Origin of the sequence: Leekyejoonella antrihumi, from assembly GCF_007845645.1 — a bacterium.
Lineage (GTDB): Bacteria > Actinomycetota > Actinomycetes > Actinomycetales > Dermatophilaceae > Leekyejoonella > Leekyejoonella antrihumi.
In genome coordinates this window covers 1-54,557 of sequence record NZ_VCQV01000029.1, presented here as the reverse complement: position 1 = coordinate 54,557, position 54,557 = coordinate 1, and the positions used below count along the sequence as shown (strand labels likewise).

The following is a 54,557-nucleotide window of genomic DNA, read 5'->3' as shown; positions in this document are numbered from 1 at the left end:
TCGCACCTATACCGGGCTCGGTGGTGCAGCTCTGCGCCTGACGCCCGACCTCGCCCTGCGGCTTTCGGGAAGCGACGCCGACGGTGCCTACGAGGATTACTGGTTCGTCGAGGTCGATCTTGGTACCGAATCCCTGCCGACGCTGGTGCGCAAGTGCGAGCAGTACGAGACCTACTTCCGCACCGGCACCGAGCAAGCCCGCACTGGCATCTTCCCGCTGGTGCTGTGGCGCTTCCACGGCGGCAAAGCCGAAACCAGGCGCACGGAGCTGCAGCGGCGGATCCAGCGTGTCGGGCGCCTGACCGCTGCCATCCACCGCTTCGCAACCAGCGACGCGGAGATGCACCACGAGCTGGCGAACGGAGGCGTGGCATGAACCGGTGCTATGTGGTGCGAGGCAGCAGCGGGCTCGACCAAGCGAGGCGGTCACCTTCTGCAGACACACGGTACGACGCTTCCACGGTGCCGTGTGCCTGTCCGAAACGATCCACCCCGAGGAACGATTCGCCTTCGCCGCGTCGCCAGACCGATCGGTGCGCAGGTGTGCCAGAGCGCTCGAATGCCGTACCGGATACCGCAACGTCATACGCCGTGCCACCGAGATTGACCAGCTGGTACCACGGACCGTCGTCCGGAGCCAGGATCTGCCAATTTGGTGCCTCGTCCGGCTCGACGTTTGCTAAGCCCGCACCCATGGCTGCGAGCGACGTGGCCATCGACTCCTGCGCCCTCGTGGATCGCTCGGCGACCTTACGGTTCGACCACCAGCTGACGCAGGAGAAAACGACAGCAATGGCGGACAGCAGTACCGCCACTCGATCGGTGTTGAACCAGCTCACGACACGGACAGTACTGCTGAGCACCGACATCGGAGGCGCGTCGTGAGCCCCCCGAAATACCGCACCATCCTGGCCGACCCGCCCTGGGACATCGAGCAGAAGGGCAAGCGCGGCGCTCAGGAGCACTACCAGCTCATGACCCTGGAGCGGATCAAGGGGATGCCGGTCAGTGAGCTGGCGGCGGACGATGCGCACCTGTGGCTGTGGGTCACCAACGCCACGCTGCGCCACGGCTACGACGTCGCCGAAGCCTGGGGCTTCACGGTGCGCTCACCGCTGACCTGGGTCAAGTTCCGGCTCGGTCTCGGCAACTACCTACGTAACTCGACCGAGCACCTGCTGTTCGCCACAAGGGGCAAGGCCCCGGTGCAGTTCCATTCGCAGCCGACCTGGGTCCAGGCACCGGTGCAAGACCACAGCCATAAGCCGGAGGAGCAGTACGCCCTCATCGAGCGGATATCTCCGGGGCCGTATCTGGAGCTGTTTGCCCGACGTCGGCCGCCGCATTCGCTGGGACAGCCGCCCTGGCACGTCTGGGGAAACGAAATTCACAGCGATATCTATATCCCCGGTTACCCGGTGCCAGACGAGCCACGGGATGCCAAGGCCAGTCCGGTGGCTATCACAGCGGCGGCAGCGGCGACCGTTCCGGAGACCAGCAGCAACCAAACCTTGGAAGGAGGTACACCATGAGCGAATACACCCCACGGCATAGCGAATACCAACCAAATGAACGGCACCACGAGCATCTGGAGCAACCCGAGCGCCGCGACGACGAGCCGGCGGTCGGCTTCGACCCGGAACATTTTCCGGCACGACCGGGCATCTGGGCGGCCGACGACTCGGAGGCCATGACCGGCCAGTGGATCGACGCCACGCTCGAGCCTGTGGACATCGAGACAGCGCTCGACGGACGCGCCATCTACGACACCATCGGGTTCGGCACGTTCGTGCTCGAACCAGGCGAGAATCCCGAGGTCATCTCCCGCGTTGCTCGCGGCATCCAAGAGCACGGTCCGGCGTTCGCCGCCTGGGCGCAGTTCCATGACGCTGACCCGGACATGCTGGCCGTCTTCCGGGAGCAACACCTCGGCAGCTTCGCGAACCTCGCCGAGCTCGGCCGGAACCTCATCGAGGCCAGCGGCTGGAGTATCGAGCAGATTCCGGAACCGATCCGACCGTGGGTGCGCATCGAATACGCCGCAGCCGCTCAACACGAGATCGCCGTGTCCACCCTCGTCCTGCTGCCCGGCGAGAGTGAGCAGGTGCACCTGTTCCGTGGCCCCGACCGTGAGGCCGACCCGTAGCCCACCTGACCTCCCGATCCTCGGGAGCCTGCAGCCACTCGACCAACTCAGGTCGAGGGCTGCACCACCCCGAGGACGGTGGCCTACGGCGGAGGTGCGGTTCGCCAAGTATGGCGAAGCGTGCAACCACGGTAGGAGAAGCACCCTTGGAAAGGAGAAGAAGGTCATGAGTGACGTAAAGACACTGGCCGTCCGGCTCGATGCTGCGCTCCATGCTCGGCTGACACTGCTCGCGAAGCTGTCGGGGACGTCAGCAACGGAGATCATCCGGACGGGTCTGGAAGCCCAACTGGATGCCATCGCTACCCTCCCGGAGATCGCTGCCCGTGCAGCCGACCTCCAGGCCGAGCTGGCTCGTGAAGCTGACGCCCAACAGGCCGCCCTGGCGGCGCTGGTCGGCAGCAGCAAGGCGAGCAGCGCTGCGAAGCGCCCGACACCAGGCAGCAAGTAGCACTTGCTACGCACTGTCTACGTATGAAGGCCGAGTGGAATGTTCACTCCCTTCCGAATCCCTATCCAAACGGGTGGAAACCGAGATCGAGCATTCGTGCTCTCTCGGTTTCCACCCCACAACTCAAAAATTGATCTAAATGCAATAGAAATGTATTTACCTGACATACAAGAAAGGCCGAAACAATGTTGTAGAAAACGAGAAAATCGTCCAATTCTTTGGACAAATGGTGTAAAATAGGGACATGGCCACATTACAATCCAAAACACTTGGCAGGCTCTTAAAGGATGCCCGAATCGCTGCACAGCTCAGCATTCGCCAGGCAGCATCTGAAGCCGATATCAGCAAGTCACTGCTGGACGCGTGGGAACGCGATCAGGTGGACTCACCCGAGCTTGGCAAGCTGCTCCGCCTGGCGGCAGTCCTCGAGATCGACCCCACCGCCGCGTGCGAAGCAGCTGGCTACGACCTATCCGGCACGTTGCCAAGCATCAAGCCATACTTGCGCAGCAAGTATCCGACGCTGCCCGCATCGGCACTGCAGGAGATCGCGGAAATAACCGAGAAGTACGGGATTGACCCGAACCACACCGGTCCGCGTCCTGGAGAAGACGAGCAATAGCGACATACCAACGACTAAAAGAGAGGAGGCTCCCACATGAAATCATTACTAACATCCACCAACACGAAAACATCTATCCTGACGAGCCTCCGCGAGCTGACACCACGCTGTCAGCTGGACTTTGAGGACACCAAGGCGGTGGCCGAACGGCAAGCCGCTCGGCTCCTTGAGCGACTCGGTATCGCCGGTGCACATGCACCCGATGTCGCCGAGGCGGACATCGCTGGTCTACCACGCCTGCGTATCGTCCGCGAGCACCTATCCGTCTCCGGCCTCAGCTACTGGAACGGCCGCGAATGGATTATCGCGGTAAATGAGCGCCAGGGCCTCGAACGTCAGCGTTTCACGATTTGCCACGAGCTGAAGCACATCGTTGACCACCCGGATGCTAATCGGCTGTACCGCGCTGACTGGCAGGCCGAGCGTGCTGCCGACTACTTCGCCGGCTGCCTGCTGGCACCGAAGCCTGCGCTCAAGCACATGTTCTGCAACGTCACCCAAGACCGTGCCGCACTGGCGTCTCACTTCGGGATAAGCCAGCAAGCCCTGCAGGTGCGCCTCGAACAGACCCGGCTCATAGAGCCGGAGGTGTTCACGCGGACACCACGCTGCGCTCGCCCGATCTCGACTCCGCGCTGGCAGCGCCAGCAATTCCGCACCATCCAGCCATCCAGGAGCTATACATGACCCAGTCCGCCGCTACCGTGTCGGTCGCCGCAAAACGTGCCGTCGTCTACCTGCGCGTCAGCACCCGAGACCAGGCTAAGCGGGGCGGCGAAGCCGAAGGCTTCTCCATCCCGGCGCAGCGTGAGGCCTGCCTGCGCAAGGGTACGGCGCTCGACGCCGAGGTAGTGCAGGAGTTTACCGATGCTGGTGAAAGTGCTCGCTCGGCCAACCGCCCAGCGCTGCAGCGGATGCTCGACTACGTCCGGGCAAACCAGGTCGACTACGTCATTGTGCACAAGGTCGACCGGCTGGCGCGGAACCGTGTCGACGACGTCGAGATCAACGTTGCTCTGACGACCGCTGGGGCCCAACTGGTGTCGTGTAGCGAGAACATCGACGAGACGCCGAGTGGCATGCTGCTTCACGGCATCATGAGCTCGATCGCCGAGTTCTACAGTCAGAACCTGGCTACCGAGGCCAAGAAGGGCATGCTGCAGAAGGCCAAAGGTGGTGGCACGCCAGGGCTGGCACCTTTCGGCTACATAAACACCAGTGTGCGCACCGACGAAGGCCGCGAAGTTCGCACCGTCACGCTCGATCCGGATCGGTCCAAGTGGGTGCCGTGGATCTTTGAGCACTATGCAACTGGTGAGTGGACGGTCGGCATGATCCAAGAAGAACTCGAAGCTCAGGGCGTCACTCGGCTACCCACGCCGAAGCGCGGCGCTCTGCCGCTGCGCACCAACCACGTCGACAACATCCTCCAGAACCGCTACTACGTCGGTGTCGTTACCTTCGCCGGAGCCGAATACCCCGGCAAGCATCTACCGCTCGTCAGCGAAGCGCTGTTCGACGCTTGCCAACGTGTCCGTCAGGGCCGAGTGCAAAGCCAAGAGAAGCCACGCGTGCGAACCTCGTATCTGAAGGGCTCGATCTTCTGCGGACTGTGTGGTGAACCACTCAGCTTTGAGGTAACCCGCAACGGTCGCGGTGACTATTACCAGTACTTTTACTGCCTCGGTCGTCAGCACCGGAAGAACGGCTGCAACTTCGTTGCGGTGCAGACCCACCTGGTTGAGCGCCTGGTCGAGGAGTACTGGCAGACCATCCAGCTCGGCGAGAAAGTGTTGGCTGACATCCGCCAGTTGGTCTGGGAGCACATCGGGCAGGTACTGCCGAAGCAGGCCAACGAGCGGCACGCCGCCGAGCAGCGGATCGCCCGGCTGGAAGCCGAGTCACACAAGCTGTTGCAGGCCTACTACGCCGACGCCATCGACGTCGAACATCTCAAGCGTGAGCAACTGCGCATTGCAACCGAGAAGGCCAACGCCGAGCGGGTGCTCAGTCGCGCCAGCCTGGCCGAAGAGACGCTGCACGCCAAATTGGCCGACTGCTGTGCGCTGCTGGCACGAGCCCATGCGACCTACCTGGCATCCGACCACAACCAGCGGCGCTACCTGAACCAAGCCGTCTTCGAGAGGCTCTACATCTTCGACGAGGAAATTGTCGGAGTCGACTTCACGCCAGCCTTCCAGACCATGCTCAGCGAGAACCCTGCCGAGCGACTGGCAGCCGAAGTGCCTCAGCACACCTCCCTCAACCAGCTTCTCGGCGAGATCGAGACTGCACCACGACGGCACCTCGTCACGGTCACAGACCGCGGCATGCTGACAGCGCAGGCAGCAACTATTCGACCAAGCCGAGTGCGCTCTCGTCGGGAGCGACCGCACGGCTCGCTGCCTCACGAAACGAAAAACCGCCGACCTTGTGAGGCCGACGGTTCTAACGTTTCTTATCTGGTCGGGGTGACAGGATTTGAACCTGCGGCCTCTTCGTCCCGAACGAAGCGCGCTACCAAGCTGCGCCACACCCCGTGGCATGCTGCGCGGCCCACAATGTGGTGTCACGCAGCGAAACGCAACGATACCGAATACCCCCGTCATTGTCCCAATCGGGGCATCATGCGGACGGTGGCGGCGGCGTCAAGGTCAGCAGTGTCGCCTCCGGGCGGCACGCAAATCGGACCGGCGCGTACTTGCTGTGGCCGAGGCCCGCCGACACCTCGAGGTATGCCGCATCATCCGGTGCTGCGCTCGACGGTGCGCCGGATGCGCCCGGCCACCAGCGGGATACGCCCTTGACGCGCTTCCGGTCGAGGTCGCAGTTGGTGACCAGCGCTCCGTAGAACGGAACGCACACCTGCCCTCCGTGGGTGTGCCCGGCCAGCAGCACTCGTGCACCATCGGCGGCCATCGCATCGAGCACCCGGATGTATGGCGCGTGCATCACCCCGATGGTGAGCGCAGCCTCGCGCGCGGCCGGGGCGGACACCTCGGTATACCGGTCATAGTGCAGATGCGGGTCGTCCACCCCGACCAGTTCGAGATCCAGGCCGTTGATCTCCACGCGGCGGCGGGCGTTGTCCAGGTCGATCCACCCACCCGAGGTGAAACCGTGCACGAGGTCCCGCCAATTCAGCTCGCTGGAGTGCAGGTCGAGCCGGCGCCGATTGGGCGCGGTGAAGTAGCGCAATGGGTTCTTGGGCGTGGGTCCGAAGTAATCGTTGGATCCCAGCACGAACGCGCCCGGGAGGTGCATCAGGGGCTCCATGGCGCGCAGCACGTCGGGCACCGCATCGAAGTCCGACATGTTGTCGCCGGTGTTCACCACGAAGTCCGGCTCCAGCTTTGCGAGGTCGCGCACCCACGTGATCCGGTGCTCCTGGCCGCGCACCAGGTGCAGGTCGCTGACGTGCAGGATCCGCACCGGTCTGGCGCCCTGGGGGAGCACGGGCAGGGTCGCGCGGCGCACGGCATACAGATGGCGCTCGACGAGGGTCGCCCAGGCAAGGCAGGCGGCGCCGGCGCCGACGGTGCCGGCCGCGATCTTGGTGACGGGGTGCATACCGCACATCCTCACATCCCGAGCTCGTTGCGCCCTGACAGGTGTGACCTCTCGAGTGCAACAAGTGACCTCTCGCGGGGAATTTGTGACCTCTCGGGTGCGATGAGTGACTTCTCGGTGGGAGTGAAGTCGCGTCTCGGTGGGAAGATGTCGCGTATGACCCTGAAGCAGACCCTCAAGTCCGATCTCACCTCCGCGATGAAGGCACGCGACAAGGTGCGCACCGGCACCCTGCGCATGACGCTGAGTGCCGTGACCAACGCCGAGGTGGCCGGTGCCGAGGTGCGCGAGCTCTCCGACGACGAGGTGCTGAAGGTAGTCATCAAGGAGGCCAAGAAGCGGCGTGAGGCGGCCACGGCGTATGACGACGCGAACCGCGCCGAGCTGGCCGAGCAGGAGCGGGCCGAGCTGGAGGTGCTGGAGGCCTACCTGCCGTCCCAGCTGAGCGACGAGGAGCTGGACGCGCTCGCGAAGGACGCGGTCGCCGAGACCGGTGCCACGGGCATGGCCGGTATGGGGCAGGTCATGAAGGTCGTGCAGCCCAAGATCGCCGGGCGCGCGGAGGGCGGTCGGGTCGCTGCCGCGGTCAAGCGGGCGCTCGCCGGCTGACCGAACTGACACGGGAGCGCCGCCAGACCGTGACTGGTCCGGCGGCGCTCTTGTCCTCGAAGCGGCCGTACTACTTGCTGCTCTTCGGCGCGGTTGGCTTGCCCTTCTTGGGCGGGGCGCTCTGCTTGGGCGGTGAGGTCTTTTTCGGTGGTGACGTCTTCTTGGGCGGCGAGGACGTCGGAGGCGAGGTGGACTTTGGTGGTGCGGAGGTCGGCGGGGCCGCCGGCTGGGAAGGCACCGGAGGCGCCACCGGCGGCGGGGTGTAGGGCGCGCCACTGCTCGGGTGGATGTCCACCGTCGTCCCCTTCTTGGCGTGCCCGCTCGGCGAGATGCTGGCGACATTGCCCGGATCCACGGAGTTCGACGGCTGGGACCAGCTCACCGACACCTGGAACCCGGCAGCCTCCAGGGCGCTGCGTGCCGCAGAGACGCTCTGCCCGACGACCGACGGGATGGCGGTCTGGCCGGCGCCATACATGGTCTTCGCGTTGGGCGACGGGAACTGCTTGACCGGCATGCCCTTCAGGGCGGCGTCCATGACCTGCTTCCACAGTGGCGCGGCCAGGGTGCCTGCGTAGATGTAACCCTTGTAGTACGTGCCGCCGAGGCTGATGTTCTCCAGCGGCGCGGCCGTGTTGGCGTGGCCGACCCAGATGGCCGTGGCCAGCTGCGGGGTGTAGCCGACGAACCAGGTCTGGTTTGCTCCAGTGACTGTGCCGGTCTTTCCTGCGGCCGGGCGACCGCCCGAGAGCAACGCGTTCGGACCGGCGGTGCCGCCCTTGGCAAAGACCGTCTGCAGGACCTTGGTGACCCCGGCGGCGACCTGCTTGGAGACCACCCGCTTGCACGCGATGCCGGTGAGCTTCAGCGTCTTGCCGGCCGCGTCCTTGATGCTCTTGACCGGGTGCGGCGGGCAGTACATGCCGCCGGCGGCCATCGTGGCGTATGCGCTGGCCAACGTCGCCGGAGCCACCTGGTTGGTGCCCAGCACCATCCCCGAGGGGGACTTGTTGAGCGGCTGCCCGTCACCCAGCGTCATACCCAGGTCGATCATGGTCTGCCGCACGTTGCAGGTGCCGAGGGTGCTGACCAGCTTGGCGAATGCGGTGTTGACCGACTGGCTGAGCGCCTTGGTGAAGGGCATCGGCCCGGCAGGCACGGGCGCGTCGTTGTGCACCTTCCAGACCTCGTTCGGGCCTAGGCCGCAACTGTCGCTGAAGTCCTTGTGGGTGTAGGTGTGGAACTGGCCGTCGGCGTCGCTGCCGCTCTGCGGCGGCACATCGATGGTGCCGGAGACCGGGTCCCCGTCCTTGAAGGCGGTCGCCAGTGCAAACATCTTGGCGGTCGATCCGAAGTCGAAGCCCTGGTTGCCACCACCGGGTGTGGCATAGCCGACCGACTGTTTGCCCTTCGATTTCGTATTGCTGTAGGTCGTGTTCTGCGCGGTCGCCTGCACCAGGCCGGTGCCGGGCTGAATGACCACCCCGGCCGACTGCACGTCGGCACTGTTGCCCTGGGGCACGGCCGCGTCGATCTTCTGGCGCATGGTGTCGGCCAGCTTCGGGTTGAAACTGGTCTGGATGGTCAGGCCTCCGCTGGTGAGGCTGGCCGCGCGGTCACTCACCGTCTTGCCCAGCGACGGCTGCTGCAGCAACCAGTTGTAGACGTAGTAGCAGTAGTAGGGGTATTTCGAGGCGGCGCAGCTGTTGCTGACCTGCGTCAGGTGCAGCTTCAGCTTGCTCGCCTGAGCGGTCTTCATCTGCTGGTAGGTGATCATTCCCTGTTGCTGCATCTTGGTCAGCACCAGGTTGCGCCGGGCCACCGCGGCCTTCGGGTTGTTGACCGGGTCCGTGACGCCCGGCTCGTTGACCACTCCCGCCAGCAGCGCGGAGTCCGGGAGGTTCAGCTGGCTGGCGTGCACGCCGAAGTAGTGCCTGGCCGCCGCCTCGATGCCGTACTGCTGGTCGCCGTAGTAGACCAGGTTCAGGTAGCCGTCGAGGATCTGGTCCTTGCTGTAGTGCTGTTCAAGGGTCACCGCATACTTCAGCTGCTGCAGCTTGCGCACGTAGCCCTGCATGCCGCTGCGGCTGACGGCTTGCGCGGCCGCGGCGGTGTTGCCGGAGTTGACGGCCTGGTCCTGGATCGCCACCTTGACGTACTGCTGCGTCAGCGTCGAGGCGCCCTGGGTGCCGTTGCTGAAGATGTTGGAGGTGATGGCGCGGGCCAGGCCACGGGTGTCGATCGCGCCGTGCTGAAAGAAGCGCTCGTCCTCGATCGCCACCTGGGCGTGCTGCATGGTCTTGGAAACCTTGGACAGCGGCACCACAACGCGGTTCTTGTTGAACGGGGTCGCAATGACCGAGCCGTCCGCGGCCAGGATGCGCGATTCCTGGGCGAGCGGGTTCATCTCGAAGTTTCCGGGCATCTGGTTGAACAGGTCGATGCCCTTGTTGGTGGCCGCACCGGCCGCCCCTATCGAGGGCAGTGCAATCCCGGCGATCAGCAGTCCCATGGCCATGGAAGTGGCCACCAGAGCTCCCAGAAGGCTGAAGACGGTGCCCACTCTTGTCCCATGACGCATGGGCGTCAGGGTAACCCGGGAGCCTGTGCCAATGGTGCAGGCGTGCGGGCGGAAGACCCCTTATACCGCAAACCGGGCGGTTGCGTTTTGGGACTAGTGAGAAAATAGTCCTCGTAGGCACTAGCGGCAAACCTCAAGAAACTCTAACGTGCAGGTAAAGATCGCGTATGCGGCGGCGGGCGGTCAGGTCTGTCGTAAGGGAAGGTCTCGCACTATGTCAGCAGTAACCACGGAAGCGTCCCTCTGGGATGACAACTGGGCGGCCAGGGCGGTATGCCGCACCGGTTCGCCGGATGAGCTCTTCGCCAAGGGAGCCGCGCAGCAGACCGCGAAGGTGATCTGCCAGCGCTGTCCGGTCGTCGCCGAGTGTCTGGCGGACGCCCTCGACAACAAGACGGAGTACGGCGTATGGGGTGGTATGACCGAGCGTGAACGTCGCGCGTTGCTGCGTCGTCGCCCCGATGTGAAGTCCTGGGCGCAGCTGTTCAAGGCGGCGCGTGCCGACGAGCGCAACCACGTCGGTGCCCACGTCACCGGGCTGAGCTGACGTTCGCGCCGGGAGCCGTCACGCCCCGGTGAGAGTGTTGCCGATCTCGCGCAGTTCGTCGATGTCGTTCACGTCGTGCGCCGCGGCCGCGACCTGCACCTGGGGGATGTCCGGGTGGGATGCGGTGAACCGGCCGATGGCCGCGGCGTGCCGCTGACCCAGCTCGGCCAGGTCCGCGTGCAGGTGCAGTAGCCCGATCGTGTCCGAAGGCGCCCAGCCGTCCTCGCGGCCGGGAAGGTCCAGGGCATCCTGCGCCGCAGCCTGCGCTCGCGCGGCGGACAGCGACGGCACATACGTCATCTGCACCCGGTTGACGACGAGACCGGCGAGCGGCATCCGCTCGCGCTCCAGCCGGTCGACGAAGAACGATGCCTCGCGCAGCGCATCACGCTCCGGCGTGGCGACCACGACGAAGGCCGTGCTGGCGTCGCTCAGCAGCGCATAGGTCTGCTCGGCCCGTTCGCGGAAACCGCCGAACATCGTGTCGAGCGCGGCGACGAACGTCTGGGCGTCCCGCAGCATCGGCCCGCCGAGGATCTTGGACATCACCGCGGTCACCGAGCCCATCCCGACGGACAGCACCTTCAGGTACGCGCGGCCACCGGCCTTTGCCGGCGCCATCATCAGCTTGATGAACCGGCCGTCCAGGAACGACCCGAGACGCTTGGGCGCATCCAGGAAGTCCAACGCCGACCGCGACGGGGGGGTGTCGACGACGATGAGGTCCCAGCGTGGCCAACCGCCGGGCTTCCGCTCCGCGTGCAGCTGGCCGAGCCGTTCCATCGCCATGTACTCCTGCGTGCCCGCGAACGAGCTGGACACCGCCTGGTAGAAGGGGTTGGCGAGGATCTGCTGCGCCTTCTCCGGAGCCGCGTGCTGCATCACGACCTCGTCGAAGGTTCGTTTCATGTCGAGCATCATCGCGTCGAGCGAGCCGCCCCGTGACGTGTCGACCGCCTCGACCGGGGCCGGTTCGTTGTCCAGGTCTGTCAGTCCCATGGCCTGTGCAAGCCGCTTGGCGGGGTCGATGGTGAGCACCGCGACGGTGCGCCCGGCCTCCGCGGCGCGGATCGCGATCGCGGCGGCGCTGGTGGTCTTGCCGACCCCGCCCGAGCCGCAGCACACGATGGTGCGGATCGACGGGTCCGCGATCAGCGCGTCGATGTCGAGGGCGGGCGTCACGTCAGCACTCATGGGAAGCCCCCGTTCGGATGGGGTCCCCGCGAAGTACTGAGCGAAGCATGAGCGAAGACTTCGTGGGGTGATCACTCATGGGGCGCTCCCGCGATCATCTGCCGGCCGAGGGCGCCCGCGAGCTCCCGCAGGCCGCCGGCGTCCAGGCCCTCGTGCAGGAACGGCAGGTGGTAGGTCGGCCGGTCCAGGGCGGCGAGCTGCTTGCGCTCGCGATCCTGCATCCGCAGCCGTTCGTCGAGGTCCTGACCGGCCTGCACCAGCCCGCCGACCAGCGTCGGTCCGACGCGCAGGTCGAGGGCGCGCAGGTCCGACTCGAGCGGGCCGGCGTCGAACGCGTCACCGGTCACCAGCGCCCGCGCCTCGGCGGACACGATCGGCTCGCGTTCCTGGTTGACGATGATCGCGCCGACCGGCAGTTGCAGCGCCGCCAGGTCCCGGGCGGCGTCGACGGTCTCCTGCACCGGCATCTCCTCGAGCAGGGTGACGATGTGCACGGCCGTCTGGCGGGACTGCAACAGCGCGGTGATCGAGTCGGCCTGCGACTTGACCGGGCCCATCTTGGCCAGGCCGGCGATCTCATGGTTGACCCCGAGAAAGCGCCCGATCCGGCCGGTCGGGGGAGCGTCGAGCACCACCACGTCATATGGCCGCTCACCGCGGTGTCCGCGGCGCCCCGGACGCCGGCGGACGGCCTCGTAGACCTTCCCGATCAGCAGCACATCGCGCAGTCCGGGGGCGATGGTGGTGGCGAAGTCGACGACGCCGAAGCGCTCCAGCAGGCCGCCCGCCATGCCGAGCTTGTAGAACATCTGGAGGTACTCCATGAGCGCGGTCTTCGCATCGACCGCGAGCCCGTAGACGTCACCGCCCCGCTGGCCGCGGGCCACCTGGGTCTCGGTGGTGCCCAGCTGCGGCACGTCGAACACCTGGCTGATGCCCTGCCGCTCCTCGACCTCGGCGATCAGCACATGTTTGCCGGTCGCGGCGTATGCCGTCGCCAGCGCGGCCGCGACGCTCGTCTTGCCGGTGCCGCCCTTGCCCGTCACGACGTGCAGTCGCACCCCGTCCCATGCGCTGCCTGCCATGGTTCGACCCTATCCGCCATCAGGTCCTGCGGGTCAGCCGCATCGCGGCGTCCACGGTCGCCGCGAAGTATCGCGACGCCGGGTCGATCAGGTCGAAGTGCGTGCACCCGTCGAGCACCTGCAGCTCGACCCGGCCCTGCGGTGTCGGGAAGCGGCTGGCATACGACTGGGAGACCTCCAGCGGCACCCGCTCGTCCACCGTGCCGTGCAGCACGATCAGCGGCGTCGGCGGTATGCCGAGCTGCGCCGGGTCCGCTGCGGACCAGCCGGCGGGGTCGCTCGCCGGCTCGCCGCCGAGCAGGTCCCGGGCCGCGCCATCGCCCAGCTCGAGGCGCTCGACTAGCAGCAGGTCGAGGCAGCCGGCCAGCGAAACCGCGCCGAGCAGGCCGGCGCCCTCCGGCTGGTGCAGCAGCCAGGCGGCCAGATGCCCTCCGGCGGAGTGCCCGACCAGCACCGTGGGGCGGGGCAGATCGGAGTTCTTCCGCACGGCGTCGAGGGCCGCGCGCACGTCGCTGGACATGTCCGGCCAGCCGCCCCGCGGGGCGCGCCGATATTCGATCGCGGCAACGTGGAATCCGGTCGTGGAAAAGGCGTTTGCCTGCCCCGCCGCATGCGTCCGGTCGTACTCCGGGCGCCAGAATCCGCCATGCACGACGACCACGGTGCAGCCCCGTGCAGGCCCACTGGGAAGGCGCACGTCATACACCTGGTCCGGGTGCGCCCCGTAGGTGATGGTGGAGTCGGGCGATGGGGCCACAATGGAGGGGACGGGAGCCATGCCGACGAGCCTACTTGCCGGTATTGAGACCCCTATCACATTTCATATTTTGACTGATATCGTCTCGGTAAGCGCAACACTGCGCGATCTCGTCGATCGTAGGAGTCCCCCATGCAGCACCAGCCGCTTCGCCCGGTCAAAGGGTCGGGCAACCCGCACGTCGTGATCATCGGAGCAGGCATGGTCGGCCTGTCCACCGCCTGGTTCCTGCAGGAGCACGGCGCCGATGTCACCGTCGTCGAACGTTCCGGTGTCGCCGCCGGAAGTTCCTGGGGCAACGCCGGTTGGATCTCGCCCGGCCTGGCGGTGCCGTTGTCCGACCCATCGGTCATCAAGTACGGCATGAAGGCCCTGCTGGACCCCGACTCGCCGCTCTACATCCCGATGAAGCCCGACCCGAAGCTGATGTCCTTCCTGCTCGGGTTCGCTCGGCGCTGCACGCCCGGCCAGTGGATGAAGACGATGAAGGCCTACGTGCCGGTCAACAGCCAGTCCATCGAGGCCTACCAGTTCCTCGAGGACAACGGGGTGAAGGCGGAGACGCACGAGGCGCCCATCATGGCTGCCTTCCGGCACGCCAAGGATGCCGCCGGGCTGGAGCACGAGATCGAGCTGATCCACAAGGCCGGCCTCGATCTGGACACCAAGGAGGTCGACAACGCCGCGTTGCGCGCCGAGCTGCCGATCATCAGCTCCGACGTCGAGCGAGCTATCCGCATCGGCGGGCAGCGTTACATCAACCCGGGCGAGTTCGTCTCGGCGATGGCCGATGCTGTGGAGACCCGTGGCGGCCGGCTGATCATCGGCTCCAACGCTCGCGCGCTGCGGCACGGCCCGAACGGTGTCACGGTCGAGATGATGAGCGGTGAGCCGATCTCCGGGGACGCGGTGGTGATCTCGACCGGCGCCTGGCTGCCCGAGCTGGCCCGCCGCTGCGGCGTGAAGACCGCGCTGCGCGCCGGCCGCGGCTACAGCTTCTCCGTCGGGGTGACCGACGAGGGCGCCCGGCCGGTGCCCTGCTCGGTCTACTTCCCGCACGAGCGCCTGGCCTGCACGCCGATCGGGGATCGGTTGCGGGTGGGCGGCACGATGGAGTTCGCCGGCACCGAGGACCCGCTGCATCCCGAGCGTGTCGCGGCGATCGTCAAGAGCGGCCGGCCGCTGCTGTCGGGTGTCGACTGGGACGACCAGCAGGACGTATGGGTGGGCGGTCGCCCGGTCACCGTCGACGGGCTGCCGCTGATCGGCGCCACCGACGTGCCGCGGGTCTACACCAACGGTGGGCACGGCATGTGGGGCATCACCCTGGGCCCGATCACGAGCAAGCTGCTCGCCGAGCAGATGATGACCGGCACGGTTCCGGACGAGCTGCGTCCCTTTGCCCCCACCCGCTGACCGTTCGGCGGCGGAATAGGGTCGGACCATGACTACATGGGAATACGCCACGGTCCCGCTGATCGTGCATGCCACCAAGCAGATCCTCGACCAGTGGGGCGAGGACGGCTGGGAGCTCGTGCAGGTGCTCAGCGGACCCGAGAACAACCTTGTTGCCTATCTCAAACGCCCGAAGGAGAACTGATTCATGTCTGCAGTTGAGGATCGCCTGACCGAGCTCGGTCTCACGGTGCCGCAGGTCGCGGCGCCGGTAGCGGCCTACGTGCCCGCCGTGCGCGACGGGAACATCGTGATGACCTCCGGCCAGCTGCCGGTCGTGGACGGCAAGCTGGCGGCCACCGGCAAGGTCGGTGCGCAGGTGAGCCCGGAGGATGCTGCCGGCTACGCCCAGACGTGCGCGCTGAACGCCATCGCGGCCGTGAAGTCACTGGTCCCCGATCTCGACACCGTCAAGGTCGTCAAGGTCGTGGGCTTTGTGGCCAGCGACCCGTCGTTCACCGGTCAGCCGGCCGTGATCAACGGTGCCAGCGAGCTGATCGGCAAGGCCTTCGGCGACAAGGGAGCCCATGCCCGCTCGGCCGTGGGCGTTGCGGTGCTGCCGATGGATGCACCGGTCGAGGTCGAGATCACCGTGTCGGTGCAGGACTGACATGACCGCACCTGCCGGCACGCGGGTCGTCGAGTTCCAGGTGCCAGGCATGTTGGCCACGTCCGTCGCCGCCTGGCTGTCCGCAGGGCAGCCGGGCGGCGGCGCACCCAAGCTGTCCTCGACCGTGATGCTGCTGCGCGATCGCCGCGCCGCCGAGCCGGTCGAGGTCTTCATGCTGCGCCGCGTGACCTCCATGAAGTTTGCGCCCTCGATGTGGGTCTTTCCCGGGGGAGGTGTCGACCCGCGGGATGCCGAGATCGACATTCCCTGGGCGGGGCCGCGGCCGCAGGAGTGGGCGGACCGGATGCGGGCGCCCGCCGAGCGGGCGGTCGAGCTGGTGGTCGCCGCCGTGCGTGAGGTCTTCGAGGAGTGCGGGGTGCTGCTCGCCGGCGCCGACGGCACCAGTGTGGTCGCCGATGTGTCCGGGCCAGAGTGGCGCGCCGAGCGCGACGCCCTGCTGTCCAAGGAGCAGTCGTTCGGTCAGTTGCTGGCGCGCAGGGGGCTGGTGCTTCGCTCCGACCTGCTGTCGCTGCGCGACCACTGGATCACCCCCGAGTGCGAGCCGCGCCGCTATGACACCTGGTTCTTTGCGGCGCTGATGCCGCACGGCCAGGAGGCTGACGACGACACGACCGAGGCCGACAAGGTCCAGTGGGTCGCCCCGGGTGACCTGTTGGCGGCGGCCGAAGCCGGGACCGCGCGCGTGCTGCCTCCGACGATCGTGCAGCTGCGACGACTCGCGCACGCAGACAACGCGGCGACGGTGCTCGCGCAGCGGCCACTCGTCATACCGGTGATGCCGGTGCCGACCCGGACCGATGACGGCATCGTGATGCGGGTGACCCTGCCGGACGACTGATACCCCCACCCGATTGTGCACTTTGCCGCCAACGGCGCAGCCAGAGGTGCGCGTCTCGGCGGAAAGTGCACAATCCGAGCGGGTTTCGAAGTCCGGGTAGACCCCGTCAGCTCCGTCAGTGAGTTGCCGGCGGCCGGTCAGGCCTTGGCAAAGTCGGCGCCGTTGCTAGCGTTGGGGCAATGACCTCCTCGACGCCGTGGACCGGCGGCTCCGTCACCTCCGGTGCATATGTCGTGCTGTGCCCGAACCCCGGCCCGATGACCCTCGACGGCACCAACACCTGGGTGCTGCTGTCGCACCGGACGCATGAGGCCGTCGTCGTCGACCCCGGCCCGCTCGACGAGGACCATCTGCGGGCCGTTCTGGAGTCCGTGCGAGCCCAAGGCGCGCAGGTCGCCGGGGCGCTCGCGACCCACCACCACGACGACCACGTCGAGGGTGTGCCGCGTTGGATGGAACTCACCGATGCTCCGGTGCGCGGCGGCGGGTTCGGTGAGTCGTTCGCCGCGGATGAGCGGATTGTGGTGGGGGACCTCGACATTCGGGTTCTGCTCACGCCGGGGCACACAGCAGACTCGGTGTCGTTCCACCTGCCGGACCAGTCGCTGCTGCTGACCGGTGACACAGTGCTGGGCCGGGGCACGAGCATTGTGGCGTATCCGGACGGCAACCTGACCGACTACCTCGCCTCGCTCGACCTCCTGCAACGGGTCGCTGGCGATGCACCCACCATCCTGGGTCCGGCGCACGGGCCAACTGCCGCGGACGCCGCGGTGGTGATCCGGGACTACCGGCAGCACCGGCAGGAGCGCCTCGACCAGGTGCGTGCTGCGCTGACCGCCGGTGCCCGGGACGCGGCCGATGTCGCACAGGCCGTCGTCGAGCGGGTGTATGCCGATGTGCCGCGTGCGGTGTGGCCGGCGGCCAAGGCCACGGTCCGGGCCCAGCTGGAATACCTCCAGGCGACCTGACGGTCCTCAAGCCGCCACCCGACCCCCGCGAGTTGTCCACTTTCGCTCGAAAGGCGCACCTACAGGTGCGCCTTTCGAGCGAGAGTGCATTATGGGCGGAGCTGACGGAGGGGGGCTGACGGAGTCAGTGCGCGCGCCGCTGCAGTCGTTCGACGTCGAGGAGCGACACGGCTCGGGCCTCCAGCTTGACCCAGCCGCGCGAGGTGAAGTCGGCGAGGGCCTTGTTGACCGTCTCGCGGGAGGCGCCCACCAGCTGTGCCAGCTCCTCCTGGGTGAGGTCGTGCGGCACGAGAATGCCGTCCTCGGTCTGCTTGCCGAAACGCTCCGCCAGGTCGAGCAGCGCCTTGGCGACGCGTCCTGGCACATCGGTGAAGACGAGGTCGCCCAGCGCCTCGTTGGTGCGGCGCAGGCGGCGGGCGAGCGCTCGCAGCATCGTCATCGCAACCTCGGGGCGGTCGCGCACGAAGTCGGTCATCGCCTCGTGGGCGATGCCGACCAGCTCGGTGTCCGCGATGGCGGTGGCGGTGGCGGTGCGAGCACCCGGGTCGAACAGGCTCAGCTCGCCGAGAATCTCGCCCATGCCGAGGACCGCGAGCAGGTTCTCCCGGCCATCGGACGACCGACGGCCCAGCTTCACCTTGCCGTCGGTGATCACATACAACGAGTCGCCCTGCTCGCCCTCCTCGAACAGCACGCGCCCGCGCGGTATGCGGGACTTGGTCATCGATGCCAGGAGCGCCTCTGCGCTCACGTCGTCCAGAGCAGCAAACAATGGCGCTTTGCGCACAGCCTCGGTATCCACGGCGACAGTCTGCCATGCGACGGCTCCGGAATCCGGGACTGCGCCTAGTCTCAGTTGTCGTGAAGCGTCTCGATGTGACCAAGGAATCGCCTGTAAGCCGCACGCGCCGCGCGCGCAAGATGTACCGCACCCTGCATGAGCAGTACCCCTATGCGCATTGCGAGCTGGACTTCTCCACGCCGCTGGAGCTGCTGGTGGCCACGATCCTGTCCGCGCAGACGACGGATGTCGGGGTCAACAAGGTCACCCCGGTGCTCTTCGGTCGCTACCCGGATGCCCAGGCGTATGCCGGGGCGAACCGGGTCGAGCTGGAGGAGCTGTTGCGTCCCACCGGGTTCTACCGTGCCAAGACGAACTCCGTGATGAAGCTGGGCCAGGAGCTGGTCGAGCGGTTCGACGGCGAGGTGCCCGGCCGCCTGAAGGACCTGGTGACGCTGCCGGGCGTCGGCCGCAAGACCGCGAACGTGGTGCTGGGCAATGCGTTCGGGGTGCCTGGCATCACCGTGGACACCCACTTCGGCCGCCTGGTGCGTCGGTTCGGCTGGACCGACGAGACCGACCCCGTGAAGGTGGAGCACGAGATCGGCGCGCTCTTTCCTCGCAAGGACTGGACGATGCTCAGCCACGTCGTGGTCTTCCACGGCCGGCGGATGTGTCACGCAAAGAAGCCCGCGTGCGGCGTCTGCCCGCTCGCTCGCTTGTGCCCGTCCTACGGCGACGGCGAGATCGACCCGGAGAAGGCGCGCAAGCTGCTCAAGTTCGAGCTGGCCCCCGGACGGGAGCTTCATCACACCGTGCATCCGGCAGGGACGTCATGACGCGCCTGCCGGTCCCGGACTGGCTGCAGCGGCTGCGCGAGCAGGCGCACGACCAGGGGTCGTTCTTCACCCAGGGGGAGGCGGAGCAGGGTCGACGGTCCGCCGTGCTGATGCTCTTCGGCGCCTCGGACGACGGCGGCGAGGATGTCGTGCTGACCGAGCGTGCGGCCACGATGCGGCACCATGCCAGTCAGGTCTCGTTTCCCGGCGGGTCGGCCGACCCGGCGGACACCGATCCGACGGACACTGCGATGCGGGAGGCACGCGAGGAGATCGGGCTGTCCCCCGACGGTGTCGAAATCCTCGGCGAGCTGCCCGCCATACCGCTGAGCGTGTCGGGTTTCAAGGTCACGCCCGTCATTGCCTGGTGGGCGCATCCCTCGCCGGTCCACGCAGCCATCCAGACGGAGGTCGCCAGGGTCGCTCGGGTGCGGCTGCGGGATCTGACCGACCCGGCCAACCGGTTCACTGCGGTGCATCCGGACCGGGAGTTCGCGGCACCCGCATTCGAGGTGGACGGGCTCTACATCTGGGGTTTCACGGCGATGATCCTGAGCGCCACGCTGACGATGGCCGGGCTCGAGCGGCCATGGGACCAGGACGACCGCCGGCCGGTGCCGGAGCGGTTTCGGCGTCGCTGAGCCGGTCACCCCGCGGGTGTTGGCGAAAAGCTCCGCCATAACGGGAGCAGTTGCCGACATCCCGCATGACGAAGGCCCGGCCCCTTGACAGGGACCGGGCCTGCTGCGCGGTGAGTCAGCCGGCCTTGGGCGGTTTGACCGCCGAGATCGTCTTCTGCGCGTTCTCGATGGTCTTCTCCGGCTTGCCCTTGATCTTCTTCAGGGCGCTGATACCGATCAGAGCCAGGATGATCGTGATCAGCAGCAGTGCACCGCCCACGATGAGGAAACCGGCCCAGATGGGCAGCCCACCGGCGTGGATACCCCAGGCCGCTCCGGTGAGGAAGAACGCGAAGGCGAACAGGCCGAGCAGGCCGGCCCCGGCCAGCAGGCCACCGCCCTTGCCGCCCTTGGCGACATCGGCCTTGATCTCCATCTTGGCGAGGGCAACCTCGCCCTTGACGATTGACGAGAGGTCATTGGATGCATCCGCAACCAGCTGACCAAGCGTGCGCTCCGTGCCCTTGGTGCTCACAGCCATCGGAAGACTCCTGACGTTGATGGTCGGCTCTACGCGGGTCGATTCGCCCACGTCTCTCGCCAGACATTACCGATAAGTCGGCCTCAGGTCGCCTTGCGGGCCGGTTGATAGCAGTCTGGGACGCCGTCACCGTCCTCGTCGGCGCTCTCCAGCACCGCGATCCTGCGGTAGACGCGGTTGCGTCGACGCAGCACGATTCCCGCCAGAACGGCGGCGATGACCGACCCCAGCAGTATGCCGAGGCGAACGTGGTCGTCGATCGCGGACCCCGAGCCGAACGCCAGCTCCCCGATCAGCAGCGAGACGGTGAACCCGACCCCGGCCAGCAGACTCAGGCCGAAGACGTCGGCCCAGGAGAGGTCGTCGTCCAGCTGGGCGCGGGTGAGGCGCGCGGTCGCGAAGGTGCCGCCGAAGACACCGATGGCCTTGCCCAGGACGAGCCCGACGACGACGCCGACGGTCACGGGGTCGGACAAGGCAGCGCCCAGCCCACCGCCTACGACGGTGACACCGGCGGACAGGAAGGCGAAGATCGGCACGCAGACCCCCGCCGACAGGGGCCGCAGCCGGTGATCGATGCGTTCGGACATCGAGCCGGACCCCTCGAGCGTATCGTCGGCCGTGCCCGGGACCACCAGGCCGAGGACGACGCCGGCGATCGTGGCATGGATGCCCGAGTTGAGGACCAGAGCCCAGCCGACGAGCGCCAGCGGCAGCAGGATCCACCATGGATGCCACCGCGAGCGCGCGATCACGGCGAAGCCTGCGATCGGCACGATGGCCAGCGCGAGCAGGCCGAGATGCAGGCCGTGACTGTAGAACACCGCGATGATCGCGATGGCGATCAGGTCGTCGACCACCGCCAGGGTCAGCAGGAACGATCGCATGGCGGACGGCAGGTGAGTGCCGATCACGGCGAGCACGGCCAGGGCGAAGGCGATGTCGGTGGCCGTGGGGATGGCCCACCCGCGTAGGTGCCCACCGTCGAGCAGCTGCGTCACGGCATACAGGGCGGCCGGCACGACCACGCCGCTGATGGCGGCCACGACGGGCACGGCGGCCTTGGCCGGGTCGCGCAGATCGCCGTGGCGGAACTCGTGCGCCAGCTCCAGGCCGACGACGAAGAAGAACACCGCCAGCAGCCCGTCGGATGCCCAGTGTGCCGTGCTGAGGTGCAGTCCGAGCGCCGAAGGCCCGAAGTGCACGTCGTGCAGCGCGGCGTAGGCATCGCGCCATGGGGAGTTCGCCCAGAGCATTGCGAGGATCGCGGCCGCCAGCAGCAGCATGCCGCCGACGGTCTCCCGCCGCAGCAGCTCCGCGGCGCGGGAGGTCTCGGGCCAGTCGGATCGACTGAAGATCCGAGGGAGCGGCCCCGCCCGCTTGCTCATCTGCGGCCCTCACGACGTAGTGAGCGAGTTTGCGCGGCAATCATCTGGAGGTTCCCTCCGTTGGGGTCGGTCGGACAACTGCCGACCAGACTTCCCGGCACACCACGCACGCCGCAGCGCGCGGATCCAGTGTATGGGGGAGGGGCGCCCGGCGCATATCGCCGCCGGCGATGCCGATATGCGGCGCTGTTCTGGATCCTGTCAGGTCCGCTCGGATCAGGCCCGCGCGCAAACGGTGCGCTTCCCCGCGACAACCCTGGTGCCTACGGGCGCAGGCCGAGCTGGGTGGCCGCGGTGCGAAAGCTGTGCGCGGCCAGGGCATCGGCCGGGTCGAAGGTGCCCACGGTCTGCCCGAAGAGATCGAGGCTGACCAGACCGAAGATCTGCGACCAGGCATGCGCGAATCGCAGCAGCACGTCTTCGGGCAGGTCGGTGGCGAGCGCCTCACTGAGCGCGTGGCACTGCCGGCGGAGCGGTCCACTGGCGGGGGGCAACGGTGCGCGTGGCCCGAGCGCGCCCTCGAGGTGCGCCTGCTCCACCACCCGCAGCAGCGCAACCGTGGTGCGAGCGGCCGGCACGATCGTCTCCTGTGGCGCGCGATAGCCGGGCACGGGCGAGCCATAGAGCAGCGCGTATTCGTGCGGGTGCGCGTGGCCCCAGTCGCGAAAGGCGTCGCATCCACGCACGAACCTGCGGCCGTATGCCGCGCGCCCGCCGGTGGCCTGTTCGGTCGCCTCTCCGACCGCGTCGTAGGACTCGATGATCAGCGCTGTCAGCAGGTCGTCCTTGCTCGGGAAGTAGCGGTAGATCGCCGAGGACACCATCTCGACCTCGCGGGCCACTGCGCGCAGAGACAGCCCGTCCGCACCTCGTGCCGCGAGCTCTTTGTGGGCGGCGGCAAGGATCTCGTCGCGGGTCCGCGCGTGGGCGCGCTGCCTCGGGGTCGGCTTGGATGCGGGCATGACGGCATTCTGCCTGATCAGAGCAGTGCTCACAAAAGAGAGCACTGCTCTTGCATTTCTTCAAGGTGCGTGCTTTGCTGAGACCACACAACAGAGAGCAGCGCTCTCGGATGAGGAGCAGGGTCATGAGCGCGACGAAGGACAGGAACGGCGCCCCCGAGATCATGAACAACGTCGTCGCGGGGCTGGCGCGTCGAGGTGTGAGCCTGCTCGGCGCACAGGAGCTGTCGGTGACGGGGCGGCGGTCCGGTGAGATCCGATCGACGCCCGTCAACCCGTTGCTCCGAGACGGAGAGCTCTACCTCGTGTCTGCGCGAGGGAACACGCAATGGGTTCGCAACGTGCGGACCACGCCGGAGGTGCACCTGCGGGTGGGGCGGCGGAGCACGGCATACACCGCGGTCGAGCTGCCGAACGACGTCAAGGTGCCGCTGCTGCGCGCCTATCTGAAGCGATGGGGGTGGCAGGTGAAGCCGATGTTCGCCGGCATCACCGCATCATCGACGGATGACCAGGTTGCAACGGTCGCCGGCGAGCACCCCGTCTTCCGACTCGAACTCGTCGGCTGACTCGGCCGGACCGGCGGGCCGGATCTGGGACCAGCAGTCGGCGTCAGGGGATCTGCCGTCCCGACCACCAGTCATCCGGGGGAGGATGGGGTCATGGCCATCACCGACCGCGACATCGCCGCGATGAGCGCCCGTGAGCGCGTCGAGCTGATCGAGCGCCTGCGCGGGAGCGTGCCGGACCAGCCCCGCGTCCCGGGACCGGGCCGCCGCGGAAATCGGCGTCGCCGGATCGCCCTGGGAGTGGCTGCGGTGTCGTCGGTCCTGCTGGTGCCCTGGGTCGTCTATCTGGCCTTCCACCTGCCAGAGCGGCACCTGGCGCCGAACTGGACCCTGACCTGGGTCGGGTTCGACATCGGTCTGATTCTGCTCTTTGCGTTAACTGCCTTCTTGGCCTGGAAGCGCCGAATTCTCGTGGTGCTCACGGCTTTTGCCGCCGGGTTCATGCTGTTGGCCGATGCGTGGTTCGACACAACGACCGCTGGCTCCGACGGCCGGCTCGAGGCGATCCTGAGCGCGGTGCTCATCGAGATCCCCCTCGCGATCTTCCTCATCTCCATGTCGCTGCACCTGCTGTGGCGGGTGTCCAGCCTTCTGGCTTCGACGGTTCGGCCAGGGGCGAGCGCGCACTGGCGCGCGAGGATCCAGTCCGACGTGCTCGATGATCACTGACCGATGGAGGGGCGGTGCGCAGCGCGCGGCACCGCCCCGTGGGTCACCAACGGTGCTGGACATCGATGACCAGGCGCTGCCCTCCGTCGCCGCTCGTCAGGACGAACGCACGCATGGGGAGCCTCGCCCGCACTCCGAGGGCGATGGTGGTCCGACCCTCGTAGGAGCCGGCAAGGGCGACCTGCCGGAAGGTCCGGTAACCGGCGACGTTCGTCAGAGCGCGTGAGTTCGTCGGCCGGTAGGTCGCACGGCCCGCGGCGTCATACATCGGCGCGTTGGCGGTGACCTTCAGCACTGCGCCACCACGGACCGACACGGACCTGCCAGAGCCCGGGGTGCGCACGGACGACACATAACTCACGTTGTATCCGGCGTAGCCGGAGCCGACGGGAGCGAGGTCGAGGACCAGGCGGTCGAAGCATGGATGCTGACCGGAGCGGACCCCGGTGAGCGGATGGGCGGTCATGGGCGAGGTGGCCTTCGTGAGCGACCCCCACCGAACCGCCGCACACGACGTGGCGGCACTGCTGGGGGTGGCCTGGGTGATCCCGACTCCGATGAGACCTGCTGCCGTGGTGGCGACGGCGGCAGCAAGGGCGGTGCGGCGGCGGGCTCGGGAACGATGACCTGACGGGATGTCTGTGGTGAACATGTCGTTCCCTCCTTCCTGGATGTTGTACAGACGTCCGCTGGACGTCGACGGTTGTCATCCGGGTGAGCGCAATCGAGCGATCGGGCGCTGGATGGGGCAAGTCCGCAAGCGCACCCATGGCTGCCTAAGGTGATGGCGTGTCTGATCTGGTGCGCGCGGTCGAGTCGTTGCAGTCCTTGCCCGGGGTGGCGCAGGCCGTGGAGGATGTGCGCGAGTCGTGCACCCAGCTGCGGTGGCACCCGGCGTTGCGCCGTCGGATCCCGGAGGCGGCCACGGAGTCTCGGGTGCGCGGGGCCAAGGCGAGCGCCGATCTGGAGGGTGCCGAGGTCGGTATCGACACCGTGCGTGACCTCTTCCGTGGGGCGGTCGACTGGCCCACCGAACCCGGGCCGGTGGAGCAGACGCTGCGGGCGGCCGTGCAGGCGACCGCCGAGTCCGAGCATGTGCAGTCGCTCGTGCTGTCGGCTCCCGCGCAGGCCCTTGCTCGTCTGCACGTCGCGGCCGGAGCCCCGCTCCTGCCCGATGACCAGGTGGGCCGTCCGCGCCTGGACGGCGAGGACTGCCGCGAGCTGGTCGAGCTGGGGCCGGCCCCCGACGCCGCGGAGGCTCGCCGGCGACTGCAAGGGGTCATCGAGCTGGTCGTCGAGCACGACAAGGCACCGGCGCTGCTGATCGCTGCTGTCGTGCATGCCGAGATAGCGAGCGCCCGCCCCTTCGTTCGTGGAAACGCTTTGGTGGCGCGTGCATTCGAGCGGGCACTGTTGCAGGCGGGCGGCCTGGACCCCACCGGAGTGGTGGTGGCGGAGGCCGGCCACGCCCGCAAGAGTGCAGTCGACTACATCGGTGCGCTCACGGCATACACCAGCGGGGGGACCACCGGTGTGCGGCTGTGGCTGCTGGAGTCCGCGGAGGCGATCCAGGCCGGCGCGCGGGCGGGCGCCCGGATCTGCGACGCCGTGCTCGCGGGCCGGGTCCGTGATCTCTGACCGGGCCCGCCGCGTTGGCATTGTCCGCCTTATCCACAGGAACGACAAGGCCTTGATCCTGGGCTGCGGGAGGAGTAGACCTTGACCTATGGAAGCGACGGACGGGAGTCCGACGGCCACCGCAACCGAATCAGGCACCCACGCGCAGACAGTTCACTGATGGACGGCACGTATCGGACAAGTGTTCCGGACGGCAAACCAAGGAATGCACGCTTGGTCACCTGACGCAAGTCGCGGCCGATGGCACCTCACCTTGTGAGGTGCCATCTTTGTGTCGGCGGTACGCGCCCGGTGATACCGGCACCGATGCCTTTTGCGGGCGGCAGCCCTAGGTATGGATTCGCTATGGAACCGGCCGCAGCTATTGCCACGGTCGGCGGTGGCCGAGCAGAATTGGCCCTGTCGGCGCTCCCATAGGTTGTAGCGCTGCTGCGTCGTGTCCTCTCCCCCTAACGGGCTGACGCAGCGAAGAGCCCCCGCTCTGCCGAGCGGGGGCTCTTCACGCGCCGAGTCCCGAATCTCCTCGAAGGCCGGCCGATGCACCGAGGCCCCCTCATCCACACCCCAGGTGGTGCACCGACCGACCTCCACATCTACTGACGTGACGGTCGCGCTTCCGGTTCCGTCCCAGTTGGCTGAAGTCATGCAGATCGAAACCAGCTCATCCGCCGAAGCCGTCACGGCCGCCGTCACCGGGGCGGGTGGCGGTGCCGGAGCCTCGACCCTGCTGGCCGCCCTCGGGACGCGAGCGGCCGCTGCCGGCCGCCGGGTGGTCGCGGTCGACCTCGACCCGTGCGGTGGTGGGCTGGACGTCGCGCTGGGGCTGGAGGCAGAGCCGGGCCTGCGTTGGCCGGATCTGATGGGCGCCGACGGCGAGATGGATGGTGCCCGCCTCCTGGCGGAGCTGCCGGGTCGCGGCGAGCTGCTCGTCGTGCTTTCCCACGGCAGAGTGCCGCAGGAGCCATCGGCTGACCTGGTGCGTCGTTGTCTGCGCGCGTTGGGGTCTCATGCCGACCTGGTCCTGCTCGACGTAGCCACCGGAGCGATCCCACCGGAAGGGCAGACGCAGGTCGTGCTCGTGGGTCGTGGGACGGTCCGTGGGGTGGCCGCAGCCGGTGCCATCACCCGACGTCTGGCCGGCGCGGGGGCACCCGTGCAGCTCGTCCTGAGGGATGCACCGCCACGCACCGCGGGGGATGTCGCAGAGGCGCTCGGGGTGTCACTGGCCGCAGATCTGCACAGTGACAGGACGCTTGACGCCGACACGGATCGCGGCCTCGCCCCTGGGCGCCGCGCACGGTCGAGTTTGGCGCAGGTCTGTGACCGGTTGCTGGCCAACCTACTGGCCGACCGGCCATGGCGCGCTGAATCCCGGCCTGCCGCGCTCGACCCCCGGCCGGCCGCGTACGCCCTGGGAGAGCCAGCATGAGTGTCGGTGGGGCGATGTGGGCGCAGATCCGTGCCGGACACGAGCCGACGAGTGAACGAGTCGACCACGTCGCGGAGATCGACTCCGCGGTCCTCGGCGCCACCAGTGTGCAGCGACTGCGTTCGCGGCTGAGCGCGGATGTCTTCGGCGCCGGTCCGCTGGAGCCGCTGATCGCCGACCCGGAGGTCACCGATGTGCTCGTCAACGGAGTCGCCGGTGTGTGGGTGGACCGCGGCCAGGGCCTGGAGCCGGTGGGCACCGTCCTGGGCGATTCCGCAGCCGTCCGCCGGTTGGCCGTGCGACTGGCGACACTGGCAGGTCGGCGCCTCGACGAGACATGCCCCTACGTCGACGGTCTGCTGCCCGGTGGGGTCCGGTTGCATGCGGTGCTGCCGCCGCTGGTGGAGGGTGCGGCGCACATCAGCCTGCGTGTCCCGCGGGCCACCATCTTGCGGCTGGACGATCTGGTGCGGGCCGGCTCGGTGGATGCGCGCGGCCGGCAGGTCCTGCGGCGGCTCGTCGCATCCCGGGTCGCGTTCGTTGTGACCGGCGGGACCGGGTCCGGCAAGACCACGCTGTTGGCTGCCCTGCTCAGTGAGATCGACCCGACCGAGCGGATTGTCATCGCCGAGGACGTGCGCGAGCTGAACGTGGACCACCCGCACGTGGTGCGGCTCGAGGGGCGTTCGCCGAATGTCGAGGGCACCGGGGCGGTCTCGCTGACCACGCTCGTGCGCCAGTCGCTGCGGATGCGTCCCGATCGCCTGGTGGTGGGTGAGGTGCGCGGTGCCGAGGTCCGCGAGCTGCTCAGCGCGCTCAACACTGGTCACGAGGGTGGCTGCGGCACCGTGCACGCCAACACCTGCGGTGATGTGGTCGCCAGGTTCGAGGCGTTGGGTGCGCTCGCCGGCATGCCCCAGCCGGCCGTGCACGCCCAGCTCGCCAGCGCGCTGCAGGTCGTGGTGCACGTGCGCCGCGAGGGCGGGCGGCGCTACGTGGCGCAGATCGGAGTGCTGGGCTGGGTGGACACCGCGTTGGTGGTGTCTCCAGCGCTGACGTGGCGGGCGGGCGCCCTGCGCCCGGATCTGGGGTGGGCGCGGCTGTCCAAACTGGTTGGCCTGCCGGAGGCCGCGTGATGGCTTGGTGCGTCGCGGCCCTGCTGGTGAGCGCGGTCCTGCTGTGGCCGCGCCGCCCCATGGCACTGGTAGGCGAGGTGCACCGGTCGGTCACCGTCCCTCCAGGATCGACGGCGCAGGTGCGTCGTGGCCGACGGCGCCTGCGAGGTCGGCGCCAGTCGGAGTCGGAGGTGCGCGACGGCATCCTCGGGATGCTCGAGAGCGTCGGACCGGCAGTGGCCGCCGGAGTGGTGCCGGCGGTTGCCGTGGCCACCGCGGCGGAGCTGTTGCGAGGGTCGCTGCCGGCAGGGCCGCTGCGGGCCGACGTCGGGCAGCTGGCAGCAGTCGCACGACGGGGCGACGAGCTGGGCGCCGTGTGGGCGACGATCGCCCGAAGGCACCGCATCGAGGCGCTGCATGTCGTCGCCCAGGCATGGGCTCTGTGCGAGGAGCTCGGTTGCGGACTGTCGGAGTCGCTCGAAACGGCGACGGCACTGATGCGTGACGAGGTCGACCGGCAGCGCCGCATCCGGGTTGCCACCGCCGGGCCGCGCGCGACGATGCAGCTGTTGACCCTGCTGCCGGTCGCCGGCGTCGGCCTGTGCGCAATGGTTGGCGTCGACCCGATCCAGCTCTACTCCGGTCGCGCGCTAACTTTCACCCTCCTGCCGGGATGCGTTCTACTCCTTGCGGGGCGGGCCTTGGCGCGGTGGATGATCGGCCGAGCCTGTTCGCCAACGGGTTTGACATGAGTACCTCGACAAGGGCCTCGTTCCCGCGTCGCTCGGTGCATTGCGGGGGCTGCAGTTGATGTCGGCGGGCTGGCCGTTGACGGTCGCGGCACTCTCCGCGCTGGCCGTGCTGACGTGGCCACGGCGATCAATGCCGGTGCCGGAGCAGGTTGAGAGCGCTGCGAGCGGCGATGGCCCGGTGCGCGCCGAGGATGTCACCAACATCGCCGCGGCGCTGGATCTGCTGGCGTTGGCGCTTGGCAGTGGTGTCCCGCTCGTGCACGCCGTCGATGCCGTGGCGGCGCGGAGCGGGCCGGTGGTGCGCAGGGATCTACGGCAGGTCGTGGCAGCCCTGCGCTGGGGCGTCGATGAGTCCGCGGCATGGGATGGACTGCCGGTGGTCTGGCGTCCGGCCGGTCGGGCGCTGACGCTTGCCGGGATCGCCGGTGTGCCACCCGCAGCATTGATTCGTCGGGCCGCCAGCGATATCCGCCGACGAGAGGCTGCGCGGCTGGAGGAGGCAGCCGGGCGGCTCGGGGTGCTGATCGTCATACCGCTCGGAGCGTGCTTCCTGCCGGCGTTCGCCTTGCTGACCGTTGTGCCGGCCGTGGTGGCGCTCGCGTCGAGCCTGATGGGCGGCGTTGTTTGAGCAGTAGATGTTCGCCGCGCCGTCCGAGCCGAATGCGGGCCGGGCGCGGTGGGTGACGTGTCAGCCAGGCACGAGAAGAGGAGGAGCTCGATGAAGACCAAGAGGGTGGCCGCGGGTAGGCGGCTGAGGCAGCGCATCGCAACGGCCCGCGCGGCGGGCGCCGAGGCGGGGATGTCGACGGCGGAGTATGCCGTGGGCACGATCGCCGCGGTGACGTTCGCGACGGTGCTGATTGCGGTGGTGAAGTCCGGTGCGGTGAAGAGCGCGCTGGCCGGCATCATCCAGGCGGCGCTGAGCGTAGCGGCCTGATGAGGCGGAGGTGGCCGCGTTTTCGGCGTGAGTTTGGCATGGTGACAGCCGAACTCGCGGCCACCTTACCGGCCGTGGTCTTCGTGCTCGCGGTGCTGCTCAACGCCGTGGTGCTGGGCATCGATCAGGTGCGCTGCGTGGACGCCGCACGAGCGGCGGCGCGGTCGGCCGCCCGCGGGGACAGCGCCGGGCAGGTGCAGGTCATTGGCGCGCGGGCCGCACCCGATGGCGCCACGCTCGAGGTTTCGGACTCTGGTGGATCTGTGACGGTGCGGGTGTCCAGCCCCGTGCCTGGTCCGTTCGGCTGGTTGGCCGGCGGTCATCACCTGGGAGCGGATGTCACCGCGGCGCGGGAGCAGCCGTGAGAGTCGCCGCCGCGCGACGCCGGGTGAGGGCCGATGGTGGTTCGACGGCGGAGCGTGGTTCCGCAACGGTGCTGGTAGTCGGACTGATCGGCGTGCTGGTGGTGTGCCTGGCCGGAGTGTGCGCACTTCTTTCGGCAGTGCAGGCGAGCCATCGGGCGCGCGCCGCTGCCGACATGTCGGCGCTCGCCGGCGCTGGAGCGCTGCTGGACCCGGCAGGGGCAGGAGCGCCGTGCCCGGTGGCCATGGCATACGCGGCCCGCAACGGTGGCCGCACGCTGCGTTGCGCGGTCGACGGTGAGACCGTCACCGTTGAGGTGGCCGTGTCTTCGGGCTGGCCCGGGCTGGGCGACGCGACCGCGCGAGCCAGGGCCGGTCCATCGCCGCAGGATTCCCGTCAGGTGGATGCCGAATGAGCCCTTGACACCTGTCGATGGAGCGCGTACTACCAAAGGTAGATGAAAGTTGGTGACCGGTCATGACCGTCATTCATCGTCGAAGTCGGGCAGCGGGCACAGCGGGGCCGTCGCCGACCCGCGCACCGGACCCGGGGTTGCGCTCCATGAACCCGGTTTCCGCGGCGCTGTTGCGGGTGTTCGGGCCGTCGGACTCGCCGGGCAATCCTCTGGTCGGTACCAAATACGACCCGACGCTGGCCGCGCAACGCGGGATGGAACGGACCGCACGGCACCACGCGCAGGTCAACGCCGGCTGGCAGCGTTGGGACAAGCGACTGCACGGGCACAACCCGGTGCCGCCGTACAAAATCTCGGACGATGCCGCCCCCGACGTATCCACCGCGCCCCCCGAACGGCGAGGCAGCCTCCCGAACCCGTGACGTGGCGGATGCAAGACTGCAGCGATGCAGATGAGCGAGGTGGCCGACCTTGCCGCCGAGTTGAAGGGTGTCCGGCGCACAACATCGGGCGGACTGGCCCAGTGGCGGCTCCATGGTCGGCTGGTTGCCCGTGAGCTCGACGGCACCCATGTCGTTATTCGCGCCGACTTCGACTACCGCGATGCGGTGCTGCGGCAGTTTCCGACCACCTTCAGCGTGCCGAACCGCTTCCGGAAGCACATGATGATCGTCGCCGACCTCGAGGCCGCCGATCTTGGAGCGATTGAGGACGCTCTTGTGGCGGCCTGGGAGCTGCAGCGCGCCGACCCGCGCTGAACTGGAGGAATGGCGGTCATGGCTGACCTGACCGAGCCGAAGAGCGTGCTGCACCACTATCTCAAGAATACCCGCGACAGCCTGATCTGGAAGCGTGACCGGCTGAGCGAACGGGATGCCAGGTTGCCGCGCACCCCTACCGGCAACAACCTCCTGGGCGTGCTCAAGCACTGCGTCAATGTCGAAGCCGGCTACTTCGGTCCGACCTTCGGGCGAGAGTTTGCCACGCCGGACGAACTCGTTCCGTTGGAGGCATAGGAGAAGGACCCGCAGGTCGACTGGTACGCGCGAAACGACGAGACGAAGGCCGGCCTGATTGACCTCTATCGTCGGGTCGCATCCCTTGCGGACCAGACGATCGAGCAGCTACCGCTCGACGCGCCGGGCCGAGTGACGTGGTGGCAGCAGGGACGGCAGGACGTGACCCTGCAACGGATCATCGTCCACGTGATCTACGACCTTGCCCGTCATGCCGGTCACGCCGACATCATGCGCGAACAGCTCGACGGGGCGGTCGGCTGGGAGCAGGCCGATACCAACATCCCCGAGGGCTATGACTGGTCCGCATACCGTGCCAGGCTGACCGAGCTCGCCAACCGATCGGGGTAGCGACCGGCGCTCGTTCCTCTTCCCCGGACCGATCGTGCGCGGCACGTCGATGGCCACCCAACGAGGAGAGCTGCCACGGCGCCGGCGACTACTGTCCTGCATTTTGTCGGGAGGTCACTTACCCGATGGTCTGCGGGCGCGTGGACAGCAACTGCGTTCGTCCGTCGAGTCGTACCGTGTCGCCCAGGACCGCTCTCAGAGCGTTGAATAGCTGCCGGCGACGGTGGAGGTCTGCGACGGCGTACTGGGAGGTGGTCGCCAGCAGACTCAGGTAGTCGTCGACGGGTAGCTCCCAGTCCCAGGCGTAGCTGGTCGACTCCGCGGTGCTCAGCGCAGGTTCGGCCGCGATCTCGTCCTGCGCCCAGTCGGCTCCGGCACGGTGATCGTCGATGTCAGGGGTCAGATCCCCGCCGTCGCGCCGATAAACCTGTCGCACGGCGTCGAGGTTGTGCTGGGTCGAGTCGAGCTGCCAGCCGTTCCAGAACAAGAATGCGATGCCATCGTTGCCAAGGAGTCTGGCCAGCCTGGTCCATCTGGTGCTCGGGTCGGTCCAGTGGAACGACTGTGCCGCGACAACCACCCCATAGGGACCATCGCCGGTTGCGACGTCTTCAAACGTTCCCTGTCGCACGGTGACCGCGTCCTGCAGGTCCTCCGCGTGCAGTCGCTCCGCGAGGATGTGGAGCATGTCGCCCGAGGGTTCGACCACCTGGATCCGGGCGCCGCGACGGGCCAGCGGAAGCGTCGCTCGTCCGGTGCCGGCGCCCACCTCCAACACCCCACGGCCAAGTCGAGGACCTGCCGTGGCCACCAGGTCGTCGAACAAGGCGTCGGGAAACGTGGGGCGAGACCTCTCGTAGGCGACCGCGCCCTCCTCGAACGACTTCGCTCGCCTGCGCATCGCATCATCAGTCACGCGGCGATTCTGACACGAGCAAGCGCGCGATCGGTCGGACAAATGACGGCACTGGGCAGATCGGTGAGCTTCGACACCGCAAGCTGCCCGGAGTGGGGAGGCCCAGTGTGCAGAGACGAAGGTGAAGGTGACTGCCCACGAGGTCCGAACGGCGTCGCCGTCGCTGGTGCGATGCGACGTCAAATGGTCCCTTACCAACACTCAGAGCGCACGCGCGCGGGGGGCACTGATGCGTGTTGCCACGCGGCCCAACCCATCGCCCGGATCGGTCGGCCGAGTCAGATCATTGATTCACGGCATGCACCGGTTGGGCATAGTTGCGCGCAATGAGGATGGCTCCCGGGAGGTCATTGTCGGGTCCGATGACGAGTTCGCTCTCGATCGTGAACCCGGCATCGCGAAGCCAGTCGGCGACCTTGCTCGGCCGGCGTCGGTAGCTATCGACGTTGATCGGGCGCCCGGTGTAACTCTCGGACCTGTGTCGTGTCTCATCACCCACGTGAAAGCCGACCAGCAACGGACCCTCTGGGCGCAACACTCGGCGGAACTGCTCGAACACCGCGGGTATGGCGTCGTCCGGTACGTGGATAACGGACCAGAACGCGAGAACGCCGGCGACGGAGTCGTCTGCCAGGGCGAGCTCTGTCATTGTTCCGACCTCGAAGCGTAGGTCGGGGTGGTCGCGTCGCGCGATGGCAATCATCTCGGGCGAGAGATCGATGCCGAATGCGTCCAGCCCGGCGTCGTGCAGGTAGCTGGTGACATGCCCCGGTCCACAACCGATATCGGCGACCGGCCCCTCACCGGCCCCGTGGACCAGCTCGGCGAACAACGCCAGGCTCGCGCGAAGGTATGGGCTCTGGTCGAGCAGCCCAGCTACCTTCTCGGCGTATCCGGTGGCATCGGTGTCATACGAGGTGCGGGTGTCGGACAGCCAGGAGTCGGGCATGCAGCCACGATAGCCAGATCCGCCAACAACCTCCTGAGATCGTTGAGGTCGGCTCGCACCTCGACCTTCTCGACGCGTACTCCTGGTTCTGATCGAGCCGGCCGCGAATCGGCACGACGACGGCCTGAGTGGCACGATGGCACGCATGGTGCTGCCCACGCCGCTGCTGCATACGGACCGGCTGCGGCTGCGTCCGTTCGATGATGCGGACGCGGACGCGTTGTACGCCCTGCAGAGCAGCGCGCACGTGCTGCGCTACTGGGACGCACCACCTTGGACCGAACGCGATAGTGCGCAGACGTTCATCGAGAAGTGCCGCACGTTGGCCGAGGGCGGGACCGGGGCGCGGTTGGCCGTCGATCGTCTTGAGGATGGGGTGTTTGTCGGATGGTGCAGCCTGACCCGATGGGATCCCGGCTACCGCAGCGCCGCGATGGGCTACTGCTTCACCGAGGCGGTGTGGGGTCGCGGCTACGCGACCGAGGCCGCGCGAGCCGTTCTTCGGTGGGCCTACGACACGCTGGACCTCAACCGGGTCCAGGCCGAGGCCGACACCCGTAACATCGCCTCCGCTCGGGTCCTGGAGAAGCTCGGCTTTGTGCGTGAGGGGACGCTGCGGCAAGACTGCATCGTGGACGGCGACGTGTCGGACTCGTGGGTCTACGGGTTGATCGGCAGCGACTGGCGATCGTCGTCAGATCCGGCCGGCTCGACCACGTCAGCGCTCGACACCTGAAACAGCCGGTCGGTGCCGGTGTTCTGAGTCTGTCACGATCACTGGATGAATCCTGGGGCGAGTTGCCGGTGCCACCGGGCCGATGTGCCGACGGACGACCCATTGTGGGTCAGAGCGGGGGAGCTGGTGCAGCAGGTCGCTCCCGCGCTCGGCAGCGACGGACGATTCGCGACTCACCTCGAGTTCTTCGACCAGGGGCGAGCGACTGGTCGTCCTGGAAGTGTGTGCTCGCGCACCAGGGGCACTGGTCTCTCAAATGGTCCGCGTGGTGGCCGGGCATGACCTGGAGACCGGGCACCTACAGGTGCAGGCAGGGTCATCGGCACCAGCGTTCGCGCCCACTGGAACGCACGCGGCATGGATATCGGTGCTCGCCCGCACCCATCCGATCTACCAGGGCCCGCCCTCCCTCGCCTCGGATCTGACGGTCTATCCGCTCCCTGCGTCGGGCGCACCGGGCGGGCGGTACGTGGCTCTGATCGGCCTGCTGATCAACACCAACCACGGCCAGCTGATCGGCGACGTCGACCAGTGCGTCCACCATTGCCGGCACAGCCTGCAGGGGGTCCGAAGGGGAAGGGCCAAATGCCCCGATCGGAGGAGCCTTCTGGGCGAGGTCACGACCCATCAGTGCTCGGCGGCGGCTGCGGTGGCTCGTGGTGACTGGACGTCGCCGAGGTCCAGGAGGCGGAGGATCGGTGAGCGGATCAGCCACTGGAGCGCCAGAATGCCGCCGGTGGCAGAGACCAAGAGGGTTGCGCGCACGCCGATCCAGTCCGCCAGCAGGCCGCCGACCACTGCGCCGACGGGACGGATGCCGTAGTTGATGGTGCTGTAGCCACCGGCGACTCGGCTGCGCATCGAGTCGGGTGTCACGATGGTCCGAAGCGAGTTGTGCGGTATGTCGAAGCACATGACCGCAAATCCGCCGACGAACTCGGCGATGGCCAGGGCCATGGCACGCACCCACAGCTGACCCTGCGCGGCAGCGGCGATGGCGATCGCGGATGGGAACACCAGTGCGCCGAAGGCGATGACGCGCCCGACGCCAAAACGTCGGGTGAGCCGTCCAATGCACATTGCGCCGACGGCACCGCCAGAGGCGCCGATCCCGAAGGCAACTCCGATGATGCCGGCCGACAGGCCCAGAATTCGGTTGGCGAACAGGACCAGCAGGGTGGCACCGATGAAGTTGAAGAAGTTCATCGTGGTGGCGCAACCCAGGCTGTCGCGCAGATAGGGGTGTCGCACCACGTAGGACACGCCCGCCCTGGCACGGCGAATGAGTGAGGTGTCACCGACGTCAGGCTCGGCGTCCGTGCTGGTCACCCGATTGACCTGCAGGGCGGAGAAGCAGAATGACGCGGCGTCCAGGCAGATCGTGATGGGCGCGCTCAGCACCTGCACGAGGACACCTGCGATCGCGGGTCCAGCGATGAACGAGCCGGATCGAGTCGTCGACAGCTTGCTATTCGCCTGCAGATACTGGCGTTCGGTGACAAGGTGCGCGAAGAAGGACGGGTAGGCGGTGGAGAAGACCACGTCGCCCACGCCGGTGAGCATGGCGACGGCATACAGCTGGGGCATGGTCAGCGCACCGGCCCAGTAGGTGACCGGGATCGACAGGAGCGCCGCGGCACGGAACAGGTCGGCGGCGATCATCAGCCGACGCTTGTGCCGGTGCTGCTCGACCCAAGCGCCGATGAACAGCGAAGCCAGGTTGGGCAGCCAGACAACTGCAGTCAGCACACCCACCTGCGTTGGGGAGGCATCCAGCAGGATGACCGCGATCAACGGCAGCGCAAGCTCGGTGACCCGGTCGCCGAGCTCCGAGACCCCTTGGGCAGACCAGAATCGCCGAAAGTTGCGGTGTCGCCACAGCGAGTCCGCGCCGACCTCGATCTTCGGCACGTTCATGGTGGGTCATCGCTGACGGCAGGCAGCTCGGGCAGGAAGAACCGGATGACCCGAACCAGTCGCCGCTCGTCGGCGCCGGCAGGCGGCTCCTCGGCCTGCCGAGTGACGTAGGGAGCCAGCAGCTGCTCGATGGCGGCTTGGAGATCGCGGGCTTCGTCAGCGGTGAGGCGCACCCCGGTGTTGCCGGCGCCCGCCTCCCGCACCCACGGCTCCTCCAGATCCGGCTCGATCTCGGCGGTCCATCGCGCAACGTGCTCAAGGGCCTGGGCGATCATCCGGGCCCGCAGCAGACGGCCGGCATCCTGCCCCTCCGGGCTGTCCGGCATGTCGAACCGAATGCCCCGTGCGACGGCCTTCCACCACCGTCGCCGCCCGTCCTCGGCGCCCGTTGGGGCGGTGGCGTCGGTGACCAGCCCGAAGGAGGCGAGGTGGCGTAGGTGCCAGCTGGTCACCGAAGGCGAGGCGCCCACGTGCTCGGCCAGCGCGGTGGCGGTCATCGGCCCCTGGCGCTGCAGCCGGCTGAGCACCGCCAACCGCACGGGGTGGGCCAGGGCCCGCATGGCCTGCGGGTCGGTGACCTCGAAGTCACCCAGGGGATTCGTGAGAGACATGTTTCGAGAGTACTCTCTCAGGATTTTGCGTCAAACCATGCATGCGCCCGCCCAGCAGGAGTGGGACTGGTTCAGGAGGCGTTGCGCAGAATCGTGGCCAGCGTGGTGATCGCGCCGGCCTTGTCCAAGGGGTTGTTGCCGTTGCCGCACTTGGGTGACTGGACGCATGAGGGGCAGCCCCGACGACAGCCGCAGGCCACGATCGCCTGGTGGGTCGCGGACAGCCACCGGCGCGCCTCGGCATACCCCCGCTGGGCGAATCCGGCGCCGCCCGGATGGCCGTCGTAGACCACGACCGTCGGCATTCCGGTGTCCGGGTGCAGCGCTGTGGAGACTCCGCCGATGTCCCACCGGTCGGACTGGGCGACCAGGGGCAGCATCCCGATCGATGCGTGCTCGGCGGCGTGCAGGGAGCCGGGCAGATCGCCCGGATCGAGCCCGGCGTCGAGCAGTACCTCCTCCGGCGCGGTCCACCACACCCCCTTCGTGAGCAGCTCGCGCTCCGGCAGGTCGAGGGGGTGCTCGCCGATCACCTCACCCGAGCGGGACAGCCGAAGGAACGAGGTGACCTGGGTGCGCACCCGCAGATCGCCATAGCTCACCGTTACCGGGCCCCACGACTGGTGCTCGCGCGCGCCGAGGATGTCGAACGCGCTCACGGACCGCGCGACCGTGGACCAGCCGGGGTCGCCGACGACCACGTGCGCGCTGCCGTCCTCGAGGTTCAACTCGGTGACCACGTGCGTACGCCCCTGGTGCACATACACCGCGCCCGTGTGCACCGCGGAGTGCGACCGGTCGGCGTCCACCGTGCCGAGCACCCGCCCGGTCCGTGACTCGACGATGCGGATGTCCTGGTCGCCGGACCCGCGCAGGGAGAAGTGGTCTGCGGGACGGTCGTCCCGTGCCCAGAACCAGCCCCGGGGACGCCTTCGCAAGACCCCTCGTTGCACGAGGGAATCCAGCAGCGGCTCCATCCCGTCACCGAAGTAGGCGACGTCGTCTCGGGTCAGCGGCAGCTCGTAGGCCGCGGACGCCAGATGTGGGGCCAGGACATACGGATTGGCGGGATTGACGGTCGTTGCCTCGACGGCGCGGCCGAAGATGGTTTCGGGATGGTGCACCAGGTAGGTGTCCAGCGGGTCGTCCGCAGCGACGAGAATGACCAGGGAGCGCTTGCCGCTTCGGCCCGCCCGTCCGGCCTGCTGCCACAGGGAAGCAAGGGTGCCGGGCCATCCGGCGAGGATCACTGCGTCCAGGCCACTGATGTCGATGCCGAGCTCGAGCGCACTGGTCGCGGCCAGGCCCCGCAACCGGCCCTCGCGCAGATCCGCCTCGAGCTCGCGGCGCTCCTCCGGGAGATACCCACCCCGGTAGGCCGCGACCCGCACCGGCGGGGACACGCCCTGCACCGCGTGCCGCACCATCTCGGCGACGACTTCGACGCCTGGCCGGGATCGGGCGAAGGTCAGGGTCTGGACCCCGCGGATCATCAGCGTCGTCATCAGGTCGGCCGACTCGGCGACGGCGCTGCGCCTCGAGGTGTCGCTGCCGTCGGGTGGGACGGGAGGCTCCCACAACCCGAAAGTGCGTGCGGCTCGAGGCGATCCGTCCTCCGTGATGGCCTGCACCGGCAGGCCGATCAGGTCTTGGGCGTGCTCAGCCGGGTGCGCGGTCGTCGCCGAGGTCAGGATGAAGGTCGGGGCGGATCGATAGCGGGCGGCCACACGGCGCAGGCGTCGGAGGATCAGCGCGACGTGCGACCCGAACACCCCTTTGTAGGCGTGGCTTTCGTCAATGACGACATATCGCAACGCCCGCAGAAAGGACGCCCATCGCTCGTGCGCGGGCAGCAGCGTGTAGTGCAGCATGTCGGGGTTCGTCAGCACGAGCTGCACGTGGTCACGGATCCAGCGACGTTCCTCCGGCGGGGTGTCACCGTCGAGTGCCGCAGCACGCACACCCGGGATGGCCCACCGGCGGATACGCGCCTCCTGGTCGGCGGCCAGAGCCTTCGTCGGCGCGAGATAGATCCCGGTTGCCCCACGTCCGGTGGGCGCGGAAGAGCCGTCGGCGATTGCGGACAGCGTCGGGATCAGGTAGCCCAGGCTCTTGCCGGACGCGGTGCCGGTGCTCAGCATGAGGTGCTTTCCGGCATGGGCCAGGTCTGCCGCTTGCCGCTGGTGGCTCCAGAGCTGTGTCAGGTCGTCACCGGTGATAGCCGCGCGCACCTGCGGGTTGACCCAGTCGGGCCAGTCCGCGGGCACCGCCCGCCGCTCGGGGAGGTCCTCCACGTGCAGCAGCCCGCCGTCATCCCGGGTCTCGGCCAGCAGCGCCAGCAGCGCGGCAGGGTCACTGATCGGCTCCGTGGCGGAGGCGGCGGGGGAGCGGGCGTGATCGACCATGTCCAGACCACCGTAGGACGCCGCGCCGCACGATCCTACCGGCGGGTTTGCGACTTGCCGACAACGTGACACACTGAGCCCGCCATCCTGTAGGGGGAGGCCAGACGAAGGAGCTTTGTCATGGTGGATGTCACGATCACCAGCCGTGATGACGGCGAGCTGACGATCGTCGAGGCGACCGGCGAGGTCGACGTGTCCTCGGCGATGCGATTCCGCGACGATCTGACTCGGGCCCTGGCAGACGGCAAGCCCAACGCCATCGTCGACCTGACGGGTGTGCCGTTCCTGGACTCCACCGGTCTCGGCGTGCTGGTCGGACGGCTGAAGGCCATGCGCATCAACGGCGGGGACATGGCGCTGGTCATCAGTGACGACCGGCTCCTGCGCAACTTCAAGATCACCGGTCTCGACCAGGTCTTCCGGCTGCACCCGACCGTGGACCATGCGCTCGACAGCATGCGCTGACCGCCGTATGACCAGCGGTGCACCGGCGGTGAGACCCGCCGTCGGAGCGCTCCGTGAGGACCTCATTGACGCGACGTATACCGTTGGTGCAGTGCAGGACTCGCTCGGCACGGTCGCCGCTCAGGCACTGCACAGGGAGCAGACCTTTCCGGCGGAGCGGGCGACCCGCGACCCATCGCCGGTCGCGACGCTCGTGCGGCTCTTTTCCCTGGGCCTGCCCCTCCAGGCCGAACGCGTCGAGGCGGCGGTGCCCCGATGCGGCGTCGGCGGACTGGTCGACCTCGGTCTGGCCGCGGTCGTGGGCGGCATGGTGCATGCGGCATGTGACCTGCGGCCGTATGCCGATGATCGGCACGACTGGTGGGTCGCCTCGGACCTCTCCGAGATCGCCACCGGCAGGCCCCTGGAGACGGACCATGTGCTGGGGATCGGTGGCGCCTCGACGACGCTGGCGTCCTGGACACCGCGTCGCCCTGCCGCTCGAGCACTGGATCTGGGCACCGGCTGCGGGGTGCAGTCACTTCATCTCGCCGGGCACAGCGATGCGGTAGTCGGCACGGACCTGTCCACCCGAGCGCTCGCCTACGCGCGGTTCAACGCCGCGCTCAACGGCATCGAGCTGGACGTGCGTGCGGGTTCACTGCTGGAGCCGGTGGCGGACGAGGCCTTCGACCTGATCGTGAGCAACCCGCCGTTCGTCATCACCCCACGGGTCGATGCCGTCCCCGAGTTCGAATATCGCGACGGCGGACAGGTCGGCGATGCGCTGGTGCGCGGGCTGATCGGTGACCTTTATGGGCATCTCAATCCCGGAGGTGTCGCCCAGCTGCTCGCCAACTGGGAGGTCCCAGCCGGCCACGACTGGACCGAGGTGCTCGGTGACTGGCTGGCCGGCAGCGGCCTGGATGCCTGGGTCGTGCAGCGCGAGACGCAGGACCCCGCGGAGTACGCCGAGCTGTGGTCCGGCGACGGGGGTCACCGTCGCGGCGAGCCGGGCTTCGACCGGATGTATGCCGCGTGGCTGGACGACTTCGCCTCGCGGGACGTCGAGCGGGTCGGCTTCGGCATCGTGACCCTGCAGCGGCCGGCCCGCGAGCGCGCGACCTTCCTCGACCTGGTCGATGTCCGCGGGCCGGTGGCCGCTGCGATGGGGCCGGCCATCGACGCGGGGCTGCGCGCCCGGACTTGGATCGCCGAGCACGGCGATGCGGAGCTGCTCGATACCGCTTGGCGGGTTGCGCCGGACGTGACCGAGGAGCGGCATGGTCGCCCTGGTGCGCAGGATCCGAGCGTCATCGTGATCCGCCAGGGTGGCGGGCTGGGACGAGCGATCCGGGCGGACACGGCGCTCGCAGCATACGTCTCGGTCTGCGATGGCGACCTGACGGCGCGACAGGCGCTGGACGCGATTGCCAGCCTGCTTGACGTCGGCGCCGACGCGTTGCGCAACCAGGCGCTGCCGGAGATCCGCGAGCTGGTCGCCGACGGCCTGCTGACCCCCGAGGGCGGGGGTTACAGGGGTCGGTCAGGCGGATAGCTGCCAGGAGCGCTTGGACAGGCCGTACCAGAAGCCGTCGATCACGCTGGTCGCCGTCGTCGAGTCGTCCGCGGATGCGCCCAGCGACACATAGAGCGGCGCCCAGTGCTCGGTGCGAGGATGCGCCTGGCGGGCAGCCGGTGCCTTGTGCAGGAAGTCCATCAGCCCGTCGACATCGCCGGCAGCCATGGTCTCCGCCGCCCACTGGTCGAACTCCGACGAGGCGGTAGGCGGTGTGTCATCCGCGCCGCCGGCCGGGTTGAACCAGCTCAGGTTGTGCGTGGTGAACCCCGAGCCGATGATCAGCGTGCCGTCGTCGCGCAGCGGTGCGATCCGCCGGCCGAGCTCGAAGAGCGTGCGCGGGTCGAGTGTGGGCATCGACATCTGCAGCACCGGGATGTCCGCGCCGGGATACATCTGCTTGAGCGGCACGTACGCACCATGGTCCAGTCCGCGCGACTCCTCACGCTGGACCGGCATACCGGGCGTGCCGACCAGCCGCTCCACGTCGTGGGCGAGGGACGGGGCGCTCGGGGCGTCGTAGCGCACCGAGTAGTAGTGGTCCGGGAAGCCCCAGAAGTCGTAGGTCAGTGGCGCCCCGGTCGTCGAGCTGAGAGCCACCGGTGCCTCCTCCCAGTGCGCCGACACGATGAGGATGCGTCGCGGGCGGGGCAGGTCGCAGCCCCAGTCGCGCAGCTGCCGGGTCCAGGTGGCGTCGTCGGCCAGCGGGGGCGCGCCGTGGCTGAGGTAGAGCACGGGCTGCCGTTCGCTCGGGGCCGTCATGGCCTCAGCATAGACCAGGTAGTTAATAATTCAATTACTGAGCGCCGGGCGGCCGTGTCGCGGACCGGTCAGCGTCCTGTCAGGGACCAGGGGTTACCGTCATACCCGTCGCACGTCGATGCAGCGACGAATCCGCTGCACGGGTGACAAGAACAGGAGTGGACCAAGTGGCACGCAAGCTGGTCATCGTCGAGTCGCCGGCCAAGGCACGCAAGATCGGCGACTATCTCGGCCCGGACTACGTGGTTGACGCGAGCGTCGGCCACATCCGCGACCTCCCCAACCCCTCAGATCTGCCCGCGGACATGAAAAAGGGTCCCTACGGCAAGTTCGCCGTCAACATCGATGACGGTTTCGACGCCTACTATGTGGTGGCGCCGGACAAGAGGAAGAAGGTCGCCGAGCTCAAGCGGCTGCTCAAGGACTCCGATGAGCTCTATCTCGCCACGGATGAGGATCGCGAGGGGGAGGCCATTGCCTGGCACCTGCTCGAGGTGCTGAAGCCCAAGGTGCCGGTCAAGCGGATGGTCTTCCACGAGATCACCAAGGAGGCCATCCAGCACGCGGCCAACACCACACGCGACCTGGACGACCGCCTGGTCGATGCCCAGGAGACCCGCCGCATCCTGGACCGCCTCTACGGGTATGAGGTCAGCCCGGTGCTGTGGCGCAAGGTGCGGCCGCGCCTGTCGGCCGGCAGAGTGCAGTCGGTCACCACGCGTCTGGTGGTCGAGCGCGAGCGCGAGCGCATGGCGTTCCGCTCCGCCTCCTACTGGGACGTCGAGGGTGACTTCAAGCCCGCGGGCGCGAACGGCGAAGCGTTCGGCGCTCGCCTGACATCGCTCGACAGTCGACGGGTCGCCGTCGGTCGCGACTTCGACGACCGGGGAAACCTCAAGTCCGAGAGCGTCTTCCACCTGCATGAGGCCGATGCGCGTTCCGTTGCTTCAGCGGCGGCCGCTTCGACCGCGACCGTCTCCTCGGTGCAGGAGAAGCCGTACACCCGCCGACCGAGCGCGCCGTTCACGACCAGCACGATGCAGCAGGAGGCGGGCCGCAAACTGCGGATGAGCAGCAAGTCCGCGATGAGCGTGGCGCAGCGGCTCTATGAGAACGGCTACATCACCTACATGCGCACCGACTCGATCACACTGTCGGAGTCGGCGCTCACCGCGGCCCGGTCGCAGGCCCGTGACCTCTACGGCGCGGAATACGTGCCGGACTCGCCGCGCCGCTATGCCGGCAAGTCCAAGAACGCGCAGGAGGCGCACGAGGCAATCCGCCCGGCCGGAGACCGGTTCCGGACCCCGGCGCAGGTTGCCGGCGAGCTGCGTGGCGACGAGTTCGCGCTCTACGAGCTGATCTGGAAGCGCACCGTCGCCTCCCAGATGGCCGACGCGCGGGGTTCGACCGCGACGGTGCGGATGACCGTGCCGGTGGCCGACAGCGGGGTGGCCAAGGTTGCGGAGTTCTCCGCGAGCGGGACGGTCATCACCTTCCGAGGCTTCCTCGCGGCATACGAGGAGGGTCGCGACGTCGAGCGCAACGCGGCCGGTCAGAGTGATGAGCAGCGCCGGCTGCCGAAGCTGTCGGAGGGCATCGGTCTGGAGGTCTTGCGGGCCGAGGCGAGCGGGCACGAGACGACCCCGCCGCCGCGCTACACGGAGGCGAGCCTCGTCAAGGTCATGGAGGAGATGGGCATCGGCCGACCGTCGACCTATGCAGCGATGGTGGGCACCATCCAGGACCGCGGCTACGTGCAGAAGCGTGGCACGGCGCTGATTCCGACCTGGACCGCGTTCGCCGTGACCCGCCTGCTCGAGGAGCACTTCCCGTCGCTGGTCGACTACGACTTCACCGCCTCGATGGAGGAGGGGCTCGACCAGATCGCCACCGGCGGCGACCAACGGGTCGACTGGCTCGGCCGCTTCTACTTCGGCAGGGACACCGCGACCGAGGGTCTGCACGAGATGGTCGAGCACCTGGGTGACATCGACGCGCGGGAGATCTCGACGATCCCCGTCGGCGAAGGCATTGTGGTGCGGGTAGGTCGCTACGGACCCTACGTGGAGGAGACCGTCCCGGATGGTGTCGACGCGCAGACCGGTGAGGTCACCTCGGACGCCGAGCCCAAGAAGCCGCGGCGGGTCTCGATCACCGACGACATCGCCCCGGACGAGATGACGATCGCGAAGGCGCGCGAGCTGCTCGAGACCGCCAACGACGACGGTCGTGTGCTCGGCCAGGACCCGGACAGCGGCCGTGACATCGTCGCGAAGGCCGGACGGTATGGGCCCTACGTCACCGAGGTGCTGCCAGAGGAGCCGGAGTCTGCGGCGCCCGCCGACGGTGCGAAGCCGAAGCGCACCAAGAAGGCCGCAAAGGTCAAGCCGCGCACGGCAAGTCTCTTCAAGGACATGGACCTGTCGACGATCGAGCTGGAGACGGCTCTGCGACTGCTCAGCCTGCCTCGCATCGTCGGCGTGGTGACCGAGGGCGAGGGCGATGAGGCCAAGCAGGTGGAGATCACCGCACAGAACGGTCGGTACGGTCCCTACCTGAAGAAGGGCACCGACTCTCGCTCGCTCACCACCGAGCAGCAGCTCTTCGACATCACCCTCGACGAGGCGGTCAAGATCTACGCCGAGCCGAAGCGTCGCGGTCGGGCGGCGACGCCGCCGCTGAAGGAGCTCGGGGCCGACCCGGTCTCCGAGAAGGCCGTGGTGGTCAAGGACGGCCGGTTCGGGCCCTATGTCACCGACGGCGAGACGAACGCCACGTTGCGCAAGGCGGACGATCCGGAGACAATTACGCCCGAGCGGGGATTCGAACTGCTCGCTGAGAAGCGGGCAAAGGGGCCGACCACGCGCAAGCGGGTCGTCAAGAAGACCGCCAAGAAATCCACTGCGAAGAAGTCTGCCGCGAAGAAGAGCACTGCCAAGAAGTCCGGCTGAAGATTTTCTGAACCGGTGGGAACCGGACCTGCTGCTCGACCGTCACACGAGCAGTCAGGACGCATACGCAAAAATAAAAGGGAGTACTGCCATGACCACCTCCGCCTACCGCCGAATCGCCGGTGCCTCGATCGCCATGATCGGTGTGCTCGGCCTTGCCGCCTGCAACAACGAAACCGTCTCTGCGACACCGCCGGCCACGTCCGTGCCGTCCTCCAGTTCCTCGCAGGCTCCAAACCAGAGTCAGTCGCAGACGACGACCTCGCAGGCTCCGGAGACCACCCAGGACGCCCCGTCCACGTCCAGTTCGAGTTCGAGCAGCTCGGCGGCGGCCGGCACGGGCTCCTACACCGGGCCTACCCAGGTGACTGCCGCGAACGCGAAGATGACGTTCGGCAAGGGGGCCGTGATCAAGGATGGCGACGATCTCTACAACCTGAAGGTCAAGGACCTGAAGGTGGCGCCCAACTCGGTGTATGCGGACGCGAACCTCAACAAGGCCAACGGAATCGTCTACTACATCGACTTCGATGTGACCAGCATCAAGCAGAACAAGACGTTCTTCGGCACCAACAGCGTCAACGGTCTCTTCCTCTACCCGACCTTCAAGTCCGGCGCGAAGGCCAAGCGTCTCTATGGCGACGCCCCCGGCTGCAAGAGCACCAGCGACAAGCTGACGGTCGGTCAGACCGGTTCGAGCTGCTACGTCTACCAGATCACGGGCGCGAAGGCGACCACGGTCACCTACAACGACTACTCGCACAACATCACCTGGAGCAAGTGACCTCGCCCGCCGAGTGGAGCACTTAGCCGCCGAGTGGAGTACATTCACGTACTCCACTCGGCGGTTTTCTACTCCACTCGGTGGGTTGGTCCGGGCTCGACGGTGTCGCCGAAGGACAGCGGCTCACGGGTGAATCGGTAGGTGGCCCAGTTCAGCTGGCGCACCGAGCCGTCCGGGTGCCGGCGCACGACCAGCGCCTCGCCCTGCTCGCGGCCGGACACTGTGACGTAGCTGTCAGTGCCGGTGGCTGCGAAGATTGACGGCGGCAGCTGGGCGGGAGCTCTATCCATCCGGGCCTGCAGTCGACCTTCGCCGATGCTGAAGGTGAACCCATTGCCCTCGGAGAACCATTGTCCAACAAGCGGTTTCAGCTCTGCAGGCTCGGAGGTGCCCGGCACCCATGGGGTGATCGGCGCGGGGTCGTGGAGCGCCGCGTACGCGCCGAGCTTGACGGCTGTGCCGGCCGGGTCCTTGGCGGCGGTGTTGTTCATGAGGACGGCACCGGTGGTCTTGGACTCCGGATCGGTGAAGAACCCGGTGATCGCGCCGGGCAGACCGCCGGTGTGACCGATCCAGGTGATCCCTTCGTGGCGCACCAGCTGCAGCCCCAGACCCCACGCGCTGGTCCAGCCGGTGTCGGCCATGATCTGCGGCTCGCGCATCTCCGCCGCCGTGTCCGGGTGCAGGATGCGCGGGTCCGGGTCGACCAGGAAGTCGTGCCAGACAACCATGTCCCCCAGCGTGCTGCAGATGCTCCCGGCGGCATCGAGCGCGGTCTTGTCGACGAGCGGTTCGGTCACCGGCACATCGGTGTACGGCCCGACGAAGTACTGCGCCGTGTGCGGCGGTGCCAGGGCGAGGGTGGTGCGGTGAAGCTCGAGCGGGTCCAGCAGCCGGCGCTGCAGGCTCTGGCGCCACTCGCAGCCATCGAGCCGAGCAATGATCTCGCCCAGCATTCCGAAGCAGAGGTTGCTGTAGTGCCAGTGGCTGTGCGGCCGCAGGATCCGATGCGCGGCGTTCCAGCTCTCGACCAGGCCGACCCGGTCGGGGAACTGCAAGGTGTCCCAGACGTCCCCGACGGGCTCCCGCTGCATACCTGTGACATGCGAGAGCATCTGGCGGATGGTCACCTGCGGGTGGGTGGACTCCGCGATGTGCCGGTCAACGGTGTCGTCGAGGGTCAGTCGGCCCTCATCGCGCAGTTGCATGATCATGACGGCGCTGAAGGTCTTGGTGTTGGACGCGACGAGGTATTGCGTGTCCGCGCCGAGGGGCACGCTCGGGTCGGACAGGTCGGCCCGGCCCACCCCTTCGGCCCAGAGCACCCGCCCGGCCCGGCCGACTCCGGCTACCAGGGCGGGGGCTCGGCTGTCGATCTGCGCCTCGCGGGCATATCGAGACAGTTGGCGGACGGTGGCTGGGCTCAGGTCATGAGCTTCTGCGGTCATGCGGTTGACGGTACGCCGCGCTGGTTGAGTCGCATCCTGCCCGGACTCCACGCCGAGCGAAAGTGCACATCTCGAAGGGGGTGTGATCGGGCGCCCGATCGTCTTGTGGGTGTCCGCGACTAGGCTGCCGCGTATGCCGCAGCCTTCCGTGTCGACGCACCCCGGACCTGGCGTGTTCGTGGTCTTCGAAGGCGGAGACGGCGCGGGCAAGACCACCCAGATCGCACTGCTGCAGCAGTGGTTCGTGCAGCAGGAGCGCGAGGTGGTGCTGACACGGGAGCCGGGTGGAACCGAGCTGGGAGCGTCCATCCGGCAGGTGCTGCTGCACGGCGACGACGTGGCCCCGAGGGCGGAGGCGCTGCTCTTCGCGGCCGATCGCGCTCATCACGTCGCCACCGTGGTGCGTCCCGCCCTGGAACGCGGGGCGGTGGTCCTGCAGGACCGGTACATGGACTCCTCCATCGCCTATCAGGGAGCGGGCCGCGAGCTCGACGCCTCCGACGTGCGGCGGCTGTCGGTCTGGGCCACCGGTGGGCTGCTGCCACACCTGACCGTGCTCCTCGATGTCGATCCGGCCGTAGGACGCCGACGCCGGGGAGGCGCGGAGGACCGGCTCGAGCGCGAGGCGGACACCTTTCATGCCCGGGTGCGCGAGCACTATCTGGACCTTGCGGCGGCCGATCCGCAGCGCTACCTCGTCGTCGATGCCGCACTGCCGAAGGACGAGATCGCGGCTCGGGTGAGCAGTGCGGTGGCGGCACTCGGTCAGGGGCCACGAGATGAGTGAGTCATCGGCGACAGGCGTCTGGCGGGACGTCATCGGTCAGCCCACGGCGGTGCAGGTGCTTCAGGACGCCGTCCGGGACCCTGCACGGATGACCCACGGCTGGCTGCTCACCGGACCGCCAGGCTCCGGGCGCTCGACCGCGGCTCGAGCGTTCGCCGCCGCACTGGAGTGCCCCGACGACGGGTGCGGGCAGTGCCGCGAGTGCCGCACGGTGGCCGAGGGCACGCACGCAGACGTGACGGTCATGTCGACGCAGGGGCTGTCGATCCAGGTGCGGGACGCGCGTGAGCTGGCGCGGCTCGCCCAGCACCGCCCAACGGTCGGCCACTGGCGGGTCATCATCATCGAAGACGCCGACCGGCTGACCGAACGTGCTGCCGACGCGTTGCTCAAGGCCCTCGAGGAGCCCGTGCCTCGGACCGTATGGGTGCTCTGCGCGCCGTCGGTGGAAGACGTCATCATCACGATCCGCAGCCGGTCGCGGCACATCGGCCTGCGCACCCCCGCAGTGGCTGCGGTCGCCGAGCTGCTCACCCGACGGGACGGCATCGACCCGCAGGTCGCCCTGCATGCGGCTCGTGCCGCGCAGTCGCACGTCGGCCTCGCCCGCCGGCTGGCACGCGACCAGGGTGCCCGCACTCGGCGGGAGACGACCCTGCTGATGGCCGGCCGGATCCGTGGTCTCGGCGATGCGATGACCGCTGCCGCTGACCTGGCCGCACTGGCGACGGAGGAGTCGTCGGCCGCGAGCGGCGAACGCAATGCCACCGAGAAGATGCACCTGCTGGAGCAGCTGGGTGCGGACCCGGCGGCTCGCACCCAGCCGCCACATGTGCGCTCGCAGCTCTCGGCCCTGGAAAAAGAGCAGAAGACCCGTGCGACCCGGTTCGGGCGGGATGTCATCGACCGGTCTCTGGTCGACCTGCTGTCCATCTATCGTGATGCGCTCGTCGTGCAGCTCGGCGAACCGGTCGAGCTGGTCAACACCGACCTGCGCGAGGAGGTCCTCTCCCTGAGCACCGCGCTGCGCGCGGAAGGGTTGCTGAATGCGATGGACGCGATCGGGACCGCGCGCGAGCGGATCACCGCCAATGTGCCGCCGTTGCTGGCGCTCGAGGCGATGACGATTTCCCTGCAGCTGCCGGCCTGAGGGTCGGTCGAAGGCGCCCGTAGGGGCCGAGCCGCGGCCGCGTCGCGAGGTCGGCTCCAGGCGGCTCGAGGGGCGCAGGTTTTGCCGATGTACCGTGCACCTCATGAGTGGCACCCGGACGACGACATGGCGAACGGCAAACGGTCTTGTGGCGGGGGCAGCGGCGATCGCGATGGTCACCGCGGGCTGCAGCGGGGGAGCCGGCTCGTCGGCATCCGCGCCCAGCGGTTCGGCGGTCTCGTCCGGCGGCGCCGGTGCGACCAGCACGGCAGTCGCGTCGTCCGGGACACCGGCCGCGCTGGCGAAGTTCTATGACCAGAAGCTCGCCTGGTCCGACTGCGGTGCCGTCAAGTGCACGAAGCTCACGGTGCCGGTCAGCTATGCCAAGCCGGGCGGCGCGACCATCCAGATCGCGGTCGACAAGGTGCCCGCGAAGGGCCACAGCAAGGGCGCCCTGGTTGTGAACCCTGGCGGTCCAGGCGGTTCTGGGTACGACTACGCCGCCGCGGCGGATCAGATCGTGACCCCACAGATCCGCAGTTCCTACGACGTGGTCGGGTTCGATCCGCGCGGGGTGGGGCGATCCTCGCCGATCACGTGCATGAGCGATGCGGCACTGGACGCATACCTCGGCTCCGACCCGACCCCGGACACGAAGGCCGAGGAGCAGACGGCGCTGAAGAACGCCAAGGCGTTCGCCGACGACTGCAAGGCGAAGGCCGGCCCGCTGCTGGCCAACGTCTCGACCCTCGACGTCGCCAAGGACCTGGACATCCTGCGGGCCGCGCTGGGGAGCACGAAGCTGAACTACCTTGGCAAGTCCTACGGCACGCTGATCGGCTCGACGTATGCGGGACTGTTCCCCAAGCGCGTCGGTCACTTCGTGCTCGACGGCGTCGTGCCACCGGACATCACCACCGAGGAGATGAACGAGGGTCAGGCCGAAGGCTTCGAAGAGGCGACGAAGTCCTACGTGAAGAACTGTGTCGCGCAGTCGAACTGCCCGCTGGGCACGACGGAGTCCGCGGGGATGGCGAGGATCCGCAGCTTCCTCAAGCAGGTGGACGCCAAGCCGCTGCCGGTCTCGGGCCAGGGCGACGTCCGCAAGCTCACCGAGGGCTGGGCCTCGATGGGCATCGCCGAGGCGATGTACAGCAAGCAGGAGTGGCCGACGCTGACCCAGGCGTTCGATCAGGCCTTCGGCGGCGACGGCACCGGACTGATGGTGCTCGCCGATGCGTATGCCGAGCGCACAGCGGAAGGGACGTACACCGGCAACATCATGCAGGTCATCAACGCGGTCAGCTGCCTGGACCGGCCGGCGCCGTCCGGCCTCACGACCTACGAGAAGGACAGCACGACGTTCGCCAAGGTGGCGCCGACCTGGGGCGCGATGCTCGCGTGGGGCTCCCTGGTCTGCGGGGTGTGGCCGATCAAGCCCACCGGCACGCCGCACAAGATCGCGGCGGCCGGCTCCGGACCGATCCTGGTGGTCGGCACGACCCGGGACCCGGCGACGCCCTACAAGTGGTCGGTGCAGCTGGCCAAGGAGCTCAAGAACGGCCATCTGCTGACGTATGTCGGTGACGGCCACACGGCGTACGGTCAGTCCGCGTGCATCGACGACGCCGTCGATGCCTACCTGCTGGCGGGCACGCTGCCACCGAAGGGCAAGACCTGCTGAACGCCGCCGCAGCCCGATTCGGCCTGGGCCGGGTCCGTGCGTATACTCGTGCGGGCGCCCGGCACAGCCATGGCGCATGCCGCCTTAGCTCAGTCGGCCAGAGCGATTCACTCGTAATGAATAGGTCATCGGTTCGATTCCGATAGGCGGCTCCGAAAAAGGGCCTCTGACCAGCGGGAATGCTGATCAGGGGCCCTTCGCCATGAAGCCCAGAACTCCCCGAGTGACACGTTTGTGACACGTTTGAGCGCGCTCCTACGGTGCGGTGATTGTCCTGACGAGATTGAGCCGTCAGAGGGGTCGGAACAAGACGTCGAGTGTGCTGCGGACATCAGGAGCGACAGCACGTTTGCCGACGTAGTGCTGGTAGGTGACGGACGGATCGCGGTGGCCGAGCTGCTCCCGCGCGGCGTCGAGCGAGACTTCGTGGGCGACCAACGTGCCCACGGTGCGGCGAAGGGTGTGAAGAGTGCTGCCCTGCAGGGCGAGGTCCTCCTCGGTCCCGTGTTCTACGGCGCGCTGGATCGCCATACGAAAGCGTGTCCGCATGTTCGCCGGTGAGAGCCAGTTGCCCGTGCCAGTGGCGAAGATGGGCTCCTCCGGAGCCGGCTGCTCCCGGCGTATTCGGAGTTGAAGCATGGTGGCGACGTGATCGGGAAGAATGAGCGTGCGGTCCTCACGGGTCTTGGTCATGTCCTGTCGATGCAGTCGTTCGACGTAGTCTTTGCGAGGCTCGATCAGCGTTCCGCACACGTGCAACAGCGGTGTCGGTGACTCGAGGTCGAGCAGGTCCACGGGACGGATGGCGAGTCCCTCGCCGGCACGGCATCCCGTGCCCAGCAGCAGGTCCACGAATTCCTCGAGGTCGACGTTGGGTTTGCGCATGTTCGGCACACGCATGGCCTCCCGTCGCACTCGCAGGCGCAAGTGGTGAGCCTCGGGTGCGGTGAGGTGCTGCACCTCGGATCGTTGACCACGTGCCGTGGCGGCAATGTCGCGCATCGGGTTCGTGGGGAGGGCGCCGTGGGCGACGGCCAGTCCGAGCATCCCAGTCAGGACGACGCGAAGCTGCCGAGTTGACCGGCCGCCGGATCTGGCTGGGCACCTGCCGTGCCTGCGGCCGTGCTCGACATCAGCGAACAACTGGTCGAGGAAGGGCACGGTTGACTCCCCGATCTGAACGTTGCCGATGGCAGGGATGATCACGTTGCGAATCTCGGAGGCGTAGACGGCGAGTGTCTGCGGAGCCAACGCTCCACTCGAACGTGCCTTGCCGTGGTCCCGTCGATGCTGGAGCCACAAGTTGGCCAACGTCTCAAACGTGTCCTGGCGACGGATCCCGATAGCGGTAGGGTCCCCGCGTTCGGCCAGGCGTCGTTCCAGCCGCCGTCTTGCTCCGCTCTTGGTGGTGTCTACGACGCGCACCGAGCGGATACGGCCGTCGACGTCGCGCACCTGTGCTCGCGCAAGCCAGCGGTCGTCTGGTTGCTTCCGGAGGACTGCTGGGCCGTGTTCCCCGCGGGGTATGCGTGACTGGACCACGTTCAGGACGCCATCCACGCAGCCGCTTCGCGGTCCTTCTCGTCGAGCCAGCTCTCGACTGCGGACCGGCGGTATCGAACGTGCCTGCCGATGTGGAGAGCCACTGGTCCGGTCCTCTCTGTACGCCAGCGTTTCAGCGTGGCGACCGGGACGCCACCAAGCATCGCTGACACTTCCGCCGGCGAAAGGATGGGATCGTCCGCTGTTGGTGCTGTTTCGGTCGTCACGGTACGCACTTTCCATTCGGGGAGTACGGGCGCGGGAGCAACCTGTGGACAACCGGCTGAGGTATCGAATCAGCGTGGCATCTGGCCAGGTCAATGCCGAACGAAGCGTGTCCTCTGTGTCCTCCTGGGACTGCCGAGTTCCTGACGATTGACGACATTCGTTCCACCCTTCTCATGCGCTGTGGGGCGCCAGCAGGCTCCGACGGTCAACTAGCCGGAAACGACTGTCGATCGGTGAGATTCGACGCGGTTCGGATGGACCTCGGCGAAGCTCAGCGGAAATGCAGCACGACTGTGCACCCTCGGTTCGCGCCCGCTCGTGGAATTGCCGCGCGGCTTCGTGGAGTAGGCCTGCGACGGCGCGAAGGACCTCACCCGCTTCGGCATCCACAGCGTCCCGGTGCGTCATCGCTGAGTCCTCCGCTGGCTCGCTACTTTCGAACCCATGAAGACGGACAGAGGCCCTCTCGTGGTGTCACCGAATGGTGTCTGTGGGTCACTTCGGCACCTGTCAGCGGTTGAGCGCAAACTGGTCATGCCGACCAAAGGGACCGCCAGGAGCCTTGGCGGACAAGTGGCAGCGATGGCTTTGCTGGCCAGTCGGTGGAAGGAGGCCGGTTGGGACCTGCACGTACGCCCGGCCCATCGGGAGCCGACCAGCGCCGAGCAGGCCGATGCGCTTGGCATACCGGCGCACCGGCTGCCGCGTCCCTGGCCCCTTCAGCGCGTCTGGATCCTGAGTTGCGTTGGGAAGTCTGGGACTGGCCTGACCTGGTCGTGGCCCGGGCGGACCTGGTGACCACGGCCGCGATGATCCCGCCCTGCTGGCCAGAGCACCCGCACCTGATCCACGAGATCGCGTCCATCGCCGACTAGCGACGTCGAGCCGGAAACGCGTTGTCCAGCAACCCGTTGGAGGAGTGGCACCGCTACCGCCTCCCCGCGTTCGTTGACCGGATGCGCGGGGCGCTGCAAGGACCCCTGCGAGGACGAGCACATCGGATGGCCCGGCCGCGGAGGGCACAACTACTACCTGAACGACCGGGCCTCGGCTGCTCGCCGTCGCCGGTACATCGCGGATCTATAGGCAACCGAGACAGCCTGGCGGCGGGAGCAGGCGCTGGCCGACCACGCACGGCTTGCACTGATCGGGCTCGACAGTGGCGGCATTGTCGACGACCTCCACAGCGCCGAAGTCCAACTCCTGGTACGACCGGACTTCTCCAGTCCCTTGCGTGCCCCTGGTCAAACGGATGCAGTGGTTGCGTCACTCGCGGTGGTATGACGCACCCGTATTACGCGTAGATCCGGTCGCTCACGCCCGTGGGCCGCGGCACTCTGCCAGGCATCACGAGTCCGGCTCGCGCACCTTGCGCACGCCAAGACCGTCAACAAGTTGGGCGATCTTGACGGCGAGGGCCTGCGCGGCCTCTCCGACATCGGACGCCCTCGCAGAGAAGGCATCCAAGTCAGAATCGGTCGGGAGATGCGAGTGCCCGGCCTTCTTGGAGTTCAGCAACTTCCCAAGCATGTCTGGAACGGGGAACTCCATTGACGTCGTGCCCTGCTCGTTCATCAGCAAGAACGCGTCAATGACCGCCGCAGAGTGTGCCCACTCGTCACGCTTCCTCTTCAGGGTGCGTAGCTCCTGGCAGAGTTTCGTTACGTCCCCCTGAACCTCCGGATAGGCCTTGCCGGGCTCTTCAGACCTGTGGTGGGGGTAGGTGCTCGTCGTGGGTGAGTCCGCCGCCGATCAGGAGCATGCGTAGTCGGTAGTTGTCGCGGTTTCGGAAGCCTCGGGCGATGCGTCGTTGCAGCTC

The 54,557-nt window shown here is 67.9% G+C and carries 58 protein-coding genes, 2 tRNA genes and 2 pseudogenes (1 of these 62 running past the window's edge); 39 read left to right on the top strand and 23 right to left on the bottom strand.

Going from position 1 to position 54,557, the window contains the following annotated elements:
* Positions 1-376 carry the 3' portion of a replication-relaxation family protein gene (locus FGL98_RS18095; RefSeq protein WP_146319061.1) on the top strand. 650 nt of this gene lie to the left of the window's left edge, so the window shows 376 of its 1,026 coding nt (coding positions 651-1,026); the start codon falls outside the window, past its left edge; its stop codon occupies positions 374-376.
* Between the two features lie 7 nt (positions 377-383).
* On the opposite strand, the gene FGL98_RS18090 is transcribed toward FGL98_RS18095, so the two are convergent.
* Entirely contained in the window at positions 384-839 is a 456-nt protein-coding gene (locus FGL98_RS18090) for a hypothetical protein (RefSeq protein ID WP_146319058.1), read from the bottom strand.
* A 42-nt stretch (positions 840-881) separates the two neighbouring features.
* On the opposite strand from FGL98_RS18090, the gene FGL98_RS18085 reads away from it, so the two are divergent.
* The 6 genes and pseudogenes from FGL98_RS18085 to FGL98_RS27190 all read left to right on the top strand — a co-directional run.
* The gene (locus FGL98_RS18085; protein WP_146319055.1) at positions 882-1,532 is read left to right on the top strand and encodes an MT-A70 family methyltransferase; all 651 of its coding nucleotides are present in this window, start codon (positions 882-884) and stop codon (positions 1,530-1,532) included.
* Entirely contained in the window at positions 1,529-2,146 is a 618-nt protein-coding gene (locus tag FGL98_RS18080) for an antirestriction protein ArdA (protein WP_146319053.1), read from the top strand. Before FGL98_RS18085 ends, FGL98_RS18080 begins: the two co-directional genes overlap by 4 nt.
* Before the next feature lie 166 nt (positions 2,147-2,312).
* Positions 2,313-2,597, top strand: a complete 285-nt coding sequence (locus FGL98_RS18075) for a DNA-binding protein (RefSeq protein WP_146319051.1) — start codon at positions 2,313-2,315, stop codon at positions 2,595-2,597.
* 244 nt (positions 2,598-2,841) lie between these two features.
* Positions 2,842-3,219, top strand: a complete 378-nt coding sequence (locus tag FGL98_RS18070; protein ID WP_146319049.1) for a helix-turn-helix domain-containing protein — start codon at positions 2,842-2,844, stop codon at positions 3,217-3,219.
* A gap of 36 nt (positions 3,220-3,255) precedes the next feature.
* Positions 3,256-3,906 carry an ImmA/IrrE family metallo-endopeptidase gene (locus FGL98_RS18065; protein WP_146319047.1) on the top strand — a complete coding sequence of 217 codons (651 nt, stop codon included), beginning with the start codon at positions 3,256-3,258 and terminating at the stop codon, positions 3,904-3,906.
* A pseudogene (locus FGL98_RS27190) lies at positions 3,903-4,925 on the top strand (recombinase family protein); the annotation flags it as partial. The gene FGL98_RS18065 and the pseudogene FGL98_RS27190, both read left to right, overlap by 4 nt.
* A 195-nt stretch (positions 4,926-5,120) precedes the next feature.
* On the opposite strand, the gene FGL98_RS18050 reads toward FGL98_RS27190, so the two are convergent.
* The 3 genes from FGL98_RS18050 to FGL98_RS18040 form a co-directional block, all read right to left on the bottom strand.
* Positions 5,121-5,525 (bottom strand): hypothetical protein, encoded by a 405-nt coding sequence (locus FGL98_RS18050; protein WP_146319045.1) that lies wholly within the window; start codon positions 5,523-5,525, stop codon positions 5,121-5,123.
* Between the two features lie 157 nt (positions 5,526-5,682).
* Positions 5,683-5,759: transfer RNA gene (locus FGL98_RS18045), tRNA-Pro, on the bottom strand.
* Positions 5,760-5,844: 85 nt separating this feature from the next.
* Positions 5,845-6,789 (bottom strand): metallophosphoesterase, encoded by a 945-nt coding sequence (locus FGL98_RS18040; protein ID WP_146319043.1) that lies wholly within the window; start codon positions 6,787-6,789, stop codon positions 5,845-5,847.
* Positions 6,790-6,936: 147 nt separating this feature from the next.
* Between FGL98_RS18040 and FGL98_RS18035 the strand changes: the two genes are divergently transcribed.
* Positions 6,937-7,398 carry a GatB/YqeY domain-containing protein gene (locus FGL98_RS18035; protein ID WP_146319041.1) on the top strand — a complete coding sequence of 154 codons (462 nt, stop codon included), beginning with the start codon at positions 6,937-6,939 and terminating at the stop codon, positions 7,396-7,398.
* A gap of 70 nt (positions 7,399-7,468) precedes the next feature.
* On the opposite strand, the gene FGL98_RS18030 is transcribed toward FGL98_RS18035, so the two are convergent.
* A complete protein-coding gene (locus FGL98_RS18030; RefSeq protein ID WP_146319039.1) occupies positions 7,469-9,979 on the bottom strand; it encodes a penicillin-binding protein in 2,511 nt (836 codons plus the stop codon).
* Between the two features lie 214 nt (positions 9,980-10,193).
* Between FGL98_RS18030 and FGL98_RS18025 the strand changes: the two genes are divergently transcribed.
* Complete coding sequence (locus FGL98_RS18025) at positions 10,194-10,526, top strand: WhiB family transcriptional regulator (protein WP_146319037.1); 333 nt, start codon at positions 10,194-10,196, stop codon at positions 10,524-10,526.
* A gap of 18 nt (positions 10,527-10,544) precedes the next feature.
* Here FGL98_RS18025 and bagB read toward each other — a convergent pair whose 3' ends face one another.
* From bagB to FGL98_RS18010, 3 genes are all read right to left on the bottom strand, one after another.
* Complete coding sequence (gene bagB / locus FGL98_RS18020) at positions 10,545-11,720, bottom strand: ArsA family ATPase (protein WP_146319035.1); 1,176 nt, start codon at positions 11,718-11,720, stop codon at positions 10,545-10,547.
* Positions 11,721-11,791: 71 nt separating this feature from the next.
* Positions 11,792-12,805, bottom strand: coding sequence for an ATPase BagA (bagA, locus tag FGL98_RS18015; protein WP_146319033.1), 1,014 nt, complete (start codon positions 12,803-12,805; stop codon positions 11,792-11,794).
* Between the two features lie 19 nt (positions 12,806-12,824).
* Positions 12,825-13,583 carry an alpha/beta hydrolase gene (locus tag FGL98_RS18010; protein WP_146319031.1) on the bottom strand — a complete coding sequence of 253 codons (759 nt, stop codon included), beginning with the start codon at positions 13,581-13,583 and terminating at the stop codon, positions 12,825-12,827.
* 111 nt (positions 13,584-13,694) lie between these two features.
* Here FGL98_RS18010 and FGL98_RS18005 point away from each other — a divergent pair, with 111 nt between their 5' ends.
* The 5 genes from FGL98_RS18005 (at position 13,695) to FGL98_RS17985 (ending at position 17,457) form a co-directional block, all read left to right on the top strand.
* A complete protein-coding gene (locus FGL98_RS18005) occupies positions 13,695-14,978 on the top strand; it encodes an NAD(P)/FAD-dependent oxidoreductase (RefSeq protein ID WP_146319029.1) in 1,284 nt (427 codons plus the stop codon).
* A gap of 28 nt (positions 14,979-15,006) precedes the next feature.
* On the top strand, positions 15,007-15,162 hold the full coding sequence (sp36, locus tag FGL98_RS18000) for a Sp36 family protein (protein ID WP_146319027.1): 156 nt from the start codon (positions 15,007-15,009) through the stop codon (positions 15,160-15,162).
* Between the two features lie 3 nt (positions 15,163-15,165).
* The gene (locus tag FGL98_RS17995) at positions 15,166-15,627 is read left to right on the top strand and encodes a RidA family protein (RefSeq protein ID WP_146319025.1); all 462 of its coding nucleotides are present in this window, start codon (positions 15,166-15,168) and stop codon (positions 15,625-15,627) included.
* Between the two features lies 1 nt (position 15,628).
* The gene (locus FGL98_RS17990; RefSeq protein WP_146319023.1) at positions 15,629-16,486 is read left to right on the top strand and encodes an NUDIX hydrolase; all 858 of its coding nucleotides are present in this window, start codon (positions 15,629-15,631) and stop codon (positions 16,484-16,486) included.
* Between the two features lie 179 nt (positions 16,487-16,665).
* Positions 16,666-17,457, top strand: a complete 792-nt coding sequence (locus tag FGL98_RS17985) for an MBL fold metallo-hydrolase (protein WP_146319021.1) — start codon at positions 16,666-16,668, stop codon at positions 17,455-17,457.
* 124 nt (positions 17,458-17,581) lie between these two features.
* On the opposite strand, the gene FGL98_RS17980 is transcribed toward FGL98_RS17985, so the two are convergent.
* Entirely contained in the window at positions 17,582-18,259 is a 678-nt protein-coding gene (locus tag FGL98_RS17980) for a Crp/Fnr family transcriptional regulator (protein WP_146319019.1), read from the bottom strand.
* A gap of 119 nt (positions 18,260-18,378) precedes the next feature.
* Between FGL98_RS17980 and nth the strand changes: the two genes are divergently transcribed.
* Positions 18,379-19,077 (top strand): endonuclease III, encoded by a 699-nt coding sequence (nth, locus tag FGL98_RS17975; RefSeq protein ID WP_246136627.1) that lies wholly within the window; start codon positions 18,379-18,381, stop codon positions 19,075-19,077.
* A complete protein-coding gene (locus tag FGL98_RS17970) occupies positions 19,074-19,718 on the top strand; it encodes an NUDIX hydrolase (RefSeq protein ID WP_146319015.1) in 645 nt (214 codons plus the stop codon). Before nth ends, FGL98_RS17970 begins: the two co-directional genes overlap by 4 nt.
* Positions 19,719-19,833: 115 nt before the next feature.
* On the opposite strand, the gene FGL98_RS17965 is transcribed toward FGL98_RS17970, so the two are convergent.
* The 3 genes from FGL98_RS17965 to FGL98_RS17955 form a co-directional block, all read right to left on the bottom strand.
* On the bottom strand, positions 19,834-20,238 hold the full coding sequence (locus tag FGL98_RS17965) for a phage holin family protein (protein ID WP_146319013.1): 405 nt from the start codon (positions 20,236-20,238) through the stop codon (positions 19,834-19,836).
* Between the two features lie 83 nt (positions 20,239-20,321).
* Entirely contained in the window at positions 20,322-21,626 is a 1,305-nt protein-coding gene (gene nhaA, locus FGL98_RS17960; protein WP_146319011.1) for a Na+/H+ antiporter NhaA, read from the bottom strand.
* A 263-nt stretch (positions 21,627-21,889) separates the two neighbouring features.
* Positions 21,890-22,588, bottom strand: coding sequence for a TetR/AcrR family transcriptional regulator (locus FGL98_RS17955; RefSeq protein ID WP_146319008.1), 699 nt, complete (start codon positions 22,586-22,588; stop codon positions 21,890-21,892).
* A gap of 125 nt (positions 22,589-22,713) precedes the next feature.
* Between FGL98_RS17955 and FGL98_RS17950 the strand changes: the two genes are divergently transcribed.
* Both FGL98_RS17950 and FGL98_RS17945 read left to right on the top strand, forming a co-directional pair.
* The gene (locus FGL98_RS17950) at positions 22,714-23,157 is read left to right on the top strand and encodes a nitroreductase family deazaflavin-dependent oxidoreductase (RefSeq protein ID WP_146319006.1); all 444 of its coding nucleotides are present in this window, start codon (positions 22,714-22,716) and stop codon (positions 23,155-23,157) included.
* A gap of 93 nt (positions 23,158-23,250) precedes the next feature.
* Complete coding sequence (locus FGL98_RS17945) at positions 23,251-23,826, top strand: hypothetical protein (protein ID WP_146319004.1); 576 nt, start codon at positions 23,251-23,253, stop codon at positions 23,824-23,826.
* Between the two features lie 43 nt (positions 23,827-23,869).
* On the opposite strand, the gene FGL98_RS17940 is transcribed toward FGL98_RS17945, so the two are convergent.
* Complete coding sequence (locus FGL98_RS17940) at positions 23,870-24,478, bottom strand: AMIN-like domain-containing (lipo)protein (protein WP_246136624.1); 609 nt, start codon at positions 24,476-24,478, stop codon at positions 23,870-23,872.
* Between the two features lie 137 nt (positions 24,479-24,615).
* Here FGL98_RS17940 and FGL98_RS17935 point away from each other — a divergent pair, with 137 nt between their 5' ends.
* From FGL98_RS17935 to FGL98_RS17890, 11 genes and pseudogenes are all read left to right on the top strand, one after another.
* Positions 24,616-25,464, top strand: coding sequence for a Fic family protein (locus FGL98_RS17935; protein WP_146319002.1), 849 nt, complete (start codon positions 24,616-24,618; stop codon positions 25,462-25,464).
* Positions 25,465-26,107: 643 nt separating this feature from the next.
* Entirely contained in the window at positions 26,108-26,893 is a 786-nt protein-coding gene (locus FGL98_RS17930) for a CpaE-like family protein (RefSeq protein ID WP_146319000.1), read from the top strand.
* Positions 26,890-28,029 (top strand): TadA family conjugal transfer-associated ATPase, encoded by a 1,140-nt coding sequence (locus FGL98_RS17925; RefSeq protein WP_246136623.1) that lies wholly within the window; start codon positions 26,890-26,892, stop codon positions 28,027-28,029. Before FGL98_RS17930 ends, FGL98_RS17925 begins: the two co-directional genes overlap by 4 nt.
* Positions 28,029-28,760: a type II secretion system F family protein gene (locus tag FGL98_RS17920; RefSeq protein ID WP_146318998.1), complete on the top strand. Its 732-nt coding sequence runs from the start codon at positions 28,029-28,031 to the stop codon at positions 28,758-28,760. The genes FGL98_RS17925 and FGL98_RS17920 overlap by 1 nt, the downstream gene beginning before the upstream one ends.
* Before the next feature lie 58 nt (positions 28,761-28,818).
* Positions 28,819-29,388: a type II secretion system F family protein gene (locus FGL98_RS17915; protein WP_146318996.1), complete on the top strand. Its 570-nt coding sequence runs from the start codon at positions 28,819-28,821 to the stop codon at positions 29,386-29,388.
* Positions 29,389-29,478: 90 nt separating this feature from the next.
* Positions 29,479-29,697, top strand: a complete 219-nt coding sequence (locus tag FGL98_RS17910) for a DUF4244 domain-containing protein (protein WP_146318993.1) — start codon at positions 29,479-29,481, stop codon at positions 29,695-29,697.
* Positions 29,698-29,735: 38 nt separating this feature from the next.
* Positions 29,736-30,062 carry a TadE family type IV pilus minor pilin gene (locus tag FGL98_RS25530; RefSeq protein WP_186526239.1) on the top strand — a complete coding sequence of 109 codons (327 nt, stop codon included), beginning with the start codon at positions 29,736-29,738 and terminating at the stop codon, positions 30,060-30,062.
* The gene (locus FGL98_RS25525; protein WP_186526238.1) at positions 30,059-30,475 is read left to right on the top strand and encodes an Rv3654c family TadE-like protein; all 417 of its coding nucleotides are present in this window, start codon (positions 30,059-30,061) and stop codon (positions 30,473-30,475) included. Before FGL98_RS25530 ends, FGL98_RS25525 begins: the two co-directional genes overlap by 4 nt.
* 146 nt (positions 30,476-30,621) lie before the next feature.
* Complete coding sequence (locus tag FGL98_RS17900) at positions 30,622-30,897, top strand: hypothetical protein (protein WP_146318989.1); 276 nt, start codon at positions 30,622-30,624, stop codon at positions 30,895-30,897.
* 24 nt (positions 30,898-30,921) lie between these two features.
* Positions 30,922-31,233 carry a hypothetical protein gene (locus FGL98_RS17895; protein ID WP_146318987.1) on the top strand — a complete coding sequence of 104 codons (312 nt, stop codon included), beginning with the start codon at positions 30,922-30,924 and terminating at the stop codon, positions 31,231-31,233.
* 9 nt (positions 31,234-31,242) lie between these two features.
* A pseudogene (locus tag FGL98_RS17890) lies at positions 31,243-31,842 on the top strand (DinB family protein).
* A gap of 118 nt (positions 31,843-31,960) precedes the next feature.
* Here the strand turns inward: FGL98_RS17890 and FGL98_RS17885 are convergent.
* Both FGL98_RS17885 and FGL98_RS17880 read right to left on the bottom strand, forming a co-directional pair.
* Positions 31,961-32,758: a class I SAM-dependent methyltransferase gene (locus FGL98_RS17885; RefSeq protein ID WP_146318985.1), complete on the bottom strand. Its 798-nt coding sequence runs from the start codon at positions 32,756-32,758 to the stop codon at positions 31,961-31,963.
* 283 nt (positions 32,759-33,041) lie between these two features.
* The gene (locus tag FGL98_RS17880; RefSeq protein ID WP_146318983.1) at positions 33,042-33,707 is read right to left on the bottom strand and encodes a class I SAM-dependent DNA methyltransferase; all 666 of its coding nucleotides are present in this window, start codon (positions 33,705-33,707) and stop codon (positions 33,042-33,044) included.
* A 145-nt stretch (positions 33,708-33,852) separates the two neighbouring features.
* On the opposite strand from FGL98_RS17880, the gene FGL98_RS17875 reads away from it, so the two are divergent.
* The gene (locus FGL98_RS17875) at positions 33,853-34,443 is read left to right on the top strand and encodes a GNAT family N-acetyltransferase (RefSeq protein WP_146318981.1); all 591 of its coding nucleotides are present in this window, start codon (positions 33,853-33,855) and stop codon (positions 34,441-34,443) included.
* Between the two features lie 627 nt (positions 34,444-35,070).
* Here the strand turns inward: FGL98_RS17875 and FGL98_RS17870 are convergent.
* The 3 genes from FGL98_RS17870 to FGL98_RS17860 form a co-directional block, all read right to left on the bottom strand.
* Complete coding sequence (locus tag FGL98_RS17870; RefSeq protein WP_146318979.1) at positions 35,071-36,360, bottom strand: MFS transporter; 1,290 nt, start codon at positions 36,358-36,360, stop codon at positions 35,071-35,073.
* Positions 36,357-36,971: an ArsR/SmtB family transcription factor gene (locus tag FGL98_RS17865; RefSeq protein ID WP_146318977.1), complete on the bottom strand. Its 615-nt coding sequence runs from the start codon at positions 36,969-36,971 to the stop codon at positions 36,357-36,359. Before FGL98_RS17865 ends, FGL98_RS17870 begins: the two co-directional genes overlap by 4 nt.
* Before the next feature lie 71 nt (positions 36,972-37,042).
* Positions 37,043-39,376: a DEAD/DEAH box helicase gene (locus tag FGL98_RS17860; RefSeq protein ID WP_146318975.1), complete on the bottom strand. Its 2,334-nt coding sequence runs from the start codon at positions 39,374-39,376 to the stop codon at positions 37,043-37,045.
* A 120-nt stretch (positions 39,377-39,496) separates the two neighbouring features.
* Between FGL98_RS17860 and FGL98_RS17855 the strand changes: the two genes are divergently transcribed.
* The gene (locus tag FGL98_RS17855; protein ID WP_246136622.1) at positions 39,497-39,841 is read left to right on the top strand and encodes an STAS domain-containing protein; all 345 of its coding nucleotides are present in this window, start codon (positions 39,497-39,499) and stop codon (positions 39,839-39,841) included.
* 7 nt (positions 39,842-39,848) lie between these two features.
* A complete protein-coding gene (locus tag FGL98_RS17850) occupies positions 39,849-41,378 on the top strand; it encodes a DUF7059 domain-containing protein (RefSeq protein WP_146318973.1) in 1,530 nt (509 codons plus the stop codon).
* Here FGL98_RS17850 and FGL98_RS17845 read toward each other — a convergent pair.
* Positions 41,367-42,161: a dioxygenase family protein gene (locus FGL98_RS17845; RefSeq protein WP_146318971.1), complete on the bottom strand. Its 795-nt coding sequence runs from the start codon at positions 42,159-42,161 to the stop codon at positions 41,367-41,369. The two genes, FGL98_RS17850 and FGL98_RS17845, sit on opposite strands and share 12 nt — an antisense overlap.
* A 167-nt stretch (positions 42,162-42,328) precedes the next feature.
* Between FGL98_RS17845 and topA the strand changes: the two genes are divergently transcribed.
* Positions 42,329-45,115, top strand: a complete 2,787-nt coding sequence (gene topA, locus FGL98_RS17840) for a type I DNA topoisomerase (RefSeq protein WP_146318969.1) — start codon at positions 42,329-42,331, stop codon at positions 45,113-45,115.
* Between the two features lie 91 nt (positions 45,116-45,206).
* Complete coding sequence (locus tag FGL98_RS17835) at positions 45,207-45,899, top strand: hypothetical protein (protein WP_146318967.1); 693 nt, start codon at positions 45,207-45,209, stop codon at positions 45,897-45,899.
* A 68-nt stretch (positions 45,900-45,967) separates the two neighbouring features.
* Here the strand turns inward: FGL98_RS17835 and FGL98_RS17830 are convergent, their stop codons facing one another.
* Entirely contained in the window at positions 45,968-47,347 is a 1,380-nt protein-coding gene (locus tag FGL98_RS17830) for a serine hydrolase domain-containing protein (protein WP_146318965.1), read from the bottom strand.
* A 133-nt stretch (positions 47,348-47,480) separates the two neighbouring features.
* Here FGL98_RS17830 and tmk point away from each other — a divergent pair, with 133 nt between their 5' ends.
* The 4 genes from tmk (at position 47,481) to FGL98_RS17810 (ending at position 51,120) form a co-directional block, all read left to right on the top strand.
* A complete protein-coding gene (gene tmk / locus FGL98_RS17825) occupies positions 47,481-48,134 on the top strand; it encodes a dTMP kinase (RefSeq protein WP_146318963.1) in 654 nt (217 codons plus the stop codon).
* The gene (locus FGL98_RS17820; protein ID WP_146318961.1) at positions 48,127-49,284 is read left to right on the top strand and encodes a DNA polymerase III subunit delta'; all 1,158 of its coding nucleotides are present in this window, start codon (positions 48,127-48,129) and stop codon (positions 49,282-49,284) included. The genes tmk and FGL98_RS17820 overlap by 8 nt, the downstream gene beginning before the upstream one ends.
* A 103-nt stretch (positions 49,285-49,387) precedes the next feature.
* Positions 49,388-50,968, top strand: a complete 1,581-nt coding sequence (locus FGL98_RS17815; RefSeq protein WP_146318959.1) for an alpha/beta hydrolase — start codon at positions 49,388-49,390, stop codon at positions 50,966-50,968.
* A 78-nt stretch (positions 50,969-51,046) separates the two neighbouring features.
* Positions 51,047-51,120, top strand: a tRNA-Thr gene (locus FGL98_RS17810).
* 139 nt (positions 51,121-51,259) lie between these two features.
* Here FGL98_RS17810 and FGL98_RS17805 read toward each other — a convergent pair.
* Together FGL98_RS17805 and FGL98_RS17800 are read right to left on the bottom strand one after the other, a co-directional pair.
* Entirely contained in the window at positions 51,260-52,423 is a 1,164-nt protein-coding gene (locus tag FGL98_RS17805) for a tyrosine-type recombinase/integrase (RefSeq protein WP_146318957.1), read from the bottom strand.
* 89 nt (positions 52,424-52,512) lie between these two features.
* Positions 52,513-52,737 (bottom strand): helix-turn-helix transcriptional regulator, encoded by a 225-nt coding sequence (locus FGL98_RS17800; RefSeq protein WP_281289192.1) that lies wholly within the window; start codon positions 52,735-52,737, stop codon positions 52,513-52,515.
* A 741-nt stretch (positions 52,738-53,478) separates the two neighbouring features.
* Here FGL98_RS17800 and FGL98_RS26785 point away from each other — a divergent pair.
* Complete coding sequence (locus tag FGL98_RS26785; RefSeq protein ID WP_281289191.1) at positions 53,479-53,613, top strand: hypothetical protein; 135 nt, start codon at positions 53,479-53,481, stop codon at positions 53,611-53,613.
* A 472-nt stretch (positions 53,614-54,085) separates the two neighbouring features.
* Here FGL98_RS26785 and FGL98_RS17795 read toward each other — a convergent pair whose 3' ends face one another.
* Positions 54,086-54,319 (bottom strand): hypothetical protein, encoded by a 234-nt coding sequence (locus tag FGL98_RS17795; protein ID WP_146318955.1) that lies wholly within the window; start codon positions 54,317-54,319, stop codon positions 54,086-54,088.
* Positions 54,320-54,557 lie beyond the last annotated feature (238 nt).

Excerpts from the sequence above, each read along its gene's own strand:
- tmk (WP_146318963.1), top strand. The coding sequence starts at position 47,481 with ATGCCGCAGCCTTCCGTGTCGACGCACCCCGGACCTGGCGTGTTCGTG.
- FGL98_RS17925 (WP_246136623.1), top strand. The coding sequence starts at position 26,890 with ATGAGTGTCGGTGGGGCGATGTGGGCGCAGATCCGTGCCGGACACGAG.
- FGL98_RS17910 (WP_146318993.1), top strand. The coding sequence starts at position 29,479 with ATGAAGACCAAGAGGGTGGCCGCGGGTAGGCGGCTGAGGCAGCGCATC.
- FGL98_RS17900 (WP_146318989.1), top strand. The coding sequence starts at position 30,622 with ATGAACCCGGTTTCCGCGGCGCTGTTGCGGGTGTTCGGGCCGTCGGAC.
- FGL98_RS18005 (WP_146319029.1), top strand. The coding sequence starts at position 13,695 with ATGCAGCACCAGCCGCTTCGCCCGGTCAAAGGGTCGGGCAACCCGCAC.
- FGL98_RS17880 (WP_146318983.1), bottom strand. The coding sequence starts at position 33,707 with ATGCCCGACTCCTGGCTGTCCGACACCCGCACCTCGTATGACACCGAT.
- FGL98_RS17860 (WP_146318975.1), bottom strand. The coding sequence starts at position 39,376 with ATGGTCGATCACGCCCGCTCCCCCGCCGCCTCCGCCACGGAGCCGATC.
- FGL98_RS17875 (WP_146318981.1), top strand. The coding sequence starts at position 33,853 with ATGGTGCTGCCCACGCCGCTGCTGCATACGGACCGGCTGCGGCTGCGT.
- FGL98_RS25530 (WP_186526239.1), top strand. The coding sequence starts at position 29,736 with ATGGTGACAGCCGAACTCGCGGCCACCTTACCGGCCGTGGTCTTCGTG.
- FGL98_RS17950 (WP_146319006.1), top strand. The coding sequence starts at position 22,714 with ATGAGCGCGACGAAGGACAGGAACGGCGCCCCCGAGATCATGAACAAC.
- FGL98_RS18040 (WP_146319043.1), bottom strand. The coding sequence starts at position 6,789 with ATGCACCCCGTCACCAAGATCGCGGCCGGCACCGTCGGCGCCGGCGCC.
- FGL98_RS17820 (WP_146318961.1), top strand. The coding sequence starts at position 48,127 with ATGAGTGAGTCATCGGCGACAGGCGTCTGGCGGGACGTCATCGGTCAG.
- FGL98_RS18030 (WP_146319039.1), bottom strand. The coding sequence starts at position 9,979 with ATGCGTCATGGGACAAGAGTGGGCACCGTCTTCAGCCTTCTGGGAGCT.
- FGL98_RS18010 (WP_146319031.1), bottom strand. The coding sequence starts at position 13,583 with ATGGCTCCCGTCCCCTCCATTGTGGCCCCATCGCCCGACTCCACCATC.
- FGL98_RS17995 (WP_146319025.1), top strand. The coding sequence starts at position 15,166 with ATGTCTGCAGTTGAGGATCGCCTGACCGAGCTCGGTCTCACGGTGCCG.
- FGL98_RS17970 (WP_146319015.1), top strand. The coding sequence starts at position 19,074 with ATGACGCGCCTGCCGGTCCCGGACTGGCTGCAGCGGCTGCGCGAGCAG.
- sp36 (WP_146319027.1), top strand. The coding sequence starts at position 15,007 with ATGACTACATGGGAATACGCCACGGTCCCGCTGATCGTGCATGCCACC.
- FGL98_RS17845 (WP_146318971.1), bottom strand. The coding sequence starts at position 42,161 with ATGACGGCCCCGAGCGAACGGCAGCCCGTGCTCTACCTCAGCCACGGC.
- FGL98_RS17955 (WP_146319008.1), bottom strand. The coding sequence starts at position 22,588 with ATGCCCGCATCCAAGCCGACCCCGAGGCAGCGCGCCCACGCGCGGACC.
- bagA (WP_146319033.1), bottom strand. The coding sequence starts at position 12,805 with ATGGCAGGCAGCGCATGGGACGGGGTGCGACTGCACGTCGTGACGGGC.
- FGL98_RS18080 (WP_146319053.1), top strand. The coding sequence starts at position 1,529 with ATGAGCGAATACACCCCACGGCATAGCGAATACCAACCAAATGAACGG.
- FGL98_RS17850 (WP_146318973.1), top strand. The coding sequence starts at position 39,849 with ATGACCAGCGGTGCACCGGCGGTGAGACCCGCCGTCGGAGCGCTCCGT.
- FGL98_RS18065 (WP_146319047.1), top strand. The coding sequence starts at position 3,256 with ATGAAATCATTACTAACATCCACCAACACGAAAACATCTATCCTGACG.
- FGL98_RS17990 (WP_146319023.1), top strand. The coding sequence starts at position 15,629 with ATGACCGCACCTGCCGGCACGCGGGTCGTCGAGTTCCAGGTGCCAGGC.
- FGL98_RS17930 (WP_146319000.1), top strand. The coding sequence starts at position 26,108 with ATGCAGATCGAAACCAGCTCATCCGCCGAAGCCGTCACGGCCGCCGTC.
- FGL98_RS17895 (WP_146318987.1), top strand. The coding sequence starts at position 30,922 with ATGCAGATGAGCGAGGTGGCCGACCTTGCCGCCGAGTTGAAGGGTGTC.
- FGL98_RS17815 (WP_146318959.1), top strand. The coding sequence starts at position 49,388 with ATGAGTGGCACCCGGACGACGACATGGCGAACGGCAAACGGTCTTGTG.
- FGL98_RS17835 (WP_146318967.1), top strand. The coding sequence starts at position 45,207 with ATGACCACCTCCGCCTACCGCCGAATCGCCGGTGCCTCGATCGCCATG.
- FGL98_RS17855 (WP_246136622.1), top strand. The coding sequence starts at position 39,497 with ATGGTGGATGTCACGATCACCAGCCGTGATGACGGCGAGCTGACGATC.
- FGL98_RS17945 (WP_146319004.1), top strand. The coding sequence starts at position 23,251 with ATGGCCATCACCGACCGCGACATCGCCGCGATGAGCGCCCGTGAGCGC.
- FGL98_RS18025 (WP_146319037.1), top strand. The coding sequence starts at position 10,194 with ATGTCAGCAGTAACCACGGAAGCGTCCCTCTGGGATGACAACTGGGCG.
- FGL98_RS18075 (WP_146319051.1), top strand. The coding sequence starts at position 2,313 with ATGAGTGACGTAAAGACACTGGCCGTCCGGCTCGATGCTGCGCTCCAT.
- FGL98_RS18070 (WP_146319049.1), top strand. The coding sequence starts at position 2,842 with ATGGCCACATTACAATCCAAAACACTTGGCAGGCTCTTAAAGGATGCC.
- FGL98_RS17965 (WP_146319013.1), bottom strand. The coding sequence starts at position 20,238 with ATGGCTGTGAGCACCAAGGGCACGGAGCGCACGCTTGGTCAGCTGGTT.
- FGL98_RS17865 (WP_146318977.1), bottom strand. The coding sequence starts at position 36,971 with ATGTCTCTCACGAATCCCCTGGGTGACTTCGAGGTCACCGACCCGCAG.
- FGL98_RS17870 (WP_146318979.1), bottom strand. The coding sequence starts at position 36,360 with ATGAACGTGCCGAAGATCGAGGTCGGCGCGGACTCGCTGTGGCGACAC.
- nhaA (WP_146319011.1), bottom strand. The coding sequence starts at position 21,626 with ATGAGCAAGCGGGCGGGGCCGCTCCCTCGGATCTTCAGTCGATCCGAC.
- nth (WP_246136627.1), top strand. The coding sequence starts at position 18,379 with ATGTACCGCACCCTGCATGAGCAGTACCCCTATGCGCATTGCGAGCTG.
- bagB (WP_146319035.1), bottom strand. The coding sequence starts at position 11,720 with ATGAGTGCTGACGTGACGCCCGCCCTCGACATCGACGCGCTGATCGCG.
- FGL98_RS17985 (WP_146319021.1), top strand. The coding sequence starts at position 16,666 with ATGACCTCCTCGACGCCGTGGACCGGCGGCTCCGTCACCTCCGGTGCA.
- FGL98_RS17940 (WP_246136624.1), bottom strand. The coding sequence starts at position 24,478 with ATGTTCACCACAGACATCCCGTCAGGTCATCGTTCCCGAGCCCGCCGC.
- FGL98_RS17830 (WP_146318965.1), bottom strand. The coding sequence starts at position 47,347 with ATGACCGCAGAAGCTCATGACCTGAGCCCAGCCACCGTCCGCCAACTG.
- FGL98_RS17915 (WP_146318996.1), top strand. The coding sequence starts at position 28,819 with ATGTCGGCGGGCTGGCCGTTGACGGTCGCGGCACTCTCCGCGCTGGCC.
- FGL98_RS18035 (WP_146319041.1), top strand. The coding sequence starts at position 6,937 with ATGTCGCGTATGACCCTGAAGCAGACCCTCAAGTCCGATCTCACCTCC.
- FGL98_RS17920 (WP_146318998.1), top strand. The coding sequence starts at position 28,029 with ATGGCTTGGTGCGTCGCGGCCCTGCTGGTGAGCGCGGTCCTGCTGTGG.